A 57,671-nucleotide genomic window follows, 5' to 3' on the forward strand; every position below is an offset into this window, starting at 1 on the left:
GTTTGGTGCAGAAGTAATTGAACAAGAATTGGCGAAAAAATCATTATCCAACAATGAATTGGAATTCGAGCAAAAGCTAAATATCTTAAAGAGTGCTGCAACTCTTGCAGGTTTTTATCCTGAATTTGAAGTAAATGGTGATCATTCCAAAATTTATTTTCAAATCTTTAATTGTCCATTTAAAGAAGTTGCACAGGACCATACTGATACAGTTTGTAATATGCATCAGGAATTTCTTCGAGGGATGTTTGAAGCGCTGTTTAGTTCTGCAGAACTGATTGAAAAAGAAAATATGATCAAAGGATGCAGTCACTGCAGTTATCAAGCTGTAGTTTCAAATTAACGGTGCATTACAGTAACTCCCGATATTTACTTTACGTTTGCTTTTAACTTATAATAATGTAGTGATGGTATATAAGGTAAAAGGAGGGATTAAATGGATCGAATGTTTAGAGTTTTAGGTTTTTGGACAGGGATATTTACAGTCATGTTCTGGCTTGGCGGCATGGACAAAACGGCAATGCTATTCCTTGCTCAAACTGGTTTCTTTGTTCTCCTAAGCTATCTTAAACTATCAGAGCGAATGTATATGTATGTATTTGCTGCATATCTAACCATTTTCTTTGCCGGCTTTACATATTGGACTACCTTTATGATGCCACTTAAAGGTCCACTTCAGTAAGCTGGTAAGTGTTGCGTGTAAATGGTGAAAAAACGCTGGAGACTTTTCTCCAGCGTTTTTTCTTTTAGTTTGGAAATAATTCTGTTTGATCGCATTTCATGTCTTTTTCCTGTATGCAAACATGGAACGAAGAACTCATTCCCGTTGGCATGATGAGACTGCGAATCGCGCGGTTTCTTTTGCTTTGTTCTGAAAATGGATTGGGGTCAAAATGTTCCTGGAGCTCTTGGAGAATTCCTGCCTTTAATAGGAATTCATCTTGTCTAAGCTTAGCCGCAAAATGTAACTGGGCATCGTTTCCTATTTTGATCAGCGAGTCAAAGTGGATATGTGATGTAATATCCATCTCTCCAGGGTGCTGGAGGACATTTTCAATCATTTGATGCTGATAGTAGCCTCTTAAGCTCCCTTTCCTCCTTTGCGGCTGCATCCATTCGTCATGTGTATAACCATAGTCCACTGTTGTTACCAAGCCTCTAACCAGAACCTTCCCCATTTCACCAAGCATATTACCCATATAGAGTGGAATCTCTATTCGCTGTTTCTCATTTAACTCAAATTCATTTTCTTGTAAAAATTGAAGAATAGCTTTGTCTGTTAATGGTACCTTTACTTCCTGCAATTGGTCATTTTCGATACCCACCATTACTTCAAAAAGCCCACCATTTTCTTTTTCAACAACATGTACAGGTAATGCATCAAATAGTTCATTTGAAAAAACCATCCCCTCAAAGGGAGCAAGTTCATTCAAGTTAGCTGTTTGTTTAACATCAAAGTCTGTTAATAATTCATTTTGTAATTTTCGATGATACGGACTGCTCTCGACAATGAAGTAGGTAATCGGAGTTCTCACCTTCGAGTGCCATTCCTCCAAAAATGCTCTGGCAAATCGCCCATTACCTGCACCAACTTCACAAAATACCGGGGAAGCTGGGTTTTTTTCACGATAAAGGAGAACCATTTGGCAATAATCCGTCCAAATATATCTGAAATATTACTTGTAGTGATAAAATCTCCTTCTCTACCAATTTTCTGTTTATCTTTCATATAGTAGCCATACTCTGAATGATAAAGGGCTTGGCTTATGTAATCTGCGTAAGTGATTAACTGTCCAGGTGAGCGTTGGATCATGTCTTTTAAGTATGTAATCATTTTTAGCCTCCGAATTAATACCATTGACATAGTGTTAATTTTCGTTGTATTTTATATGTATTAGCTTAACTGTATACCTTCCAGTATAATATAAAAACTTCCCTTAAAAACCCTTCTCATCAATTCGAGAAGGGTTTTTAATTTTCTATTAGAAGCCATTTAAAAATGGGTTGCTCTCCATTTCTTCTTCAATGGTTGTAGTGGGTCCATGCCCCGACATAACGATTGTTTCCTCAGGAAGCGTCAAGAGCTTATCATGGATACTTTTTAATAGTTGAGAGTGGTTACCTTCCACCAGGTCTGTTCGGCCAATACTGCCCTTAAATAAGGCATCTCCCGAAACAACTACTCCATCATTTTCAAAGTAATAAGAAACACTACCAGGTGAATGTCCAGGCGTTTCATAAATCGTAAACTCAAAGGGCTCTAGCTTCATCTTTTCTTCTCCAGTTAAAAGACAATCAGCTGGCTTTACATGAGTATGTCCCTTAGTAAAATGATACGATCCATTTAACATCGGATCAGCTAGCCAGTTTTTTTCATTTTTATGGAGATAAACAGGAATGTTAAAAAATTCCCGTACCTCATCAACTGCCCCTATATGATCAAAGTGAGCATGTGTTAATAGAATAGCTATTGGCTTTAGTTTGTTTTCATTTAACCATGATATAAGCTTTTTCCCTTCACTTCCCGGATCAAAAATTAAACAGGTCCCTTCTGGATTTTCAATGATATAACAATTTGTTTGCATTATCCCTAAGGGAATTTGAGACCACTTCATTCCTTTACCTCCAATTGCATAATTTCATTAAACTTACTATATCTAAATTACCATAAAAAAAGAAGAGGTTCCTTTGACGAAAGTAAACTGAATCAGGCAATTTTTGATGTCCTTCTTTTTTTTGCCCTCGACAAACAGATGAAAAAACTATAAAATGTATGTAATTGTATAAAATAACTTACATAACCATTAATAATACCTTTATTTGTTGATGATTACTTAATAAAAGGAGGCTAATACATGGGACTAGTTATTATTTTGACTCTAATAGCAATCTTGGCAGCTTTTGGTACACTTCGTTCGCTTAAGAGTAAAAACTTTTTAGGTGCATTCTGGGGTGCAGCATCCTTTCTAGTTTTCGGCTGGTTTGTTGTTATGACAGCTATTCATCATGGAGTTCCAGTTGGAACCCATTAAAAATGGATCACATCCCTTTTTTCGGCAGTTTTCAATATTGAGATTATGATAATAACTATTAAACAAAAAAGACTGCGATAGCAGTCTTTTATTATTATTCGTTAAGCAACTTGTTTACTTTCTCAACCTTTTCTTCCATTTTTCTGCTTTTATCTCTGCGATCATCAATTCGAATCGACGTGCAGACACGTTGGATCCCTTCTTTAAAAGGCTCTTGATGGATTGCCTGGACTACTTCAAGGAGTACTGCCAATTCACCTTCAATAATGGTATTCATCGGTGTCAGCTGAAAACGGATTTTTCCTTCTTCTTCATATTTCTTTAACACCTTTTGTACACTAGCAACATATTTACTTACGCTAGGAGTTTCTGTGCCAACCGGTATAACGGTAACATCAATAATTGCCACTTTTTTTGCACCAGCTTTCTCAATCTAATTTGCAAATTTATTTTACCACTACAAAACCAAAAAGAAAAAGAATGAGCTGGTCGCTTCATTCCTTTACGATGTTCGAAATTTTTTTTGTCCGAAGATCAATTATCTTTTCAAAACGATTCCCATACAAGCATACATCCCCTGACGGAGATAGGGCAATCGGTTCATTATCCAGGCCATCAAGGAGTACGGTATTTTTTTTGCTACTTAGATGATAAGCAACAAGCTGAAATCCTTCGTTATAGGTATCTGCTTCAGTACTTTTTAATGGTCTTAAGGTGATAAATTGCTGTTTAGCTTCATTAAAATCATAAAAAGGAACAAGCCAATCTGAAAATTTTGTCAGCTGCGGGATCGTAAAATCATAAATAAGATGCAGCTTTTGATCATAGAAGGAGTAATTAGCCTTTTTTTCCTCTTGTGTGTTAACAGTTATTGTCATCATCATATTTTTAAAGGCTGAAAATTGAAATACCTTAGGAAATATTGTCTGTTCAGATGCATCTCCCAGCGAGCGAATCATTAGTGGCGCAAATAGTTTTTGTTGATTATTATCCCAATTTAAATATCCCAGCTTATCCTTACTAATCCATTTTAAGAATGGTTGGGGCAAGGAAAGTTCTTTTGTGGTTTTATGTTCGTAATCGACTAATAAAACTTGAAATGTCCAATCCTCTTGAAATTTTGTGATTAGTACCTGTGATTCTTGATAAGGATTCCATTCAAATGCTAACTGATAAGAAGTGATGATTTGTGAATATTTTTCAATCCCTTGGACATCAATAATTGTAATTTTCCCCTCATAGCTAGATGGTGCCGATTGGATTAGAATATTCTTCTTTGATGGGCTTATTTGAACGTCTCCAATCGGATATTCGCTTTTAAATAAGACTTTACTTTTCCCAGAAGAAAGCTGATAACGATAGAGCGTAGATGTTTGCTTATTATTCGTAATATAAACCAATTCATCATCTGAAAGCCAGCCGCCAACCTTAAAAAATTCACCTTCAGGAATGGAAATAGGTAATTTCCATTTTAATGGTGTATTAGGTTTATTAGCTTTCAAACTTTCATCTTTTTTAGGAGGTGATTGGTGATTGGTATTTGACTGTAATGAACAAGCATTTATGAGAAAAACAGAGATGACTAATATGATTATTTGAAAAGTACCCTTCAAAACTTTGTTTTTTCTCAATGCAACCAATTCACCCTTCCCCAAAAGCCTTTTCTACTAGTACGCCGTTTTTATCATAAGGTTTCAACTTTTTAATAAATTAGAAAAAAGCCGCAAATTCTCGGCTTTTTTAATACAACCAATCTATTAATGCTCTATTATTTTATAAAAAAAAGAGTAGGATGACAAACAAAAATTACCATTTCTTCACTGAGAATAATTAAACCCTCACCACCTATTTTCCTAGGTTATTTAGACAAAATTGTGAAGAAAATCCCTTCCACCTTTTTTAAGATGTTATCGAATTGGGATAATGGCAATGGATTTATTCCTTTCCCAAGCTCGATCGTAAAGGCTGGCCGTTTAAATTCCTGTAAAAACCAATCCTTATACCCACCATGACTATCTACATAACGAACTGCTTTATAACCGCTCTTCATTTCAAATTCTTTGGCAATTTCAGCAGACTCCTGCGTTTCATGCCCTTCATATCCCCAATAGAATTCTTCACCTTGGGTATGTAAAGCTAAGCAGTAATCGAATGGATTACTTTTTGCCAGTTCAGCCATCGCAACTGCCTCAGGCTCTGTCAAAGGCTCCTCCCCGGATAGTCCCTAGATGAAGGTTGTTTTGGTGCCTTTCTCTTTTTATCAATTTCCCAATTTGCCGGATATTGCTTATTTAAGTCGATCCCACGAATATTTGCCTTCCAATGAACAAATTCCTCGCTTCCCTCATTTATCCTTATAACATTTTCCCGAACTTCCAAAGGTGGTCCATTTAAAACAAGATCAACTCCATCAGGGTTGACCATTGGGACAATAGAAAGTTCGACATTATGGTACCACGTTAATGGGTTCTGCCCCCTCAAAGAAGCGCCTTTTGTTAATAAGAGTAAATATGAATTAAGGAGTTTCATCAATATTAAACTTGTAATCCATTCATTTGCATGAAAAGAACCATTGATGTGGACTAGTTTTTTTCCCTTTCCAACTCTTATTTCTTGGATTGATTTACCTAAGACACTCTTACCAATCGTATTCACTTTAATAAAGGGATAGATTTTTATTAGTTCATAGAGCACATTATTTAGTTTTCCATAATCAAAAGGCTTATTTGTCTGAATGGATGGTATCTTGATTTTTTTTGGAAAAATCAGTGTATCTCCTTGGTTTAGGTTGGCGGTAACTAATTCAGGATTTAAAATCCTGATTGCATCTAATTTTATCTTTTGCTGAGCCGCAATGCTCCAAAGTGAGTCCCCTGATTGAACCTTGTATGGAACGGTTACAAAACCAGGAATAAAGAGCTCTTCCCCGATTGCAAGCGTGACTGGATTCACATGACGATTTGAATCCAATATTAATTCTAATGGCAGGCCAAACAGTTGACTTACATAGCCTAATGAATCTCCCTTCCGTACATGAACCTTCATCCGTCATCCCCCTCATATAATAAAATACAGATGTTTCAAATGGGAAAAGATGAATTCATCTCCGATTATGAGTCTGTTACGTCTAGGGACTTTATTAGTTGCATACTTTACTGTCTTTGCCTCTCCCGCTGTAATTGAATTTCATGCCTCAAGATTAAAAGTGCTGTTTGGTAATCCCTTGTTTCAATTAATTGGGAATGGTATAGCTCCCTTAATTCTGCTTCCATTAATTCGAGATCTGCTACACGGTCTCCAATATAAATAAATGTTCCAAATTGTTTCAATAACTGTTGAATATCATAAATTGTTTTCATTTCTATCTCCTTTAGCTTATGGGATGGAGAACACACTTAGTATAATCTAAAGCACTTTTAGTCACAAGAATCGATTTTTATAAATTAATTTTTCCAGTATTTTCGTCATTTCTTGGTCAAGCACCCCATATATCTTAAATGGGACGTAACTAAAAAGGAAGAGGCTTGAATATGAATAAAAATATAGTGTTAATCGGAATATTGGTGTTTGCTTTTTTCACCATCGGAGTTATGAATAATCGCCAGTCTCAAATTCAAGAAAGTATCACATACTTTCCAATTGACCCTAAAGTAACCTATACATCCACCAATACCTCTATTCATTTTCAAAAACCACAAAAGTCCGATAAATATCTATTAAAATGGCAAATTGAATCTACACTTGACCGTAAGGCATATTTACGGCAGGATATTGGGTTCCTATTTTCAAATGGAAGATTAATTGCCAAACAAGGATATTGGAAACAAAATACAGATCATTTGATTCAAGAAAGAGAGATCGTGGGGAGGGAAAGTGCTCTTGTACAGGCACTTTCGTTTCATTATGCTGAGCTTCATGAAAACGATGAAAAGATTTTCAGTTCACAAAAAATGTCTGCAGACCAAATATACATCGCTAATCTACAAAACCAAGCTTTTCATAGTTTTCGTAACGCATTTTCCAAACAAGAGCAGGAATGGAAGCAAAAGCTTGATCAGCATACAAAAGAATTCCTTTATCACAGCTGGGAGAAAGGGATCCGATCTTTTTCAATTAATCCAGAACAATATGTTTCCTTCCCCTTAACGGATTTGTTTTTAAACCCAAGTTCCAGTTTCCCTGGTTTTACTGAACAAGAAACAAATCAGATCATAGGGAATCTATGGGAAGGTCTTTATAAGAATTATTTCCTCGGTATAAAAAAAGCAGATGGCACTAGGGTCAAACCTATCGGCAGTACCATCCCACTCATTTTAATTGCAAAAGATAAGTCACATTTACTTGTCCTAACAGAAACTGCCAATGGGGAGCCTACACTCCTCCGCCAGATGATTGGATATGGACATTAATTTCATTTACTAAATCCGTATATTGTTTCTGATCTGGCTTAAGTTTTGCGGCCTTTTCAGCATATATTTTTGCCGATTGTAGATCATTTTCCTGCATATACAGTAATGCAATATTATAACAGGCCTCGTCAAAATTGGGATCAAGCTTGATTGCCTTCAACAAATGTGGTTTTGCATCACTAAGCATATCCTTTTTCATTTCAACATAGGACATTTGAAAATAAAGTTGTGCTGATGGACTTTTGGTCTTATCAAGGGACTCTTTTAAGATTTTGTAGGCTTCATCATATTGATGATTTGAAATGTAATCCTGAGCAACAATAAGGCTTGAGCCCTCATCCTGAGCCCTTTTCGTATTGCTGAATCCATAAGAAAGCGAACCTAGAACAACCGCAATCGATACAAGGAAAAATAATAGCTGCAACCCTAACTTTTTCTTTTTTGGAAAATGAACAATTCCGGCAGCTAGAAATCCGCCAATTAATCCGCCAATATGGCCCGCATTGTCAATGCCTGTTGATGAAAATCCGAATGCAAGATTAAGGATTAACACGAAAATAACATTTCGGCCCATTGTTCGAGAGAATAGTTTCGGCATTACTGCACCAAAATACAATAATGCACCAAAACATCCGAAAATAGCGCCACTCGCACCCGCAGATAAATTGGTGCTAAATAAAAAGCTGGCAATAAATCCAGTTATTCCTGCAAACAAATAGATAAATATGAAGCGGATATTACCGAATATTTTTTCAACTGAGATTCCTAAATAATATAAAGCAAGTGAATTCATGGCAAGATGGAGAAAACCAATATGCAGAAATACCGGTGTAATAAAGCGCCACCATTGTCCCTCGTAAATTAAAGGATTCACCTTTGCACCATACTTGATCAAGGTTGTTGTATTGGTGCTGCCTCCATGTAATACAAGCCACAAAAACATGATTACCTGCGCAGCCAGAAAAGTATATGTAAAAATTGGCTTTCGTTTTGAAAAAACAGCTTGTTCCTCTTTTGCCTGTTTTTTCGCATGATCAAGGGTGTCTCCCTTTATTTTTGCAATATCCTCAGGGGCATAATCCTCTTCAATTGGGAAAGTTATATTTCGACCAAAATGCTCCGAAAGTTGTGTGAAACCAGTTTCATATGTACCTGCTACCATGAGAAAGCTACTTACGCTTGTTTTCGTACCATTGGGGAAAACAAATGGATGGTCAAGACGAAATTGATAATCATCAACAGGTGGGAATGGACTTATGTAAATATTCATGATTCTCAATTCAGTACGCCGCAGCTGGTTCCGAATTTTCTCTCCATTTGTTGCGGTAAACTCTATGTCTCTTTGCATATTATTGCTCCAGTCTATACGACTGAGCAGTATACGGATAATTGGGGCTTTTTTATTTTCTAATTTTTCAAGCCACAGTTCATTTTGTTCTTCAAACAATTGAATAATACGATAGTCTTGCTCGGAGATAAAAAAGTTTGCTAACCTCCAAAAGATAAATTCTTCTTTTAAACTCAAGCTTTCCCCTACTTTCTATTCACTTGCTTGGTGTTAGTCTAGTTTTTTTCGATAATCTTATTATAAACCATATTTAATTTTGCCGATAACTCCTAAACAAAAAGAAAAACCATCTGTGGTTTTCACCAATCAGATGGCCCTCCAAAAATAGTTTGCATCAATTTTTTCTTTACCCCAGGTAAACTCATCATTGAGCCTACTGCAATCCTTCGAATCCAGCCCGTACCGATTAAGGTGTTAAGAAGCCGAAAACGATACTTATAAACTAAATAACCTACCGTTCCAATCATAAATATAGATGTAAACATACGAGACATATTTATCCCTCCTACAATTAGTTTGGGAAATCTCTTAGTATATTATCCAGATATTTAAAAAATATTGGGCGCAACATCTAATAAATTACATTGTAATCAGATCGAGTTATTCCAAATGTTTTAAAACAGGCTCCATCGTTTGCTTCAACACTGAAACAGAGTGAGCAAATTTTTCTTGCTCTTCTTTATTTAAGTCCAGCTCGACCACTTCTCGTATTCCGTTACGATTAACAACCGCTGGCACTCCGATATAGATATCGTTTTGCCCATATTGCCCATCAAGGTAGGCAGAAACAGTTAACACTGAATTTTCATTGCCGAGGATTGCTTTTGTCACACGGACAAGCCCCATGGCTATACCGTAATAGGTAGCCCCTTTCCGATTAATAATATGATAGGCAGCATCACGGACATTTAAAAAAATGTCATTTAAATCTGACTGATTAAAACCCACTTTGTTTTTCGTCCACTCAGAAATACTCGTTCCAGCGATATCCGCATGGCTATACACTGGCAGTTCCGTATCACCATGTTCACCAATGATATAGGCATGGACATTGCGAGTATCCACGTCAAAATAATCCCCCAACAAATATCGAAAACGAGCAGTATCCAAGATCGTCCCAGAACCAATTACCCGCTCTTTAGGTAATCCTGAAAACTTCCAAACAGCATAAGTTAAAATATCTACAGGATTTGTTGCGACTAAGATAATCCCGTCAAACCCACTTGACATAATGCTACCTACGATCCCTTTAAATATGGCTGTATTTTTCTCAACTAAATCAAGACGGGTTTCCCCAGGTTTTTGATTTGCCCCTGCTGTTAAAACAACTAAGTCTGCATCCTTACAATCTGAATAATCACCAAACCATATCTTGGTACGAGACGGTGCAAATGGAAGCCCATGGTTTAAGTCCATGGCATCTCCTTCAGATTTTTCTTTATTTATATCAATTAAAACTAATTCTTCTGTAACTCCTTGGTTTAATAGGGCGAAAGCATAACTAGATCCGACAAAGCCCGTCCCAATGAGGGCCACTCTGTTTACGCGTTTTAACATGAAAAATCCTCCTTTTTTATCATTTACTGTATAATTCATTTACTTATTAAAAGATAACATACTTTTCCATAGTTATTAACTTGTTAAACACTACTGGAATCGTTGTCATTATAAACATTTTGTGACAATTGTCACTTTTGCATCTTACTTTAATAGAATGACAGCAAGCGATAACAACACTGCAATGAATCCCGAAAGGAAATTTACCATATCATTATCTACAAAAGTGAAACCCTTTATTCTAATAGTGGGTCTTTGACAATGCACTTTTCTCTCTGTTACGATTGCACAGTTTGAGCATCGATATTTTTGTTGATAGAAAGCCCCAAAAACAGTGTCAATGATATTGCCAAGAAATCCAAAAATAAAAATAATAAATAAGGATCCTAAATCTAAATGAAATAACCCAAAACTGAACACGGCAATCAGTAAGGAACCGGCAAGGGCAGCAACGCTCCCCAACAAACTGATGGCTCCGGAAGTCCCCCTGTCAATTCTAGTAAATGTCCGAATATCAATCGGGTCTTTTCTACTTAGTGAACCTATTTCAGATGCCCAGGTATCCGAGTTTGCACTTGCAATCGCAACCGCAAAGGGTAGAATCCACAATGAGCTTACATCATAGCAATGAATCAGCCCAATAAGTGCTGCTGTTCCTCCATTGGCAAACACTTGACGCCAATCTCTTGTTGCCCCCTTTGCTAACTTTTCTTCCAAGACTGCCTTCTTGGAGCTTTTATATTTTGAGCAAATACTCGAGGAAATAAAGAATGTTCCTAATAAAATCAAACCATTAATACTAAATCCAAAATAAATGGAAAGTCCTACCACAAAGGCAGCGGCAGCTCCTGTAACGGTCAAAGAGTGCGCTTTATAGGCCGCTATACAGCATAATAGAAGAATGAAGGCAATAATCCAATTTTCTGTCATTTCACAACAATGACCTCGTCATTTGTGATAATTTTAGCAACAGGTATGTCAAAGTACTCTGTTTTGAATGATGGAATGATTTGTAACTGAAAAGCCAGAGAGATGGTTTTTCCTGTGTAGTCTTTTAAATACCGATCATAGTAGCCGCCGCCAAAGCCAATACGATATCCTTCTTTCGTGTAACCAAGACCAGGGACAAGGAGCAAGTCAATATCTTCGTGATTGATGAGTTTGGTCTTTTCTTCAATTGGCTCTAATAATCCATAAAAAACGGACTCCAATTGTGAAAAATCGGATATGATCCGAAAAGACATTTTCTTCTCTTTTGGATAACATTTTGGAACAGCAACTGTTTTTCCCTGTTCCCAGGCTTTTCGAATAATTCGATATGTATCAACTTCTGGGAATTTTGAAATTGTTATGCCAACAATTTTTGATCTTTTCCAATCTTCATCAGAGCATAAGTGACTGGAAATTTGTTGAGAATACTCCTCATACAACGGTTTTGAAAGTTTAGAAAGCGTTTCTTTCAATTGGATTCGAATTTGTTTTTTCTCCATAGTTGATCCCCTTTTTTTGGATTTTTTTGATACAAAAAAAACAGCAGGAAGTTCCTGCTGCTTTATTTTGTTTCACGGTGTGGTGTAGATTTTTTATCTCTTGGGCAATATTTTTTAAGCTCAAGACGATCTGGGTTATTTCGTTTATTTTTTGTTGAAATATAGTTACGATCTCCACATTCTGTGCAAGCTAACGTAATATTCACACGCATGATTCTTTCCCTCCAAACGCTTTAATGCTAGTTCGTTCATACGACTTTTCTATAATATCATTTTTCAAAGGGAAATGCTAGTGTGTTTTTTAAAAGTGCTTGATCAAGCTTGGAAACATCTCGTTTACTATTCCCTTTTATAATCCAGGTGTTTAGTTTTATCGTTTGATGAGGTTCCATTTCCGCTCTTAAAGAAGTGATGCTTGCCGCAGGACCTTTAGACATAGGTTGATATTTTAGATTCCCCTTTTTTTGACAATCCCAAATTTTATCTGTAAATACATTCCAATATGGCTGAATTGTATATTCATGTAACCCCCTACCATTGAATTGACCATTAACCAAAAAAACTTCTTTATTTGCCAAATGAAAAATAATCTGATCCTTTGGGGAGACAAAAGTAAAATGCTCTTGCGAAATCTGCGAATGATGATGCATGGACAAAATTTTCACTTGCTTCGTTTGATTAGTATGGTTGGTAACATGAATATGGTTTAAACGTATATTGGAGTGAATTTGTTCCGGCTTAACTGATAATGTAATCCCCTCTTCATACATTATTTTTTCCATACTATTTTGGAGCCAATAATATTTGCCATTCACCCAAATACCTGGTGTGTAATGGAGCTGAGCAATTTTTGAATGATGGAAAGTAAACTGTTGATTATATCTAGATTCATTTAAATTGATCATAATCTAACACCTTTTACATTTTATTTTTCATGCTCTTTTGTTTTGATCCGTACTAGAAGATTAAGATCTTCCATTAAGCGTTTCGTTTCAGACGCAACTCGATTCCAACCATATAAGGTTTTTACCAGTTGTTGCCCTTTTTCTCCAATTTCCTGTGCTATCTTTGGATTTTTAAGTAGAAAACAAATTTGTTCCAGTAAATTTACCGCATTACCTGGTTCCATTAAAAGCCCTGATACCTTATGTTTAACAATTCCTCTTAATCCTCCAACATTGGAAACAATCGTTGGCTTCCCATGAACCATTGATTCAAGGGCGACGATCCCGAAGGGTTCATAAAGGCTTGGAAAGACATTCATATCACTCTTAAACAAGAGTGCATTTTTCTCGTCATCTGTTATATATCCTATAAAAGAAATCTGTTCTTCTAACTTTCTATCTTGAATCTGTTGTCGGTAATGATTTAGCATTGGTCCCTTCCCTGCGATAACAAAAAAGACATCAAGTCTATTTTCTTTTGCAATCGATGCTACCTCTATGATCGTTTCAAATCCCTTTTCCTTAACAATTCTGCCGATAGAGAAGATCAATTTTTTGTTTGTACGGTCAGGGAAAAGATCTGGAAGTCTTTCTATTTTCTTTTTGCTTTGTTCAATCCCATTTGGAATAATAACGATCTTATGATCAGAGATGGCAAAAGTTGAAACCAGCTCCTGCTGCATATAATCACTGCAAACAATCATTTGATCTGATTCTTTAATTAACTGATTTTCCTGATCATGAATAAATTGCTGCATTTCATTATGAATTCCATTATTTCTCCCCGTTTCTGTTGCATGGATGGTTGTTAATAATGGAATTTTCAATGAACCTTTTAAAATGGTTGCAGCTGCTCCAACCAACCAATCATGGGCGTGAATAACGGTAAAGTTGATTTGTGTTCCCAATTCGATCCCTTTATAGACTATTGCCAAATTTAGTCCGCCAATCCATGATAAAAAGTGATCATCATGTTCATTCAACGGCTTAACACGATGAATATGGACATCATCCACTCGTTCATAATCTGGAAGTCCCAAGACACATGCAGTTATGACATGCACCTCTGCCTCTATTTGGGCCAAATGCTTTGAAAGTCCATAAACATGATTAGAAAGCCCACCGACGATATTGGGCGGGAATTCCCATGACAACATTAATACTTTTAGTCTTGGTGGGTTTATTGAATTCCCGCTTTGTTCTTTTTTTACAACGACTCTGGTCATTTTTTTCCTCCGTCACTGCCATTTTCAAGATAATAACTATAGGTACTGACAAACTCCCGCCATTTCGGTGTTTGTTCCTCATCTCGGTATAATTGTGAAATATCTTGATAAAGCTCATTGTCAAGGACGGTATCCAGTTTTGGGATTCTAATTGAATTTGATCTTAACAGTGGAAAGAAACTGCCATTAGATAAGTTGACACCTACTTCTGCTAAATAACTTCGATTTGAGAACAGCCCCTTGACAATCCAATAGCCTTGCTGATAGGAAATTGGAATTTCGTAAAAATGGTGGGCATTTTTCCCATTAAATTGAATTTGAGTGACATCGTAAATACGTATGACTGGAACGAGGTCATCAAAGCGAATGTTAAAATAATATTGAAAAAATTGTTTTGGCAGATCAGATGACTCCCAGAAAAAAATAGCTTTTCGAGGTGGTATGAGCTCTGCCTGCATTTTTCCTTGTAGCTGAGGTATATTGGTTACCGGTGGATTAGCTTGTGAGGAATCTTCATCCTGTATATTAGTTTGATTTGGGTTTAAATTTACCAATAAATCTTCCTGTTTGCCCATCCAGTTTTTCCAATAGGATTGGACTCGGTCAACTGTCAGATGTAAATCCTCAGCTATCTTTTGCAAGGTATATTCTTCTTCTGTCATTTTCATGTCTTTCACCCTTTTCACATTTGCAACGTATCATTATATGTTGAAATTATCATTATATTCATATTATTAATATTTTAATGTTATCACCTTGAGCCAAACCTTACAATAAACGCATTTTGTCGTATCTTGCTTTCCCCTTATGGCAATAATCTTTTTTTGAAAAAATATTTTATCAGCCATATATTCGACATTGTTTTTTTATATTCCCTTCAATATTTTTCGACAATAATCTGTCATTCTTTAAACTTTAATCGAAAAATGAAACGTGTAATGATAAACTATTTTTATTAATAAATTTTTTTGGGGTGTTTTAATGGGCATAATCATGATGGTGCTCCTAGGTTTATCCCTTTTACTCTTACTGATCTCCTTCTTTCAAAAAGATCCTTATAAGGAATTAAAAGAAGAACTTGATCAACTTACCTTACAACATGTTCAAGAAATATATCAGATGAAACAGAGGTTAAGAATTTTAGAGGAGGAACTTTTGGTAAGTGAAGATCATTTCACCACAGTTTCTAATGACACTAGGGATATTCATGAAATCATAAAAAATCAGGTATTTTCATTAGCTCAACAGGGAAAAACAATTGAACAAATTGCCAGTCAATCTTCACTTTCTAAAAAGGATGTATATAGTATTTTAGAAGAATATGCAGAAGTAGGAAAGCGAGATTGAACTAAAATTCTAAGAGTAAATGCCTAAATAAAAAGATGATGCTAATCGGTTTAGCATCATCTTTTTTATTTAAGCATTTAAATCGATTCTTTTCTGGTTACAAGAAAAATTACATTTTCAGCGATGTTTGTTGAATGGTCAGCAATTCTTTCGATGTATCGGCATATATAGGCTAATTCAGTAATTTGCGTGATTGCCTGTGGATTTTGCGGCAGATAGCCAAATAATTCTCTAATTAATTCACCATACATTTCATCCACTTTATCATCCTTTTCAGCACATTTCTTTGCAAGGACAACATCGTCACCATAATAAGATGTTAAAGAATCTGATAACATTTCTAATGCCAAATCCGTCATTTTTGGTATATCAATAATATCCTTAATCAGTTTTTCCTTCCCGATATGCTGAACCGCTTTTGCAATATTTACAGCATTATCGGCAATCCTCTCCACTTCGGAAGAAGTTTTAATAGCGACAATGATTTTCCGCAAATCTGTTGCAACCGAAGATTCCTTCGCGATGAGCAGAATTGCTTTATCATTAATTTCATGATCAAGTCGATCGATTTCATTATCACCATCAATAATTTGCTGTGCTTTTTCCAAATCCTGTTCAATTAAAGCATGTATCGATTCCTTTACGGCATTTTCAGCTTTATATGCCATTTCTAAAAGCAGTTTTTTCAGTTCATTTAAATTGCTGTCAAAATTTGATCTTGTATTTTTCATTAACATGTTCGCTCACCCCAATTATCCAAATCTTCCTGTAATGTATCCTTCAGTACGTTCATCTGCAGGATGAGAAAAAATCGTTGCAGTTGAGTCTAACTCAACTAATTCTCCCATTAAAAAGAAAGCTGTTTTATCTGAAACTCTGGCAGCCTGCTGCATATTGTGAGTAACGATCACAATCGTATACTTTTCTTTTAGCTGCAGGATCATCTCTTCTATTTTTAAAGTCGAGATTGGATCAAGTGCAGATGTTGGTTCATCCATTAACAGAACATCGGGCTTGGTAGCAAGTGCCCTTGCAATACAAAGCCTTTGTTGTTGTCCGCCGGATAAACCCAAAGCAGGTCCGTGCAAGCGGTCCTTTACTTCTTCCCATAAACCTACATCCATTAAAGCCTTTACGACAATCCCTTCCAGTTCCGTTTTATTTGTAATCCCATGAATTCTGGGACCATAGGCGATATTATTAAAAATGGATTGTGGAAACGGGTTTCCCTTTTGAAAGACCATTCCGACATGTTTACGAAGCTCTACGAGATCAATTTTATCGGTTAAGATATTTTTTCCATTAAAATTGATTTCACCAGATAATTTGACATTTGGAATCGTTTTTATCATTAAATTCAACGTCTTAATAAATGTTGATTTCCCACATCCAGAAGGCCCGATCATTGCGGTAACTTCCTTTTTATTGATAGGAAAATTTATATTTTTTAAGGCATGGTGCTCGCCATACCACAAATTCAAATCCTTTACATCAAAAACTTGATTGGTTACTGTTAATGTTGACACCACTTAACCTCCTTATCCAAACCTTCCAGAGATGTATTCTTCCGTTTTTGCGGCAGCAGGATTTGTAAAAATCTTCTCAGTTGTATCAAATTCAATTAAATCACCATTAAGAAAGAATGCTGTTTTATCCGATATCCGTGATGCTTGCTGCATATTATGGGTAACAATTAAAATGGAATAATCCTGCTTTAATTCTACAATCAATTCTTCCACCTTAGCATTTGAAATCGGATCAAGGGCAGAAGAAGGTTCGTCTAGCAAAATCACTGTTGGTTTCATCGCAATGGTTCTTGCAATACATAAGCGTTGCTGCTGTCCCCCGGAAAGGGATAATGCCGATGTATGAAGCCGATCCTTCACTTCATCCCATAGTGCAGCTTTTTTTAAACTTTCTTCCACTATTTCATCGAGTACTTTCTTCTTTCTGATCCCGGAAAACTTTAATGCATGTGTTATATTTTCATAAATCGACTTTGGAAATGGATTTGGCTTTTGGAAAACCATCCCTATTTCTTTTCGTAGTGCAACCACATCTATGTGCGGGGACAAAATATTCAAATCCTCATAAATGATCTCCCCCACTGCCCTTGCTCCTGGAATTAAGTCATTCATTCGATTAATACTGCGTAAAAATGTCGACTTTCCGCATCCGGATGGGCCAATAAGAGCTGTGATCGAGTTTTTCTCTATATCTATGGAAATACCGTTTACCGCCCGTTTTTCACCATAATAAATTTCCAAATTATTCACTTTTAATACATTTTCATTTTGCATCAATTGAATTGTATCTGGTTTTTCTATTGTCGCTGTCTCCATATCCTCACCTGCTTCCTATTTTGTCGCAGTCATTTTTTTATAAACTAAACTGCCAATTGTTCTAGCTAACAAGTTAAAAATTAATACACATATGACTAGAACAGCTGCAGAACCATTTGCTACTTCTTTAACATCAGGAATTAGCCCCTGAGTATTTACTGACCAAATATGAACAGCAAGCGTTTCAGCGGGACGAAAAACATTCAATGGCGATGTAGCTGAGAATGGATTCCAGTCTAAATAATTGAGTCTCGGTGTAGACAAACCAGCTGTAAATAATAGCGCTGCTGCTTCTCCAAAAACACGTCCAGCTGCTAGGATTGCTCCTGTTAGAATGGATGGAAAGGCACTAGGGATTAAAATCGTTTTGATTGTATGCCAATGAGTAATCCCTAAACCTAAACTTGCTTCTTTTAACTCCCGTGGCACAGTTCGAATCGCATCTTCACTTACACGAACCATTACGGGCAAGTTAAAAACTGTAAGTGCTAACGCTCCGCCCAAAATGGTATAGCCCCAGCCCGTTAAAGTAACAAACATTAATAAGCCGAACATTCCAATCACGATCGAAGGAAGTGATGCCAACACTTCTACACAGGATCGAATAATATCCGTTATTTTACCTGGCTTAGCATATTCAGCCATATATATACCGCCGCCCAAACCCAGGGGAACTGTAATAAGCATAGTTATGAACAAAACATAGAAGGAATTAAATAACTGATCTCGGATCCCGCCACCGGCCAATAAGTTGCTCGATGGTGATGTTAGAAAATGAAAAGAAATTTGTTTAACTCCATTCACTAAAATAAAATAAAATAAACCAACAAGTAAGGAAATAATAATAATTGCGATTGCAATAAAGACTCCTGTGGCAATTCGATCAGCTGTTTTACTGTTCATTAAAACTTCCTCCTTGCTGATAGATAGCGAATGATTAATATAAAGGCAAAAGAAATGACTAACAATATGAATCCCATTGACCATAGTACATTATTTTCTATACTTCCAAAGGTTGTATTCCCCATATTCAAAGTAATGATTGTAGTTAAAGTTGAAGAAGCATCTAAAATACTGTGCGGAAATTTACTTACATTCCCGATCACCATTTGAACTGCTAAGGCCTCACCAAACGCTCTTGCCATCCCTAATACAATGGCAGTTAAAAGGGTTGGCATGGCTGCAGGAATCAAAACTTTTCGAATCGTTTGCCAACGCGTTGCACCCAAAGCATAAGAACCCTCTCGGAGAGCGTTTGGAAGTGAACTCATAGCATCAGTTGCAATAGTAGTAATTGTAGGCAATATCATAATGGAAAGAACAATCATTCCGGAAAGCAAACTAAAACCCAATCCGCCAAAATGATTTCTTACAAATGGAACCAACACTGTAAGCCCGATGAATCCATAAACAACAGACGGAATTCCGACTAAAAGCTCGATAACAGGCTGTAATATTTTTCTTCCCCACGATGGTGCAATTTCCGTCATAAAAATCGCTGCACCAATACCTAATGGAGCTGCAATGAGTGCTGATAAAAAAGTTACAGCGAATGATCCAAAAATAAATGGTAAAGCCCCGAATAATGGCTTTGGCTGATTTGAAGGATTCCACATCGTACTGGTTAAGAACTCAATAAGACTTACACCGTTTTTTATAAATGCCGCTAATCCTTTTTGTCCAAGGAAAATCGTGATCGAAATTGTTGCGGCAATCATAATAATGGCACAAGCAAAAACAATAATCTTTCCTCTTACTTCCCCATTCATCCAATTTTTTTCAGATTTTAATAATCTGTCCTTTGCAGGAGCCAATCTTTCCATAAAAAAGTAAACACCCCTATTTTTACGTCATAACAGGGTAAATGCTTGATCACACTTACCCCGTTTTATTATGACACTTATTTATTTGTAAGTTTTCCTGTTGAGTCACGTTGTACTTTCATTTTTGTTACAGGTAGGTAGCCTTGTTGAGGTAAAATTTTGTTTTGAACCTCGTCACTCATCATGTAGTCAAGGAAAGCTTTTTCAAGATCAGTAGGGTTTCCTTTTGTATACATATGCTCGTAAGCCCATACAGGGAATTTACCTGATTGAATATTTTCTGGAGTAGCTTTCACACCGTCAATTGACATTTGGGTAACTGTTTTGTCTGTGAAGTATGAAAGGGCAAGATAACCGATAGCTCCTGGTGTTTCGCTAATAATCTTTTTAACTGTATTTGAAGCATCTTCTGTAATACCTTCTGCAGGTGTTGCGCCATCAAGAGCAAATTTATTAAATACTGCACGAGTTCCTGATGATTCCGGACGGTTTACAAGTGTAATTTTTTGATCTGGACCGCCAAGCTCTTTCCAGTTTGTAATTTTTCCAGTAAACACTTTGATTAAGTCATCTTTTTTGATGTCAGTAATGCCAACCTTTGGATTAACAGCAGCTGTCATACCAACAACAGCAACTTTATTATCAACAAGGCCAGAAATATTTTTTTCTTCCGCAAACACATCGGAGTTACCAATCTGAACAGCACCTTGAGAAACCTGTGATAAACCTGTACCAGATCCGCCGCCATTTACTTGAATGCTAACTTTTGAATTTGTATTCATAAATTGTTCACCGGCTGCTGATGCTAATGGTTGCAGCGCAGTTGAGCCAGAAAGAACTAATGAACCGGAAAGATCTGCCTTTTGTGCTGTTTTATTATCATTTTGTTTTGAAGTATCAGTAGTTTTGTTTGATGTTCCTCCGCCACACGCAGCCATAACAACCATTAATGCTGCTATAACCAGTGGCAGACCCAACTTCTTGAACATTTTCATTACTTTAATTCCCCCTAAGGTTTTTGTTTTGATTTGTTTTTCCTTACATACTTATAGTAAATGCTGAGTGTTAACCGAGTTTTAATTGAATGTAAAGGTTTTGTAAATACGTGTAAATCCTACGTAAATTGACAGTTTTTTTATAAATACATTCAATTTTTGTCGAAATGTAACATTAATTAATATATGCAATCTATAAAAAAAAACACCTGCCTCAAATGAGACAAGTGTTTTCATAAAGCTATTGACCTTGTGGGGCAGTTTGCTGAGTTCCTTGAGTAGGATCAGCATTTTGAACTGAGTTTACTGATGAAGGATTTAATTGACCTGCTTGCTGACGCTGTTTCTTTAAATTAAAGTATGCATCAAGAACTTGACGGCCGATTTCTTCATTTGGACTTGGTCCTGTTGCTCCTTCGTATGCCCACGGAACCAAGACAGCCATCGCTATTTCCGGATTGCTCTCTGGTGCAAAAGCGACCATGCTCAGATTCATTACTTCTGGATCATTTTTCCCAAATTGTTTCCTTAACGGACCATCATAAAAGGCCTGAGCCGTACCCGTTTTACCAGCAGGGTCATAATCGGCAGTTCCAAAGTATTTGACGGCAGTACCGTCACCTACTTGCATGACCATTTTAAATCCTTGATGTACCCGTTGGATCCAACTGTCCTGGGCATTGATTTTATCCAAAATTTTTGGCTGGATCGTCTCAACAATTGAACCCAATTGTTTGTTATCATTCGATGGTTCTCTTATTTCCTTTACAATATGAGGCTGTACCCGATAACCTCCATTAGCGATCGTTGACACATATTGTGCCAGTTGCATAGGAGTATACGTATCATATTGTCCGATACCAAGATACATCAGTTTACCTGGAGATTTTTCAGCACCTTTGAATCCTGCCATTTCATTGGGCAAATCGATTCCAGTTAACGCACCAAGTCCGAATTGGGCAAAGGATTGACGCATTGTATCAAAAGTTTTAAAATTCAAGTCCAGCGGCTGTCCTGGGGCGTAATGCCCTCCAGCCATCGCAATAACTGTTTTCCACATATAAACGTTAGAGGAAACTTGCAATGCTCTTTCATCATCAATCGCACCAAAGGTTTTCCAAGATTTTATTAACGGTGTTCCTTTAATGTTTAACGGTTCATCCACCTGCACTGATCCAGGTTTAATCGCACCAGTGGCATAACCGGTCAAAATAGTGGCACCCTTAACTGCAGAACCAACGTTATAGGAAGTTGTAATATTCCCAAGAGCAAAGTCTTGCATTTTACCATTGACGATCTGTTTGCCGGACATTGTTAAGATATCGCCTGTGTGCGGATCCATTAATACTACAAATGCTCGGTCTGCAAGTCTTGAACCCGGGTTTTGTTTTAACTTCGTGAGTTCATTTTGGATAATATTTTCAACCTGCTGCTGCAAATCCATATCAATCGTAAGGACTAAATCATTTCCCCGTTGTCCCTCAGAAACCGTTTGTGTCGATACTACATTTCCTGACTTGTCTGTTACACTTTTTAACTTAGCCTTATCTCCCTGGAGGACATCTTCATATTCCTGTTCGATATAGCTTGTCCCGATACGATCATTACGACTGTAACCCTGCGCCAGGTATTTATCAAGCTCTTCCTTCGGAATCCCTTGCTGAGAAGAACTTACAGTCCCTAAAATCGTTTTAAGCGTATCGCCAAATGCATATGCTCGGGTCCAATCTGTTGTTGTATCTACTCCAGGTAGGCTGGTAAGATTTTCACTGACAACGGCATATTCTTGTGCTGTAACATTTTGATTTTTAATAATTTGCGGTGTTAAGGCATAACCACCGTTCATTTGGCGAAAAATAGCAACAGTATTAAGATCTAAACTACTAAGATCTTTTTCTTTTATTCTTTTTAACTGAAGATTATAGATCTGTTTAGAATCTAGTTTCTTTAGTTCACTTTTTGTTACCAATGCCTGTGCTTTTTGCGGATATTTTACAAGCCAAAAATCCCTTTGATCCCGATCATGGACAGTTTTCTTCAGGTAATCCGCATCATATGGGTTTGATACGTTCATATTGATGAGTTTGGACAATTTTTCTGCTGTCTTTAGCATTTCCTGCGGATCAGCATTTTGTTTTTTCGTATAAGTAATGGCATTTAAAGGAGTATTATCCACGATGATTTTCCCATTACGATCATACATTTTTCCACGTGGAACGGGGTTGTTAACTGTTACATCAACTGTCCTTTGGATTTCCCGTTTATAATCATCACCATAAACAATCTGGACCACTCCCAACCGAATGATCAGTAATGAAAAAAGACCAAATACAATTAAAAATATCATGTTAAAACGAAACGAGACATATTTTTTCTTTTTTTTCGGTTTCGTATTCAACGACATGCACTTCCTTTTAAGTCAAACATCATAATGTCTATTGTAAAAGAAAATTTTCTTTTTGGCTACGAAGAACACTTTCCAATTTTGACAAAGTAAAACGGAAGCTGTCTTATGAAAAAAACGCGATGAGATAGAGTATTCTCATCGCTTTTATACAGTAGGCAATTGTACTTTTTTTATAAAAAGATATATACACGTGTGTCCTGCGCCTAAAATCAATAGAAGTATCGGAATACTCTTCTCTTCGTTGAAAAAAGTAATGGCTGCCAGGAAAGATAGGATCGAAACAATTCTTCCAAGATTTAAGAAGATCTCACGAACGACAATATATTCAATACGCATCTCTGCAGCCTTCCAGCCTGATCCAATCACATCATATGTTGTTGATATATAGGGAACTAGAAGAATTGGATAGGCTACTGCAATGACGCCAGCATAGATAATAAGCTTAACAAAATTTATATCCCAAATGATTAAAAAAATCGCTGCATATAAAATGATTCCACCAAGGAGTATCGCTTTTTTGCGATTATTCTTTTTAATGAGGCGGGATGCTAAATAATAGGCAACAAATGAAATTCCAGAATTGATCAAACCATATGTACCTAGTGCCAATTCACTCCCGCTTGAAACATAAACAAATACTGAAATAACAAATAGGAATGTCCCCTCGCGCAAGCCCTGGAAGAAATGAGCATTTGTCACAAGCCGCCAATTATCATTATTCTTCCGTTCTTGCAAAATCCGCTGAAAACAGTATCTGCCGTTTGCGGGACGAGGCTTCAAGGAAAAACTGAGGAATACTGCCAGCGCAAATAAGGTTAATGATAGGCCAAAAACAATGGAGTAGCCTGTAAACTTTTCTAAGCGGGTAATGATGAATCCTGCTGCAATCGGGCCTATCATACCACCCGAAGAGGATAGGATCCCTAAAAAACCATTAAAAAAATCTCTTGTCTCGGGCTCAGTAATTTCAAAGGTAAGGACATTATAAGCGAGCCAATAGAACCCATAGCCAATTCCCAGCAAACTGCCAAGCAAGAGAAGATATTTGGAAGCATGTGTCCCTGTGAAAAGAACCGTTAAATAAAAGAGGGCTAAAAAGATTACACCGATTCTTAACACAATGACCCTATCTATTTTTTTGGCCCACCTGCCCGCTAAAATAAAGGTTAATGGCTGAAGGACAACAATCGATAAATTATAGAATGCTAAATCAGAAAACTCACCGGATTGCTTCCATAAGTAAATATTTACAAACGTATTAGATAGAGCCACGCTTAAAGAGTATAATCCACCAATCATTAACAGTAACGTTAAGTCTTTTGTTAATTCAACATCACCAAGAATCTTAAATTTTTTAACCATAACGACTCCCCTTTGTTCTTATGGGTAGTCTTTAACAAGCACACATGAGTTATTCACTAAAAAAGAAAAGACAGCCGAATAGCTGCCTTTTTGATTGAAAATAAAATTTATTTTGCTGCGTTGTAACGCTTTGTAACCTCGTTCCAGTTCACAACATTCCAGAAAGAAGTGATGTATTCTGGACGACGGTTTTGGTATTTTAAGTAATATGCATGCTCCCAAACATCAAGACCAAGAACTGGAGTTTTACCTTCAGATAATGGTGAGTCTTGATTAGGTGTGCTTGTAATTTCTAATTCGCCGTTATTGACAACAAGCCATGCCCAGCCTGAACCAAAACGAGTTGTAGCTGCTTTGTTAAATTCTTCTTTGAAGCTTTCAAAGCTTCCAAATTTCTTTGTAATTTCATCTGCTAGTTCACCACTTGGTGCACCACCACCATTTGGAGAAAGAACTTGCCAGAATAAAGAGTGGTTAGCATGTCCGCCGCCATTATTACGAACAGCAGTGCGGATTGCTTCTGGAACAGCGTCCAAATTAGCAACTATGTCTTCAACTGATTTTGATTCTAGTTCAGCGTTTCCTTGAATTGCATTGTTTAAATTTGTTACATAAGTGTTGTGATGTTTAGTATGGTGAATATTCATTGTTTCCTTATCGAAGTGTGGTTCAAGCGCATCATATGCGTAAGGTAATTGTGGTAATTCAAAAGCCATTTTTTCCATCCTCCTAGTTAATTAACATTTTTTTATAAGGCTTTATTCATTCAATAATCGTTCTGTTATTAGAATGGTTCTAAAGCTCTTTAAACATAGATTACCAAAGTTGGGTAATCGTTTCAAATGAAATGCTCTAATAACCAACATATATACAATATCCTTATTTCACATTTTTATACTAGAAGAATGAATTCCTGCTAAAATTCGAAAAATTGTCATGATTCCTTAAACATGCATCCTGTCAACGATTTTTGTCATACCTTGTCATTCCTTCTGTCAATGTTAACCAAATCTATATTGACATGATGTTAATAATTTCTTTAAATCAAGCTAGAAGGGTTTAAAAGGAGCGGTGAGAATGCAAAATGATAGCGTTTCTTTATTTCGATTGCTAGTACAATTTTTTGGTGAAAAAGAACAAATTCAAAAAGTTAGAGCTGATTCTGTACTCTTTCAGGAAAAAGATCCAGTAGAGCATATTTATCTGCTGTTAAAGGGGAGTCTCTCGATCGGCAGAGTCCATTTAAGAGGGAAAGAATTTATCTTAAAGATTCTTCATAGTCGAGAAATTTTGGTTGAATATCAGCTTTTATCTAATAATCCCTATTATCATTTTTATGCTAAAACGCTTTCGGATTGTGAGTTACTTCCAATTAAAAGAGAACATTTCGAAGAATTTATCAAAACTGACCCTGCAGCAATGAATGCATTTGTTACCTGGTTAAGTACCACTTATTTAAAGGCTCAAATGAAATGCCAGGATTTGATTATGAATGGTAAAAAAGGCGGTCTTTATTCAATTTTAATTAGACTTTGCCATTCCTATGGAATTTCAACTGAAGAGGGAATTCTCATTGATTTACCGATTACACATCAAGAGTTAGCAAATTTAACCTATGGAACTAGAGAGGTTATTCAAAGAGCATTAAAGGAATTAAGAGAAAAAGACATTATCTACTATGACCAGCAAAAGTTTATTGTAAAAAAGTTAAGTTATTTAAGACAATCTGTTGATTGTCAACATTGTCCTAATGAAATTTGCGGGTTAAATTAATGATGGTTAAAGGGATCAGAAGTTTTGATCCCTTTTCTAATTGTCGGCAATTCTTGTCTATTTTGGCAATCAAAGCTAAAATGAAATCAAGTCTTGCTTAATAAGGATGGTTTGAATGAACATATTTATGCAATTTTATAAAAGTATATATTCTCCAAAGGACATTGCTACATTTAGATTTCAAGGGATTGGAAAGACCATTTTATATGTCTTTTTGCTCTCACTTTTGTCCATTCTTCCTTCTGTTATCTTTATCAGTTCATCGATCAGTACTGGAATAGACTCCGTTCGAGCAGTTATTCATGATGAATTACCATCATTCTCGATAAAAAATGGACAACTGTCAGCAAAAACATCTGTTCCAATAACAATTAATAAAAATCATTTTACAATTATCTTAGACCCAACCGGGGCTGTAACACCAAAAGAGCTAGATGGAAGCGATAACACCCTTGCCATTTTAAAAAATGAATTCGTTTTTGTTGCTGGCGGGAAAGTAGAAAATTATACGTATTCCATGTTAAATGGAACGAGTGTTACTAGCAAGGATATCCTCCACTTTGTAGATATGGTCAATGGAGTAAAAGGTATTTTTATCCCTGTCATTGCTTTTATCCTTTATCTGTTCACCAGTGCCGCAAGTTTTATTGAAGTATCTATTTTGGCCCTTATAGGCTTATGGCTGAAAAACGTTGCAGGCAGAAAGCTAAATTATCGTCAATTATGGAGAATGGCAGCGTATAGTGAAACATTGCCAACCTTGTTTTTTACCATTATGTCAGCCATTAAAACGAACGTACCGTGGAGCTTTTTCATTAACTGGTTTGTAGTCATTTTGATTCTCTATTTAGCCATAAACGAAATTCCAAAACCAAAGAATGCCGCATAATATATGAAAGATATGAAACTCGCCTTATGGCGAGTTTCTTTATGTTCTAAGATTGGGTGGACAAGCATACGTATGTACAAACTTCTTTTTCGGGGGCTTGTCCAAATGAAGAATTTACTTATTCTCCTAGTTTCTTTTCTTATTATATATAGTATTTATTTTGACATTTCAGTTGGAACACTTCCTCATCCTGCCACACAGAAGGTTGAAGCTGTTGCAAAACCCAAATTGCCTAAAGCTCGTATTCCTTATTTTGAGGTAAAGGTTGAACCTGGAGATACCCTAATGACCATTGTCGAGCATCAGATTAAAAAACCACTGCCTGTATCGATTACACGTTTAATTCATGATTTTGAAGCACTTAATCCGAACCAAAGCACTGAAAAAATTCAAATAGGTAAAAGCTACCGTTTCCCTGACTATGCAAAATAAAAAGCTGCAAAAAATACCATAAAAATGTATAAACAAACCCTTCTCCTTGTCAAGATAGCTTAAAGACTGATAGAATTAAATCGAATTGTTTTTAACAATCTATCGTATTTAAAGGAGAGCGAATTCCACGTGAGTGAAATTATACATCGTTCAAAAACTCGACCAATTAAGGTTGGAAATTTAACCATTGGCGGAAATAACGAGATTATTATTCAAAGCATGACTACAACAAAAACACATGATGTAGATGCTACTGTTGCAGAAATTAAGCGCCTTGAAGATGCAGGCTGTCAAATTGTACGCGTTGCTTGTCCGGATGAACGTGCTGCTAATGCTATCCCGGAAATCAAAAAAAGGATCAATATCCCTTTAGTTGTTGATATTCATTTTGATTATAAATTAGCTTTAAAAGCAATTGAAGGTGGAGCCGATAAAATCCGTATTAACCCCGGTAATATCGGAAAAAGAGAAAAAGTCGAAGCTGTCGTAAAAGCGGCTAAAGAGCGCGGGATCCCTATTCGAATTGGCGTGAATGCAGGTTCACTAGAAAAACGCATCTTGGATAAATACGGATATCCAACAGCCGATGGAATGGTTGAAAGTGCCTTATATCATATAAAAATCCTAGAGGATTTGGATTTTCACGATATTATTGTGTCAATGAAGGCATCTGATGTTAATCTTGCCATTGAAGCATATGAAAAAGCGGCTAGAACATTTGATTATCCTTTACACTTAGGGATCACCGAATCTGGAACATTATTTTCAGGAACAGTTAAAAGTGCTGCCGGCCTGGGTGCCATTATCAGTAAAGGAATTGGAAATACGATGCGTATTTCTCTTAGCGCTGATCCTGTTGAAGAGGTTAAAGTTGCTAGGGAACTTCTAAAGGTATTCGGACTATCCTCAAATGCTGCTACGCTCATTTCCTGTCCAACGTGCGGAAGAATTGAAATTGACCTAATCAGTATCGCCAACGAAGTTGAAGAATACATTTCAAATATTAAGGCTCCGATTAAAGTTTCCGTTTTGGGATGTGCAGTTAACGGTCCTGGGGAAGCCAGAGAAGCAGACATTGGGATCGCAGGCGCCCGCGGTGAAGGATTATTATTCCGTAAGGGTGAGATTGTTCGTAAAGTCCCAGAAGCGGAGATGGTTGAAGAATTGAAGAAGGAAATCGACCAGCTAGCTGAAGAATATTTTCAAAAGAAAGCAGCTGAAGAAGCGGCTGCAAAAAGATAAAAGCTAATACTGTGAAGAACCCCTGCAAACCATTGCAGGGGTTCTTTTTTGCTCCTATGCAAGAATTATTTAAAAAAATGGGAGGATAAAGATGCCGATGACGATAGATACGGCACCAATTCCTATTGCCCAGGCACCAATCGCATTTGCTCCTCTGGCCCTGGCAATAAACCCTATAACAATCCCTGCTGCCCCGAAAAGAATTGGCATTACAAAAAGGGAAATGATCGACAATGCTAAAGCTAAAAATCCCATTCCTGTTCCTGCCTGGGCCTCTCCATGTTCAGTTTGTCTAACATCATCATGGTTTCTAAATTTCCCTAGGTAGGCAGGTGCTGCTATTTCTGCTGCTGTTTCCTCGCGGTGTAAAGAAGAATTTACTACGGTTTTTTTGGACACGACTGGTGCTGCAATTTCTGTAGCGGTTTCTTCACGATGTACAGCAGAAGCTACTGGAACTTTTTTGAGTGAGACAGGAACAACTGCTAATTCTCGAGAAGTTTCTTCACGATTTACTAAAGCAGTCTCTGGGCTTTTCTTAAGTGAAACAGGTCCTGCAAGTTCACAAGCAGTTTCCTCACGAAAATCAGAGGGACTATTTGGAATAGTTTCGCCAATGTATGCACTCTGGCTATATTCCTTTACCTTATTGTCTTTTTCCTGATCTGCCACGCATATCCCTCACTTTCAGTTGTAGGAGCATTTTTATTGTTTGCAAACTGAGGCATTTTACTATGTTAATGTTTGTCTAATTCGTCTCTTCTTGCTAAGAAATATTATTTAACTTTTGAGATGGATTTCTTTTTGTTAAAATAGAGAATGGATTTTGTAAAATCGAAGGAGTTTTTAAAATGAAGAAAAGGTTTGGAATTGACATTGATGGCACGGTAACATCTCCATCCGCAATGATCCCCTTTATCAATAAAGCATTTGGACTGAATATTACATTAAATGACGTTAAACAATATGATTTAAACCCAGTCGTTAATGTTTCTGAACAGGAATTTGCAAAGTGGTGGATTGATAATGAACCGATTATTTATGCAGAATCCCCAATTGCTGACGATGCCGCATCAGTTCTTGCGAAGTGGGAAAATAAATTTGATCTTTGCTTTATTAGTGCTCGCGGCCCTCATTTGCTTAATATAACAAAGAAATGGTTTTTGGATCATAAACTTAATTTTCATGAAATCGAATTAATTGGAACCCATGATAAAGTGGAAGCTGCCAAAAGACATAAAGTTGACCTATTTTTAGAAGATAAACATGATAATGCCATTATTATTCATGAAGAGTGTAAAATACCTGTACTCTTATTCGATACCCCTTATAATCAGGATCCTGTACCAGAAGGTGTCATTCGCGTATTCAGTTGGAAAGAGGCATCTCTATGGGTTGAAAATTGGATGAAGATGGGTTTATCCACAGAGGCAATTTAAAAAAACGGCTAGAATGACAGCCGTTTAAATTTTTTTCAATTATAGTGGATACATTCAGGACAACGGCCATAAATTTCAAACTTATGGCCAGAAATATCGTAGCCATGCAAATTCTCAGACAAGTCTTCCATTGGGCATGCTGCAATTTCTTTTGTTTTTCCGCAATCTAAACAAATAAAATGATGATGGTGATGGTGATGTGAGCAAGCAAAGCGAAAATGCTTTTCACCATACAATTCAGTCATCTCAAGAATCCCTAAATTCACAAATAAAGAAAGATTTCGGTATATCGTATCAAAGCTTAATCCAGGATAATTATTTTTCAATAAATCAAGTACATCTTTTGCTGTAAGGTATTTATTCGTATCAGCAAATAACTGTAACATTTCTTCTCTTTTGCCAGTATGTTTATATCCTTTTTCTTTTAAAAATAAAAGGGCATCATCTACATTCACTTTTGCTCACCTCTCTCCACATTTTTCTGTAACTTAAGCTTTTTAGACAAAATAGCTAATATTAAAATTAATACCGAAATCATTACTATCGATCCGCCCGGTGCCAAATTTAAGTAGTATGCTGTAAATAATCCGCCAAGAACGGAAATCTCACCAAAAAGGATCGATAAAAATATTGTTTGCTTAAAACCTTTTGCAATCCGAATACTTGCCGCAACGGGCAACGTCATTAAAGAAGAAACGAGAAGGATTCCTACAATTCTCATCGATGCTGCAATCACAAGAGCAACCATTACAATAAAACAAAAGTGGATCGAACTAGCTGCAATTCCTGAGGCTTTCGCATGCTCTTCGTCGAATGATAATAAAAATAATTCTTTATACAATGAAATAACTAATAGGATGACAAAAATGCTTATAATCAGAATAACCCATAAATCAGTAGGGGTTACTGCTGTAACACTTCCAAATAAATAACTGAATAAATCAGTATTAAAACCATTTGCTAATGAAATGAAGATGACTCCAAGGCCAATTCCACTTGAAAGGATAATTGGTATTGCTAACTCCTGATAATGTTTATATACTCCCCGCAGCTTTTCAATAAATAATGAACCACCTACTGAAAAAACCATTCCAAGGTATACAGGATTAAATCCATTAAACAAGGCAAAGGATTTTTCAAGCAGCAGGCTTGCAGCAATACCAGCTAAGGTAACATGGCTTAATGCGTCAGCAATTAAGGAAAGCCTTCTTACAACAACAAAAACACCTAATAATGGGGCAAGTAAGCCAATCATAATTCCAGCTAAAAAAGCATGCTGTAAAAACTCATAATGAAAAATCTCAGCAATCATTTTATGGCTCCTTCATGCTCGTGGTAATGCGAAAGCATATGTACATCATGTCCGTAAAATTCGCCGAGCCCATTTTCCCTCAGTTTTTCAAATTCCTTTGTTTCTCCATGGAAGTGTAAATGTTTATTGAGACATGCTACAGTTGTTACTTTATCGGAGATTGTTCCAATATCATGTGTAACCAGGAGAAGTGTAATATTTCGGTTTTTATTTAAGTCTTCGAGCATTTGATAGAAGGTGTCCACATTCTGAGCATCAACGCCAACCGTTGGTTCATCAAGAATCAATATCTTAGGGCTGCTAACAAGGGCCCGAGCGATAAAGACACGCTGTTGTTGTCCCCCAGATAATTCTCCCACATTTCGATTTTTAAAATGGAGCATTCCAACTGCCTCCAGCGCTTGGAGGACTTGATCTTTATCCTCTTTTTTCAAAAACCGAAATAACCCCAGCTTTTTGGTCAATCCGCTTGCAACGACCTCAAAAACAGTTGCCGGAAACCCTGTGTTAAATGAATTCGCCTTTTGAGAAACATAGCCAACGTTTTCCCATCCTTTAAAGCGATTTATATCTTCACCAAAGATGGTTATTGCTCCTTTTTGCAGTTTCAAGAGTCCTAATATCAGTTTTAATAAGGTTGATTTTCCTGACCCGTTTGGACCAACAATCGCTAAAAATGATCCTTCCGGAATAGAAAGATTTATATTATCAAGAACAACATCCGTTTCATAGCGGAATGTCAAACCTTTTATTTCAATAATCATTTGCTCCATAAGCAATCACCTTTAATTTTAAGAATCATTCCGATTTAACTCATGTAGTATACCTCATGTTATTTTAATTGTAAAGATTCTTTCATTTTGATTGAATTTAAAGGGCTGTGTATAAGGAAATTGTTGATTTTTCAATCTGTTGATTGGAGCGGAAATCAACTGACAAATTTAACACAGCCAAATGAAAAACATCTAGTCACATTCCTTCTTCTCGAACATACATTAGGATGGAGGAGTGATGAGTGTGAAAATTTTTGAAAGCGTCATTAATCATAAAATAAATACCATAACGACAGACGAGCTTTTAAAGTATGCTCAGCAATTTAATATTAAAGTACAGCGCGAGCAAGCGAAAAAGATCGCTGAATACTTAAGAGGAAAACAAGTGAATATTTTTAATCCAACAGAAAGAGTAACATTAATAAAAGAAATTGCTAAACTTGCAGGCCCTGAAACAGCAAAGGAAGTAAATAAACTGTTCACTCAATTTACGAAATAAAGCTTTGGCTGTGCCAAAGCTTTATTTCGCTTGTATTTAATGTTGAATGATATCTTGAAGAAGATTTTCATTAAATTCTTGTTTTCTCAACATATCAATTTCATAAAAATAAGGTGGCTTCTTGTCATTTTTATCCTCGCCCACAAATGGAGTTTCAAGAATTTTTGGAATGTCATCAAGCTGTGGGTGATGAACGACATAGTTCAACGCCTTAAAGCCAATATGACCAAAACCAATATTTTCATGACGGTCCTTGCTTGCTCCAATCGGATTTTTACTGTCATTGATATGAAGAACCTTTAAACGGTCCAACCCAATAATTTTGTCAAACTCGTTTAAAACACCATCAAAATCTTCTACAATCTTATAACCAGCGTCATGTGTATGACAGGTATCAAAACATACTGAAAGCTTGTCATTATGCGTTACACCATCTATAATCATGGCTAATTCATCAAATGATCTGCCGCACTCAGACCCTTTTCCTGCCATCGTTTCTAAAGCGATTTGAACTTTTTCCTCACCAGTTAAAACTTCATTTAGACCTTCAATGATCTTTTTAATTCCTTCCTCTGCTCCTGCACCAACATGGGCACCTGGGTGTAGAACGATTTGCCGTGCCCCAATTGCTTCAGTCCGATCAATTTCAGAGCGTAAAAAAGATACACCTAATTCAAATGTTGCAGGATTCGAAGTGTTGCCAATATTAATGATATAGGGTGCATGGACAACAATTTCTGATATTCCATTTTGCTCCATATGCAATCTTCCAGCTTCAATATTCAAATCCTCAATTTTTTTCCTTCTCGTATTTTGCGGTGCCCCTGTATAGATCATAAAAGTATTCGCACCATATGAGACTGCTTCCTCGCTGGAGGCTAAAAGCATTTTCTTTCCGCTCATTGATACATGAGATCCAATTTTCAGCACTTTACCTCTCCCCTTATGATTTATTTCTTTTTACTGCTTAATTTTCTTTGACGGTTTTTAATTTGTTCCATTTCAGATTTCATTTTCTTTTTATATCCAGGCTTTACTTTAGATGGTTTTCTGACAATCGATTTTGCCATTTTGTCGATTTCGTTTTCTTGCTTTTTACGGGTTTTCCGTCTATTACGATCTTCAAGCGGGGCAAGTTCATTATTTTTTAGATCAACATTTTTAAATTGAATGCCCATTTTCTCCAAGTGGATCAGGGCGTCCTCATCTGAGAGATCATAAATAGTTAACGCAATTCCTGATAAACCTGCCCGTGCCGTTCTCCCCACGCGATGAATATAAAAATCAAGATCAGTGGGCAATTCATAGTTGATTACGTGACTTATACCTTCAATATCAATTCCCCGCGCTGCGAGATCCGTTGCGACAATATATTGGTATTCCAAGTCTTGTATTTGCTTCATCATCTTTTTACGTTCTCTCGGATTTAAATTTCCGTGGATCCGACCAACCTTTAGCCCTTTTTCAATCAAATAGTCTGCGACTTCATCGGCCATTTTTTTCGTATTGGTAAACACCAAAGCTAAATATGGATTTAATAACAGCAGTGCTTCCCGCACCAGTTCTTTTTTACTACGATGTCTTGATGGCAATAGATAATGAAGTAAATTTTCAGCAGCAACTTGTTTTGCTTTAATCTGTACATAGGTTGGACTTTCCATATACTTTTTCAAAAATGGTTTTAGCTTTTCAGGGATGGTTGCTGAAAATACAAACATCTGTATAGTAGTTGGCATTTTGGCAGCTATTTGGTCCACATCCTGAATAAATCCCATATCCAGCATCATGTCTGCTTCATCAACAACCAGAATATTGGCTGTATGGATAAAAAGAGCCTGTTCGATCATTAAATCTTTAATTCTTCCTGGAGTACCCACGACAATATGTGGCTGAACCTTTAATTTCTCAATTGTTCTTTGTTTATCGGTTCCACCGATAAAGCACCGAGCCATAATGGTCTCTTCCCGTTTATCGTGCTCAATGACTTTTAAAATTTGCTGATAGATTTGTGTTGCCAATTCTCTTGTTGGTGCTGTAATTACTGCTTGAACCTGTTTTACAGCTGGATCAACTTTTTCTAAAATGGGAAGCACGTAAGCGAGCGTTTTGCCGGTCCTGCTTGCGACTGGCCAATTGCACTCTCGCCCTTTAAGATCAGTGGAATCATTCGTTCCTGAATTTCAGTCGGTGTGTCAAATCCGAAATCATTTAAGGCATTTATTAAAAACGGTTGAAATTGATATTTTCTAAAATAGTTTTCCTTCATATTTTGCTCCTATTATCTTCATTTTCTTGTCCATCCTGTTATTATAGTAAAGTTTAAAGCAAATCTCCACCTTTACTTATTAAAACCTATTAACATCATTGACGTTCCAATCATTTTTAATCATAAAAAGGTTCTCTATTTGCTATTGTACCTAAGCAAAATAACCTTTCATGCATATTCTATAGAATAGACGGAAACGAAAAAGGAGGATTAGTCATGCAGCCACAAATTCCTAGACAAGGCTTTATTCAGCCCGGTCAAGGTCCACAAGGAATGGGCTTCGGGGGAAGATCGAATATGATGGGATCAGGGTTTGGTGGAAGGCCCCAAATGATGGGCATGAATCAAGTTACCAGATCTCCCATGATGGGCATGAACCAAATGCCTAGATCCCCGTTTATGGGCATGGGTGGTCAACAGCAAATGAATAGAGGCGGAGGTCTTTTTTCCAGGCTGCTTGGTATGGGAAATCAACCTGGCAGAATGGGCGGTTTAATGGGAATGGGGAATCAAGCCGGCAGAATGGGCGGCTTAATGGGAATGCAGCAAGCAGGCCGCGCCGCAGGAGGCGCTGGCGGTTCATTGTTAGGTAATTCTGGCGGAATTATGAACTTTTTAAATAATACCCAACAAGTGCTAAGAACTGCCCAATCGATTGGACCAATGGTTCAACAGTTTCAGCAATATGGGCATTTAGTAAAAAATATACCCGCCATGTGGAAGCTATATCGAGGCCTAAAAAATGCTCCCGATGCAACTGAAACAGACTCGAAAAGCTCTTCGAGCAGTAAAAAAAGTTCCTCCCCTAAGTTAAATCATTCTCAAAGTGATAAGCAAAAGAAAAAAAGCTCTTCTACAAACAGGTCATCCAAAACAACAGCAAATTCTCAAAAAAGAGAACAAGTATCATCAAAAAAACAAAGCTCCACTTCATACGGAAAAGGATCATCATCTCCAAAACTTTATATATAAGAAAGGAAGGATGCTGCTGGCAGCATCTTTTTTCTATTTTAGCTGTTAAATAAATCACAGTTTGAATGAGAAACGTGTCTTTGTAATAAAACAATATTTCTTATATAATATAAACGAAGATTTTATGCACAAAATGGGAGGACCATTTACATGAATGTTATTAAAATATCACCCAGGGGATATTGCTATGGTGTCGTAGATGCCATGGTTATTGCAAGAAATGCTGCGTTAGATAAGAATTTACCAAGACCAATCTATATATTAGGTATGATTGTTCATAATAAACACGTTACCGATGCCTTTGCTGAGGAGGGAATCATTACCCTTGACGGCAATAACCGTAAAGAAATAATTGAAAAAGTTGATAAGGGTACGGTTATTTTCACAGCACACGGAATTTCTCCTGAAGTTCGGGAACTAGCCCGTCAAAAGGGACTTGTTGCTATTGACGCTACCTGTCCTGATGTTACGAAAACACATGATCTCATTCGTGAAAAAGCGAAAGAAGGATATCAAGTCATTTATATTGGTAAAAAAGGACATCCTGAACCAGAAGGTGCTGTCGGTGTTGCTCCAGGCCTTGTTCATTTAGTTTCAAGTACAAGCGACGTTGAACTGCTTACTATTGATAGTGACAAAATTATTGTCACCAACCAAACCACGATGAGTCAGTGGGATGTTGCTGATATTATGAAAAAAGTACAGGAAAAATATCCTAAAGTGGAAAGTTACAATGAAATTTGCCTTGCTACACAAATAAGACAAGAAGCGGTCGCTGAACAAGCAAAGGAAGCAGATGTTCTAATTGTAGTAGGAGACCCAAAAAGTAATAATTCCAATCGGCTTGCCCAGGTTTCTGAAGAGATAGCAGGAACAAAAGCCTATCGAATTGCTGATATTTCCGAATTAGAAATTGATTGGATAAAAAACGCTTCTACAGTGGCAGTAACAGCAGGTGCTTCTACTCCAACCCCAATTACAAAAGAAGTAATTACGTTTTTAGAAAAATTTAACGCAAATGATGAAACAACATGGGAACATAAAAAAACCGTTCCACTCAATAAAATTTTACCAAAAGTAAAGAATTAAAAAAGAACCGATTTCGGTTCTTTTTTTCAGATTGTCGAGAAAGGGGTATTTTCTCGGCATTTTTTTATTTTACCAGAATTTAAATACTAAATTTTTTTGATGGTTCCTGCAAATGGGCCTGTTGATTTCCGCTCCGGGCACTCGCTTTCCGCGGGGAGGTCCTGGAGCCTCCTCGGCGCTTTGGCGCCTGTGGGGTCTCCAGTGACCTCTGATCCCGCAGGAGTCGAGTGCCCTCCGCTCCAATCAACAGGGAGGCAAATCAACCAATTGTATTGCAACACACTTTTTTATCTAACTTTGCTAAGTGTGTTGCAATCTTTTTTTATTTTGGCAGTCTGGATTAATTGGGAGAAACATGTAAATCTCGTTCTTGATTGAATGTAGATCTCATTTTGGAAATAAACTAGTAGTAAAGTAATATCGGCTATGAGCAATTACTCCAAAGATATTTCGGTCCGATAGCCCCTTACAAATAGGGCTAGTGAGGTAACCTGAATCATGCGTAACAGCAAATCGTAGAGTAATGAGGTACTGGGTCCTTGTTCATTTTGTCTTTAATCTTTTGGATTAAACATTGGTTTCACCACTTTTTTTGATTTATTAGTTGAGATCTGAAGAACTTTATTGAAAACACTCGTTGATTGGCGTGGAAGGCACGAAGACTCCTGCGGGAGTACGGGGCTGGGGAGACCCCACAGGCGCTTTTTGCGCCGAGGAGGCTTCCTGGCACGCCCGCGGAAAGCGAAGTGCCTGGAGCGCCAATCAACAAACCTGTTTAACAACCTATACTTCAACACTATTGCACCATATTAACTTAACGAGGTGAATTATTAAAGTGATTGAATAAGATGATAGGCAGCAGAGTTTTTCGACAGCCTGAAAAAAGAACCTCAGCTGAGGTTCTTTTTTAAATATATTGAAAAGGATCTGTGTTTTCTTCAGAAGGGATAAATTCAACCTTGAAACCAGCTTTTTGGCATAATTCTCCTAGGGTTTGAGCTACTCCCTTTTTCATTACTTTTTCAACATTATGTCCCGGGTCAATCATATTTAATCCCTGCATCATTGCATCATGTGCGGTATGATAATAAATGTCCCCTGTAACATAAACATCTGCCCCTTTAAATTTAGCCTGACTAAAATATTTATTACCATCCCCGCCTAATACAGCTACTTTTTTTACTTTAGATTCTAAGTTGCCGACTACACGAACCCGATCAACCTCTAAAACTTTTTTAACCTTTTCCGCAAATTCAGCTAATGTCATCTCATCTATAGTCCCAATTCTTCCAAGCCCTAAAACCTCTCCCTTGTTTTCTACGGGATATACATCAAAAGCTGGCTCCTCATATGGATGTACTTTTAACATCGCAGTTAAGACTTTTTTTATCTGAATTTCTGGTACGATGGTTTCAATTCTAACTTCATCAACCGTCTCCATAACCCCAGGCAGGCCTATGTATGGTTTTGTTTGATCCCCTGGCAAAAACCTTCCTGCACCATTAGCAGAAAAAGTACAATGGCTGTAATTGCCAATAAAACCAGCGCCTGCATCCCCCAGGGCCTTCCTCACAGTCTCTGCACTTTCTGCAGGAACAAACACAACAATTTTCTTAAGTGCAGTTTCAAATGTTGGAACAAGCACTTCAGGATTTTGTATTTCCAATGCCTCAGCGAGCAAATCATTCACCCCGCCGGTAGCAACGTCAAGGTTTGTATGGGCAGCATAGACTGCGATATCATTCCTTAAAAGTTTTTCTATCATTCTTCCTTGAGTAGTATCGGTAATAACATTTTTAAGTGGGCGGTAAATCGGCGGGTGATGTGCAATAATAAGCTGCACATCTTTCTTGATCGCTTCGTCTATTACATTTTCAAGGACGTCCAATGTAACTAACACTCGCTCTACTTTTTTGTTTAGACGACCAATCTGTAAGCCTACTTTATCCCCTTCCATAGCAAGTCCTTTTGGGGAAAATTGTTCAAAGAGCTGAATAATTTCATAACCATTCGCGATTTTCATTATTTTAATGCCCCCTCTACCCTGTTGATCCATTGGAGAAGTTCTTGTCTTTTGGCCGTTGTTTCTGTTGATGGTGCAGCCTTTTCAAGTTGCGCAAGAATCCTCTGCCAATTATGTGCTTCCATTTTCCACTTTCTCGAAAAAGCCTCGCCTTGTTTTTGCATCAAAAATGGACCTAATAATAGTTCAGTTTCTAGATTAGAGGTGTATGGCTTATGTGGTTCTCCTTTTTCTGCCACAAGGATCTCATATATTTTCCCATCTTCCTCCATAATTTCTTCTTCAACTAATTGCCAATTGTTTTCTAGAAGCCATTTTCGAATCGTAACCGCACTAATATTAGGCTGTAAGATCAAACGTACAATCTCCCCAAGTTTTTCTTTGCCTCTTTCTAATATACTTGTGATCAACGCTCCACCCATTCCGGCAATACTAATGCAGTTTACGTCACCTGGTTCAATTACGTCTAATCCATCACCCATCCGAACTATGATTTTATCTGATAAGCCCTCTTCTTCTACATGTCCCCGCGCCGATTCAAAAGGCCCTAAGACAACTTCACCAGCAATGGCAAAAGGAACAATCCCTTTTTTCACTAAATAACAAGGTAAATAAGCATGATCCGAACCAATATCCGCTAGTTTAGAACCATTCGGAACAAAGCGGGCCACTGTTTCCAGCCGCTCCGATAACTTTTCTGTATTCAAAAATTCCCACCACAACTTTCAAATTAAACTTCATTATCCTTTTGTTAGTATAAAAAAAGTCCTTTACATATGCAAAGGACTTTTTGATGATAGATTCTACTTAATTTGTGACACCCACTTGGCCATAGCATCAGCCTTGTCTTCCGGAACAAGGTTTGGAGGCATATTCCCTTTACCATGAGTGATAATCTGCTTAATTTGGTCTACAGAGAGTTTACTTCCAATGCCTTTTAATGATGGACCTACTACTCCCTGATATTGATCACCGTGGCAGCCTATACATGTGCTTTTATAAATACCCTCTGGATTGGCCGCTGAGGCAGTGTCTGTTTTAGCGGTAGAAGTAGTTCCACTTTTTTCTTTGGCAGTACTTTTTGAATCTCCAAGCCCCTTAAAGGACAATCCAAACATTAAAACGATACCAAACACCATGATAATTACAAATGGGATAACCGGGTTACGATTCATAAAATTTACCTCCTTATGTAAGATTTTCTTCTTGATATTACTGTTACCAACTATTTTACTTGAAAAAAGTTTGAAGGAAAAGTCTAATTGTCAAATTATAGACAAAATTAACTTTCCATCTTTCAAATAATATCAGTCCCATAAGGAAAAATATTCTGCAAAGTGGCCGTTATACCAAAAAAAGATAAAAAGGCCTATTTGCAAAATAAAAGACAATTCAGTAAAATAAGGGTTAAACAATGAAAGCGAAAACAATTATTAATAAAATTTTAAAAGCCTGACCATTTAAACACATGATCTTAGAAATACTTCACGCTAAGTATGTGCTTTTAAACGATCAGGCCCATTCAGAGATTCTTTATTCTAAAAAGTCTTTTAACCGTTTGCTGCGGCTTGGGTGGCGTAATTTTCGAAGTGCTTTAGCTTCGATCTGTCTAATACGCTCACGAGTAACGCCAAACACTTTTCCAACTTCCTCAAGCGTTCGGGTACGACCGTCATCTAATCCAAAACGAAGACGCAAAACATTTTCTTCGCGATCAGTTAGGGTATCTAGTACATCTTCTAGCTGCTCTTTTAATAACTCATAGGCTGCGTGCTCAGACGGTGAGGTTGCATCTTGATCCTCAATGAAATCGCCAAGATGTGAGTCATCTTCTTCACCAATTGGAGTTTCAAGTGAAACTGGTTCTTGAGCAATCTTCAAGATCTCTCTTACCTTATCTGGTGACAAATCCATATCTTCACCAATTTCTTCTGGAGTTGGTTCACGCCCTAAATCTTGAAGTAACTGCCTTTGTACACGGATTAGTTTATTAATCGTTTCGACCATATGAACCGGAATACGAATGGTTCTTGCTTGGTCAGCAATTGCCCTTGTAATCGCTTGGCGAATCCACCATGTTGCATAGGTACTAAATTTATAGCCTTTGTTATAATCAAACTTTTCAACGGCTTTTATGAGACCCATGTTTCCTTCTTGAATTAGGTCTAGGAACAGCATTCCTCTGCCGACATAACGCTTGGCAATACTAACAACCAGACGAAGGTTCGCTTCGGCTAATCGACGTTTCGCTTCTTCATCGCCCTCTTCAATTCGTTTTGCTAATTTAATTTCTTCTTCGCCAGATAACAAATCGACTCTTCCAATTTCTTTCAAATACATCCGGACAGGATCATTTATTTTGACACCCGGTGGAACGCTTAAATCATTTAAATCGAATTCATCGTCGTCCTCTTTTTCCAGTTCTTTGGTATCAGGATCTTCAGCTTCGTCACTATCACCAACTAATTCAATGCCTTGATCGCCAAGGAACTCATAAAATTCATCCATTTGATCAGAATCTAATTCGAAATTAGACATTCTTTCAGCAATATCATCATAGGCAAGGACTCCAGTTTTCTTTCCTAATACAGTTAACTGGGCTTTTACTTGTTCAAAGGTTAATTCATTCTCAACCTCTTTTGAACGTGCTGATTTTTCAGCCATATGTCCCCCTCCTTCTAAAAATCAAAATCAATTAAGAACATGTTAATTTTGGATTTATAATGACTTCCGCAACTGAAGAATTTCCATCGCAATTTCAGCTGCCTTCTTATAATCCTTTTGTCTTTCCGCTTCCTTTTCTTCTACTTCTTTTTCTTTTATCTTTAACAATTTTTGATAATTCAACACCTGTTTGATATAATCAGTTAATTCCTGATCGCCTAATTCTTCATTTAAGGCCATCATTTCAATGTTTGCCACAAGTCTACGAAGTTTGTCATCTTGGATATAGGTTAAAAATAAGCTAGGATCAGGATCATCATGATCCTCATAAAAACCAAATAAATAAGTAATAATTGCTTGATGTTCATCAATATTAAAAGTATTCCCCTGCATCAATTCTTGAACCCTATAGGCGACATTGCGATTTTTCAACATATGATTAATCAAGCGGCGTTCCGCTGTATAATGCGCAGGTTTTAATTCATTAACCTGCTTAGTAAGTAACACGGGACTTACTTTAACCTCATTTTGTCCCTTCGTTTTTCTTTTTTCAGCAAAAAAGATTTGTTTTTGCTGTTGCTGTAACGCATCTAATGATAGTGAAAATTCTGTTGCTAACTGTCTTAAATAATGGTCTCGTTCAACAGCTTTCGGCAAATTACTTATTTCTTTTACTATTTGTTCGATATAGGATAGCCTATCTCCTTCTTGCTGAAGATTTTTTCCTCTTCGAAAAAAACGAAATTTGAACGACATCCATGTTAAGCTTGCCCCAATGACTTCATTACGAAATCGTTCAGCACCATTTTTTTTTATATATTCATCAGGATCAAGCCCATCAGGCATTAACGCCACTTTTATGGAAAATCCCGCATCCATAAGAAGGTTACCGGCTCTATATGCTGCCTCAATTCCAGCATTGTCTGAATCATAGCAAATGGTTACAGATTGGACGTTTTGACGAATAAGGGAGATATGTTCATCTGTTAGTGCTGTTCCCATCGTTGCAATCCCGTTTTCAACTCCTGAGCGATCAGCAGCAATTACATCCGCAAACCCTTCGAACAGGACAAGAGACTGTAATTTTCGAATCGAAGCCCGCGCTAGATGAAAATTATATAAAATTTTACTTTTATTAAAGATTGCTGTTTCTGGACTATTTAAATATTTGGGCTCTTGATCGGCCCCTAATGATCTCCCTGAAAAAGCAATCGTTTTCCCATTTCGGTCAAAAATCGGAAACATAATACGATCACGAAACCTGTCAAAATAAGACCCGTCTCTTTCACGTTTTATAATTAACCGGCTTTTTCCATCCATTCAGGCTTAAAATCTCTTTTCGTCAAAAACTTATAAACAAAATCCCAAGAATTTAGTGAGTATCCAATTTGAAATTTATCAATTGATTCCCGAGTAAACCCTCGGTTCAAGAGATATTCCAGTGCATGCTGCCCCTCTTTTGTATTTACCAATAAGTGGTGGTAAAATTTACTTAAAAGTTCATGAGCATTTAGCATCTCCTGAATCTCATCAGATACCTTTTTTTCTTTACCAATGGCAGTTGTACTTATTTGAAGTTCAATATTGGTTTTTTCGGCCAACCTCACCGCAGCTTCTTGAAAGGATATGTTTTCAAGTTCCATTAGAAAAGTAAAAACATTTCCACCAGCTCCGCAACCGAAGCAATGAAAAATTTGTTTATCAGGTGAAACTGAAAATGAAGGGGTATTTTCTCCATGGAATGGACATAATCCGAAGTAATTTCGCCCTTGTTTTTTTAGCTGAACATAGTCACTGATTACATCGACAATATCAACAGCCTGACGAATCTCATTTAGTTTTTCTTCGGCAATTAGTTCTGCCATGAAAACAGCTCCATTTTTTACTTAACAGGTATTCTAGAGAAAAATCTAAATTCCTGCAATTTCCGACAAGATTTTTGTGAATTCACTCATAAATTTTGCCCGATCCTCTAAAGTAAATCGCTTTGGCCCCTCCCGTAGATTCCTTGCCTCCGAGCCTTCGCATTTAAATGACGAAGTTCAAGGCCGGTTTGGATATCTTTTTCTTCAAAGCTGCTGCTTCCTTACCAGTATCAACATAAATCCAAGTGGCAAACAAAGAATTATTTTTTACATGGTTATATGAAGCAATAAAGAGAGTTTTAACTGAAAAACGGGAAGCGATTTCGACAATTTCCTTTTTTTACCGGGCATAAGTCTGCATCAACTAAGATAGTTGGAGTAGCATTTTTATAAGTATTAATTCTACATCACTCCGCATATTCCTTCTTTATGAGTAAACTTTTACCCTAAAAGGAATAATGTCGAATTTTTTTCGTTTGGTTCCCTTGACATCTAGACAATAAATAGTTTATTCGTTCATATGCAAGTCTAAACCTAAAAACATATATTTTTATCACAATTTTTTATTATAGTACATTTATTTCATTTTTGCTATTGTTTTTTTCACTTTTCATACCAATTCATATATATATGTATGAGGTCCCGAAGAAAAAACACATAATCAATGATTATGTGTAAAAAAACTATTTTTTTTGGCAATAGTGCAAAATAACATTTGCCGTTTCCTCAACTGCCTTATTTGTTACATCAATGATTTGGCAGCCAATTTTGTTGGTTATTTTTTCGAAAAATGTTAATTCCTCTTTGATCCGATTAATATTAGCGTAGCTTGCTTTATCGTTTAGCCCCAGAGAAATTAACCGTTCTCTCCTAATATAGTTTAATTTTTCAGGACTTATTTTTAAGCCAAAGCACTTTTCTGCAGAGATTTTATATAATTCTTCTGGTGGGTCTACTTCTGGGACGACTGGAACGTTTGCCACCTTTAAACGTTTATGAGCCAAATATTGTGATAAAGGGGTTTTAGAAGTCCTAGATACCCCAATTAAAACAATATCAGCCTTTAATATACCTCGAGGGTCACGCCCATCATCATATTTAACAGCAAATTCAATGGCTTCCACCTTTTTAAAGTAATCTTCATCAAGCTTTCGGACTAATCCTGGCTCGCATAATGGAGTCTTTCCAGTAAAATCTTGGATTTGGTCCATAAGAGGTCCCATTAAATCAACCGCAATAATACCAGCTTGTTCTGCCTGCTCCCTCATGAATTTACGCATTCCAGGTTTAACAAGCGTATATGCTACCATTGCTTGGTCGAGCTTGATCAACGTGATCACTTCAGAGATATTTTCCTTATCCTCCACATATGGAAAGGTCTTTATTTTCATTCCAGAACCATTGAACTGTGTTATGGCCGCTTTTGTAACCAATTCAGCTGTTTCTCCAACGGAATCAGATACCACATAAATAATTGGAAAGTTCATTCTTCCTGACCAGCTCCTCCTTGAGACTCATTTTTTACTCTGTTCCCAGTGCCACAAAGGCCTTTGTGATGTTGGTTTTCGTAATTCTCCCAATTACTTCTATTCCCTTTTCAGATTTCCTTACGATGGGAACCGCATCAATCTGCTTTTCAATTAATTTTTTTGCCACATCGATCAATAGATCATCTTTTTCACACATCGTAATATTTGGCATCCTTGTCATGATAATATTAACAGGAATCGTATTTAACTCTTGCTTGCCGATACTAGCCCTTAACAAGTCTTTCCGAGAAAGAACTCCGACCAACAATGAATTTTGATCGATTACAAATAGTGTCCCCACATCTTCAAGGAACATTGTGCAAATTGCATCATAAACAGAAAGGTTTTCATTTATGACTACAGGAATCGATTGATAATCCTTTACATAAATTTTTTGAAGATTTTCTGTTAAAAGAGCAGCTCCAGATTTTCCTGTATAAAAATATCCCACGCGGGGCCTGGCATCTAAAAAACCAGCCATGGTTAGAATCGCAAGGTCGGGCCTCAGCGTAGCTCTTGTAAGATGTAAACGGTCTGCAATATGTTCTCCTGTAATTGGGCCATTTTCTTTTACAATTTGCAGTATTTTTTCTTGGCGTTTATTGAGTTCGATCTTCCTCACCACCCTCAAGCCTTCAAATGTTGTACTTTTGTTGAATTACCGCCTAAGGCAGATTCGTTCCTTTAGGCGGCTGCCAAATTAAAACACAAGTTTTTCTTCAATAAAGCGGACCAAATCAGAAATCGGGATGCGTTTCTGCTCCATGGTATCTCGATCCCTGACAGTAACCATCTGATCTTCTTTTGAATCAAAATCAAAGGTAATACAAAATGGTGTACCAATTTCATCATGGCGTCGATATCGTTTTCCAATTGAACCTGCTTCATCATAATCAACCATAAAATATTTGGAGAGAAGATCAAATACTTCCCTAGCTTCTTCAGAAAGTTTTTTCGATAATGGCAGTACGGCCGCTTTAAACGGTGCTAATGCAGGATGTAAGTGCATAACGGTTCTAGATGTTCCATCCTCTAACTGTTCTTCATCGAATGCATCAATTAAAAATGCAAGTGTTACCCGATCTGCACCTAATGATGGCTCAATGCAATATGGAATATATTTCTCGTTCGTATCTGGATCTTGATAATGGAAATCCTCCCCAGAAAATTTCATATGCTGTTTCAGATCATAATCCGTTCTTGAAGCAACACCCCAAAGCTCTCCCCAGCCAAATGGGAATTTATATTCAAAGTCTGTTGTTGCGTTGCTATAATGTGATAACTCATCTTCGGAATGATCGCGAAGGCGCAGATTTTCATTTGTCATACCAAGGGAGAGTAGCCATTTTTCTGCAAATTCTTTCCAATATTGATGCCATTTTAGCTCTTCACCTGGTTTACAGAAAAACTCTAATTCCATTTGTTCAAATTCACGTGTACGGAAGGTAAAGTTTCCAGGCGTAATTTCATTACGGAAACTTTTACCAACTTGAGCAATCCCAAACGGCAGTTTTTTACGCATTGTCCGTTGTACATTTTTAAAGTTAACAAAAATACCTTGTGCAGTTTCCAGGACGCAAAAAGATTTCATTTGTGCTTGTTTCAGTAACACCTTGGAAGGTCTTGAACATAAGATTAAATTGACGTATGCCAGTAAAATCATGACTTCCACAGTCAGGACAAGCAATGTTGTGCTCTTTAATTAATTCTTCCATTTTTTCAAATGGCAGGCCGTCGACAACGATCTCAATGCCTTTTTCACCTAGTGCATTTTCAATTAACTTGTCAGCACGATGTCTAGCCTTACAATTTTTACAGTCAATCATTGGGTCATTGAAATTACCAATATGGCCTGAAGCTTCCCAAGTTTTTGGATTCATTAAAATCGCAGCGTCTAATCCAACATTATAAGGGGATTGCTGAACAAACTTTTTCCACCAAGCTTGTTTTATATTGTTTTTCAGTTCTACACCAAGCGGACCATAATCCCACGTGTTGGCAAGACCTCCATAAATTTCTGAACCTGGAAAAATAAATCCTCTATGTTTTGAATGTGAAACAATCTGATCCATAGAAACAGTCATTTTTTTTTGCTCCTTTTCTCTAAATAAAATAAAAAACTCCCGTCCCTATGCACATGCATAGGGACGAGAGTTACCCGCGGTTCCACCCTATTTGCTGCAAAATAAGCAGCCTCTTTCAAACAAACTTGCTCGAGAACGCCTTCCTTAGTATTCTATACCCAGCTTCCACCATCCTGGACTCGCTATCATAGAGAGAACTAAGTACTCCTTTCTCTCAAACGCAACTATATAATTTTAAGAAAATAGTAACGAAACAAAAGCAAAATGTCAATAAGGAGCTATAAAAGTTGGCGAAATTGTTTGATTGAATGAAGAAATTTTTTCGTCTTTAGGTATAATCCTGAATATTCTTCATAATAGGTCCAAATAATTTTTCGTAATTCATCCTTCGTTTCGTCTTTAATCGAAATCGTTCCAAGACGATTTAGGTCAAAATAATAAAATATCCTTAAAAGCTTGACCGTTGCAGGCGAAATCTTTAAATGATAGGGATCTTTATCAAGGCAGCGGTGACAGAGAAAACCGCCTTCACGAATCGAAAATGAAAATTGCCCGTCAATACTCCCACAGACGGCACATTGATTTAATATCGGGTGCAACCCTAGAACATTTAATATTTTAAGTTCATAAATATTCATTAGTACTTCTGGATCATAGCCTTCATTTATGTAATTTAACGTCTGATGCAAGAGTTCAAAGAGGTATGGATTTACTTTTCGATCATCGGTACTTTTATCCGTCAATTCAACGATATAACTTGAATAAGCAGTTAAAAAGATGTCTTCTCGAATAGACCTTAGTGAAGAAATCATTTCTCCTTGCTGGAGGCTTCCTAAGCCAGAGCCTTTTTGCACAAGAAAGTATCCATGGGTAAAAAGCTGGGTGATGGCCGAAAGCCTGCTATTTGGCTTCTTAGCACCTTTAGCCATCACTCCAACTTTTCCTAATTCACGTGTATATAATGTGACAACTTTATTGGATTCGCCGTAATCTGTGGATCTAATAACGATGCCCTCACATTTTTGCAGCATGGTATTCGCCCTCCAATACGGCTCTTGACAAACTCATGAAACGGGAAAATCAATTTTTGCTAGCTCATCATCCTGATTATCGGGTATTTCTTGTGTTTCCTTCTCCAATTCCTTAAAGAGAAGATATGTGTCAATGTTACCTGTCTGAGTAAAAACTTTCCAGGTAAAATCCAACATTGAAACCCCACCTTTCAATATATAGACTAGCCTTTAATCAATCCCAAACCTTATCATTATCATAGCCTGTCTTGTGAAAATCATAAGTTTAAAATAATGTAAATATTGTCCATGCATATTCTTTTAAAATTGATAATATTTTATTTAGGGTTGTTTAGTTAATACTCATCCTCGTTAAAACCAAAATCACGCAGCTGAGACATTTTATTTCGCCAATCTTTCTGCACCTTTACCCAAAGCTCGAGGAAAACTTTGCTGCCAAGAAGATTTTCAATATCAACTCGTGCACGTTGGCCAATTTCCTTTAGCATACTCCCTTTCTTTCCGATAATGATTCCTTTTTGCGAATCACGTTCGACAATAACTGTTGCCATAACATGAATGACATCCTTATTTTCTTGCCGTTCAATTTTATCAATGACAACCGCTAATGAATGAGGAATTTCTTCTCTCGTTAAATGGAGCGCTTTCTCTCTTATTAACTCTGAAATGATAAATCTTTCTGGGTGATCGGTAACCTGGTCTGCAGGATAAAATTGTGGCCCTTCCGGCATGTAAGTTTTAATTTGGTCTAATAAACGTTCCACATTATTTCCCTCAAGGGCGGAAATTGGAACAACCTCCTTGAATGGGAATTTTTCCTGATAGGATTCAATGATGGGTAACAAATCATCAGGATGAATTTGATCAATTTTATTTATAACGAGAAAAATTGGTGTTTTAACGGACTGAAATTTTTCGATAATAAATTCCTCACCACGGCCAAAGCCTTCTTCAGCGTTTACCATAAACAAAACTAAATCGACTTCTTTTAGGGTGTTTTGTGCTACTTTCATCATAAAATCGCCCAGTTTATGCTTTGGTTTGTGAATTCCAGGCGTATCAATGAAAATCAGCTGAGCGTCTGGCAAGGTCAATACCCCTTGTACTTTGTTCCGAGTTGTTTGCGGTTTATCACTCATAATCGCGATCTTTTGTCCAATAACACGATTAAGAAAAGTTGATTTACCAACATTGGGTCGGCCTATAATAGAGATAAACCCTGACTTAAATTCTTTATTTTGTTCATTATTGTTTAACATTCAAATCCTCCGCTGTAAAAAGCCCTATAATTTTTGCATCTTCAAATCTCAGGAAGTAAGAAGGGTGCCGCTTTCCTTTATTTTACCTCAAATTAAAATGAAATTCATCCATTGTTCTAAAAAAATAATAAAAACATTTTGAATTTTCTAATAAATCGATAAAATCAATGATTGAATTTTGGAGTCGTTTCCAGCATTAATAATCAGGAATCTTTCAGCTAAAGGAACCGTAAAAGATACGGCCCAAAAATAATGATTCCGATAATGACTGAGATAATGGCAAAACTAAAAACGGCCCGGCTGCTAAATCCTTTGCTTGTTTTGCTAGTGGATGAAAATCAAGCGTAACTAAGTCTACCATACGTTCAATCGCTGTATTCATTATTTCTAAAGAAATCATTCCACCAATGGTTAAAAGAATGATTAACCACTCTAACGCGGATATAGAAAAGAAAAAACCAAAAATAATAACAATCAGCGAGATACTTAAGTGAATACGTATATTTCGTTCCTGTATTATTGCTGTCCGAATGCCTGCAATAGCATATGAAAATGAGCTTAGCAAAGAGATTTGCCTTTTCTTTTCTTTACCGTTTAAGTCCATATTCATCTAATATTTCTTTCTGCAAAGTAAACATTTCACGCTCATCTTCTTCTGTCATGTGATCATATCCTAGTAAATGCAAGAAGCCATGGACGGCAAGAAAACCAAATTCACGGACAAAAGAATGGCCATATTCCTCTGCTTGTTCTTTCGCTTTTGCAATTGAAATAATGATATCCCCCAGGATCCTTGGAATATCTGCACCAACAAGTTCTACCTCTCCCTCACCAAGTTCCTCGAGCGCAAATGAAATAACATCTGTAACCGCATCCTTATCCCTATATTCCCGATTAATTTCTTGAATTCTTTCATTGGTGACGAATGTAACGGAAACTTCACTTCCATCCTCAATCGCCAGCTTTGCTGCGGCAAAATTTAATAATTTTTCAATTACATCTATTTGCTCGTTCGAGACATTATTTGTTTCGTCTAAAAAATCAATCACTAAATTCATCCCTGTTTCACCTTCTGCTCAGTCATATTTGGATATTCAATTCTCGAATGAAAAATTCCCTTTACAGATTCGCAAAGAGTATGGAAAATGATATCTACTTCTTTTAATGTTAAGTCACACTCATTTAATTGACCGTCCTGGAGGCGGTCATCGATAATTTTCTTTACTAAATTTTCAATTTGTTCTGGTGTTGGGGACTTTAAAGAACGGACAGCAGCTTCAACACTATCAGCAATTCCAACGATTGCTGATTCCTTCGTTTGGGCTTTAGGTCCTGGATAACGAAACTCTTCTTCCTTCATCTCCTTACCATCCTGCATGGCCCGATGATAGAAATATTTTAATACAGTAGTACCATGATGCTGCTCTGCTATTTCAATAATTTCTTTAGGAATTCGATAGCTTTTCAGAATATTAACTCCATCAGAGACATGGGAAATAATAATTTCCGTACTCTTTTCAGGTGCTAATCGATCATGCGGATTTTCACGATTCATTTGATTTTCAATAAAGAAATTGGGTCTTCTTGTTTTCCCAATATCATGATAATAGGCTCCTACCCTTGCAATAAGTCCATTGGCTCCGATTGCTTCACAAGCAGACTCAGACAAATTCGCCACCATTAAACTATGGTGATAGGTTCCAGGTGCCTCAGTCAGGATCTTTCTTAGCAATGGATGGGTGGGGTTAGATAATTCAATTAATTTCATAGTAGATAAAATCCCAAAGGTTGCCTCAAAAAAAGGAAGCAATCCCATCGTTAAGACAGCAGAAAGCAGTCCTGAAACAATCGCAGTTACTAAATAATACGCATATCCTAGTCCTGAAAAATGCCCATTTGAAAGTAATAATAGGGCAACAATGATAACCAAATTAATAATCGCAGAAAACAAACCAGCTTGTAAAATTTTGAAACGCTGATTTTGATTACTTAAATAAAGAATCCCAGCCAAAGAACTAATAAGAATAAAAATTCCTGTTGAAAAATTAAATGTACCTGCAATCCCTTCATTAAATACAATACTTCCGCAAACTGCCATAATTATCGTAGTTAAAATAGCTAATTTTTCATCGATTAATAATTTTATTAACATACCTCCTAATGCCGCTGGAAATAGATATGTGATCCCTGAAAAGTTAAAAGTTTGCAGCAAGCTGGTAATTTTCATAATCAGGATCAAAATTGTAAATATAATTCCAAATATGAGCATATTAAATTGTTTTTTCTCAGTCGTGGAGGTTTTAAATTCGGAAAAATAATGATAGATGGCTACTAAAATAACGATAATTAAAAATGCTAGCCCTAAAAAGGGATTAAAAGAGCTTGAATTATTGAGAAGCCCCACTAGCTTTAGCTGACGATATATTTCGCTGCTTACTAATTCGCCCTCTTCAACAATAATTTGTCCTTGTAAAATTTTAACTGGTTCCACGCTTTGTGAAGCTTGTCTGCGAAGTTCCTTTGTTGCATTGGAATCATAAACCTCATTCTGTACGACAGCATACCTGCCAAGGTCAATTGCGCACTTTTTTAAACTGCCAGACAATATCGAGTAATTTAATTCATCTTCAATACCTTTTTTTGCATTTTCTATATCATTTGCAGAAATTCTCTTTGCCATTACATTGTTAATGGCTGTCACAGTTATATCCTTTGCGGTTGATAAATCATTAGGGTTAGCTTGTACTAAAGCCAAAAAGTCTTGATCTGATAAATCCTTAACAACTTTTTCCGTTAATTTTGCTTTTAACTGCGAAACCCTATCAGATGGACTTTGTCTTTGGTCATCATTTACTTCTATGGCAGAGTCAAAAATAGAAGTAATTAAATCAACCCGATTTTGAGTATACTCTTTTTTCTTTATATAGACATCTTTTACTTGATCTTCCGCTTCTTTACGCTTTATTTCAGTACTTTCCTTATCCTCTACCGTAATTGGAGATCGTATTGTTTTATTTGCAACAGTAAAGAGACTTAGATTAAGTTTTTCAGGTTTAACATTTGAAAACATGGCTGCATATAGGATAATCCCTAAAATGATGAAAAACAACACACGAAAAAATGTTATATCAAGCATTTTTCTAACTCTATATAAATATTGCTGCAGTTTTTCCAACAAAGTCACTCCCTTACATGAAACCTGATGATAAGACCATCAGAACAATTTCCTCACATAATCAAGAGAGGATATCATCACCGTCCACATCTTATGTAAAATCATATCAGTTTTAAAGAGAAGTTTCATTTACAAATTCGTTAAAAACAATAGACCGTTCAATTTATTGAACGGCCTTCTCTTTACTTTTTTCATATGCTTGAATAATTCGACCAACAAGCGGATGCCTGACAACATCACTTTGTTCTAGGAAAATAAAGGGAATTCCATTAATATCCTTTAAAACCTCTTCTGCAACAATTAAACCTGATTTAACGCCTCTTGGCAAGTCTACCTGTGTTTGGTCTCCGGTAATCACCATTTTTGAACCAAAACCGAGTCTTGTTAAAAACATTTTCATTTGGGCATGTGTGGTATTTTGAGCTTCATCTAATATGACAAACGCATCATCAAGTGTGCGCCCGCGCATATAGGCGAGGGGTGCTATTTCAATAGTTCCACGCTCAATTAATCGCTGTGTATGTTCCGCCCCTAATATGTCATGTAAGGCGTCATATAACGGTCTTAAATACGGGTCAACCTTTTCTTTTAAATCACCAGGTAAAAACCCGAGACTTTCTCCTGCCTCAACAGCCGGTCTTGTCAAAATAATCTTGTTTACCTGACCATTTTTTAGAGCATTAACAGCCATTACAACCGCAAGATAGGTCTTACCTGTTCCTGCCAGGACCAATCCCAAAGACAAGATCATTTTTCCTAATGGAATGGACATAACTCCTCTGACCCAGCGTCTTGATTCGAATTGCTTTCCCTTTTACATTTTTGGCAATTTCCTCTTCATAAAGCTGTTCAAAATAATCAAGTGTACCTTTTTGGCCCATTTGAATGGCATATAACACATCTCGCCCGCTAATATTGACTCCTTTTCTAATCACAAAAATTAAGCGATCAAGAATTTGTGAAGCCAGACTGACCTTTTCTTCCTCGCCTGATAAGCTCACCGATTCTCCTCTTGTGATAACTGTCACATCGAGTTCTTGTTCAATAATTTTTAAATTAGAATCAGAATTTCCAAATAGATTAATGGCCTCTGTTGGATTTTCAAGTTGAACATTTATTGTTTTTAGATTTTCTGTCATTCATTGAGTCTCCTTGGGTTTCGGTTGTATCTGCACAATCGGTTGTTCCTGTGCAATATTTTCGATTACTTTAAAATGGATATCTAGTATAACTTTACCATTCTCAATTACTTTGTGTAAAATTTTTTCATTTTTAATTTTAGCATCTTCATTTATATGATTTTTAATATCCTTTTTAGCCATTTCTGTTGCTATCTTTACTGCTTCCTCTTCATTGTAGACCCGTTCGACCGTTTCCCGTTCACGAATCGTTTTGGACTCAAAGGAAATGGGCAGGTTCCATTTTAAAAAATGGATGGGTTTAATGTTCTCTTCGGTTTTTGAATCCTTGAATTTTGATTTTCCAAACCCCCAGATGGGTATCTCTACATTTCCTGGCTTGGATCAAATATTTTTGGTCTTCTTTCCCATTATATACATTAAAAGTAGTTTTTAACGGTAGTTCAACATGGCTTTTATACCATGTTTCTCCCCAGACCTTTCCTTTAGCTGCTATTGGGATTTCTTCCCCTTCTTTTCCAATTAGACCAGATACAATAATTTGTCCTGGAACAACCTGGTCATGGATGTCCACTAATTTCTGTCCTTTTTCAACCTCCATTTTAACAATCGTAGCTTTTTTGGTAGCGATCAAATTCCTTGGGGCTGGCTGCTCCGGTTCTTTTGGCTGCTTTTTCTCCACTACCTGCAATTGATAGGTTGTCCCTTTTAATTCTACGCCTACCCATGTAATGGCACCAATGTTATCGGTTAGCTTTTTCTGTATAGTATCTACATTGTCAATAAAAAACTGTACCTTGCCTATTTTTACGCCCATCTTGTCCAATTCTTTGCGAATCTTATACTCTGTTGCCGGCTTTGCCCCCTTGATATCAATTCCCCAAACGACATTGGATAATAATATAATGATAAAAAGAAAGAGGACAGCACCTAAAACAAAGCCACTGTTTTTCAACATTCTCTTAAATAAGAATGGGGCTCCGTTCCTTTGCAGGAATGAAACCTCGCATCCACTTTGTTTAACAAACGGTCTTATTTTAAATGCATCTCGGACTCTTATTTTAAAGGTAACCGTTTCGGTCCCATGACGTTTGACATTCCAAATATGAAGTCCGTTTCTCGTCAGCACATTTAAAAAGCGCTCAATTCCTTTTCCTGTTACTTTTGTTGTAACTTCTCCAAATATGAATTCGATCCACTGGTTCTTCATTTTGTTCCTCCCGAATTTTCTTTTATATATATGACTTGATCAATTTTCCCCTCCAATAAGATTTCTTCGGGTAAGATCGTTTTTATGACAAATGCTTTCCCTTTTATCAAAAGCTGCCCTTGCTTTAAGAGCAAACGTAATTCTTTATCGGTAAAAGTTAAAAGCCCTCGATGATTTTCAATATAGATATGAATCTGCCCAATCATCGTTATTCGGGGTAAATCCATCATGACATCTTGAGGAAGATCCATTTTTTTAGCCATCCAGTTACGGACGCGTTGGCCCCATTTTTTTGCCATAAAAAAAGAACCCCCTTTCATCTCATATTTATGAGATAAAAGAAGGTTCTAGCACTTCTTTTTATAAAGAAAACTCGCCGATTGGCGAGCCCTAAAGGGCGAAGACAGAGGCGTAGTTGCACTTGCCAGGCTCGTAGAGTGCCACGTCCTGTGGCACTCGCCTGACTAGGACATCCTGTCCGTCGTGCGACATAGGAAAGTATAAATTTTTAATAAAAATTTATATTTTCCTATTAGCCAAGAAAAGCAGAAGCGTGCATTGGAATATGGAAACGACCGCAAGTAATATACTTGCGGCCTTAGTATCGGCATTTTATGAAAGGTGTTGTTGTACAAGTTTATTTACAAGTGATCCGTCTGCTTTACCTTTAACCTTTGGCATGATTGCAGCCATCACTTTTCCCATCTCAGCTTTTGAATTTGCTCCGACTTCAGAAATTGTAGACTTCACAATCTCTGACAACTCTTCTTCAGAAAGTTGTTTCGGCATATACAGTTCAACAAATGTTAACTCTATACGTATTTTTTCAACAAGGTCTTCACGACCTGCTTTTTCAAATTCATGGAGGGAATCTTTGCGTTGTTTTAATTCGCGAGAAAGGACCGTCAACTCATCTTCTTCAGATAAATCGTGTCCAAGCTTGATTGTTTCGTTTTGGACAGAAGCTTTGATCATCCGAACTACTGAGAGTTTGTCTTTTTCCTTATTTTTCATCGCTTGTTTCATGTCATTATTTAAACGCTCGAGAAGACTCACTAATTACACCCTCTCTTAAAACTTACGTTTTCTTGCTGCTTCAGACTTTTTCTTACGTCTTACACTAGGTTTTTCGTAGAATTCGCGCTTTCTAGCTTCCTGCAAAGTACCAGTTTTAGATACTGTACGTTTGAAGCGACGAAGAGCATCTTCAAGCGATTCGTTTTTACGAACGACGGTTTTAGACATTCTCTTTCCCTCCCTCCGAAACACAACACACTAACATGAATCCATGTACCTTGCAATTATAATATAACCTTTGAACAAGGTCAACTGTATTTCGTGCTTATGAAGCAGTTTCAAGTTAAATATATTTTGGTTGAAAGAAATTAATAGTTCCAACCTACTATTTAAACCCTTTGACTGGCATGTCCCTAACTTTAAACCCATAGAATGAAAAAGGGGGTGAGACATGCATTATATAGTTTTATTTATTTTTTGTATTTTATTATTTATTTTTGGAATGAATATCATTAGGATTGGTTTATTTCATATTTCCGCCGAAAAGCTTAAATCTTGGCTAATCAGACTAACTAGTTCTCCCTTTAAAGGCATGTTAACCGGGACATTCATAACCGCCCTTCTGCAAAGCAGCACAGCCGTTATGGTCATAACAATTGGCTTAATATCTGCAAAGATTATGACCTTTCCGCAATCAATCGGGATTATCCTTGGAACCAATATTGGGACAACTTTTAAAACAGAATTAATAACCTTTGATATTGATGCAGCCATTGTCCCGCTAGCGGTCATTGGTGCAATCCTCATCCTGTTTCAAAATAAAAAGACTCGAAGCATTGGCATGGCTGTTTTTGGGATAGCCGCCGTCTTTACTGCCATGAAAGGGTTTGCGTATTTAGCTCAGCCATTAACCTCACTTCCGATTGTACACAATGGTCTATTAAAGTTAAATGGCAGCATTATTATGAGCCTGTTAATAGGTACGATTCTTACAATTATCATTCAATCAAGTACAGCAATGACTGGCATTGCCATGGGATTCTTAACTGCCGGGCTTTTGAAACTAGATGCTGGAATTGCGATTATGCTTGGGGCAAACATCGGAACCTGCATTACCGCGATCATTGCTTCTATTGGCGGGGGCAAAGAAGCAAAATTAGCCGCTTACGCCCATGTCTGGCTCAATGTTTTTGGCGTTCTGCTCTTCATCCCACTTATTCCAACCCTAACTACCCTTGCTCCATACATTGCAAGTCATAAAGATGTTCAGTTAGCCCACATTAGTGTCATTTTTAACGTGGCATCTTCATTGATTGTATTGCCGTTTGCCACACGTTTTGGGAAAATGATTCTATATTTGCACAACAAAAAATAGACAGTAGATTCCTGTCTATTTTTTTGTGCAATATTTAGATGGCAGTTTTTGCTGCAACTTCATCATCAAGAACTTTGACAAATTGCCCCTCATTGTATGGATATCCAGCTTTCGTCAGCTTCACCTTTACAATTTTACCAATCATATCTTCTGTAGCAGGCAGTACCACCCGCAAATAGTTATCGGTATAGCCCTCAAAAAGGCCGCTTTCTTGGTCCTCATTATAATGCGTTTCTGGAATAACCTCGAGTACTTCACCTTCAAACTGAGAAGCATATTCCTTAGCAAGCTGATCGGAAAGAGTAATCAAACGGTGTACACGTTCATTTTTT

Annotated in this window: 62 protein-coding genes and 6 pseudogenes (2 of these 68 running past the window's edge); 14 read left to right on the top strand and 54 right to left on the bottom strand. The window is 36.9% G+C overall.

The annotated features are described in order from the left end of the window. Positions 1 to 343, top strand: partial view of a helix-turn-helix transcriptional regulator gene (locus RCG17_RS05105; protein WP_308174179.1) — the end only. Its footprint begins 359 nt before the window's first position; only the last 343 of its 702 coding nucleotides appear in the window; its start codon lies beyond the left edge, outside the window; its stop codon occupies positions 341 to 343. Between the two features lie 93 nt (positions 344 to 436). Beyond that, positions 437 to 682, top strand: a complete 246-nt coding sequence (locus RCG17_RS05110) for a DUF2626 domain-containing protein (protein WP_308174180.1) — start codon at positions 437 to 439, stop codon at positions 680 to 682. Positions 683 to 746: 64 nt separating this feature from the next. On the opposite strand, the gene RCG17_RS05115 is transcribed toward RCG17_RS05110, so the two are convergent. The 3 genes from RCG17_RS05115 to RCG17_RS05125 all read right to left on the bottom strand — a co-directional run bounded on the left by RCG17_RS05115 (position 747) and on the right by RCG17_RS05125 (position 2,615). Then, positions 747 to 1,643, bottom strand: a complete 897-nt coding sequence (locus RCG17_RS05115) for a class I SAM-dependent methyltransferase (protein ID WP_308174181.1) — start codon at positions 1,641 to 1,643, stop codon at positions 747 to 749. Then, positions 1,532 to 1,834 (bottom strand): hypothetical protein, encoded by a 303-nt coding sequence (locus RCG17_RS05120; protein WP_308175988.1) that lies wholly within the window; start codon positions 1,832 to 1,834, stop codon positions 1,532 to 1,534. The genes RCG17_RS05115 and RCG17_RS05120 overlap by 112 nt, the downstream gene beginning before the upstream one ends. A gap of 148 nt (positions 1,835 to 1,982) precedes the next feature. Then, entirely contained in the window at positions 1,983 to 2,615 is a 633-nt protein-coding gene (locus RCG17_RS05125) for an MBL fold metallo-hydrolase (protein ID WP_308174182.1), read from the bottom strand. A 240-nt stretch (positions 2,616 to 2,855) separates the two neighbouring features. On the opposite strand from RCG17_RS05125, the gene RCG17_RS05130 reads away from it, so the two are divergent. Next, positions 2,856 to 3,032 carry a DUF2759 domain-containing protein gene (locus tag RCG17_RS05130; RefSeq protein WP_308174183.1) on the top strand — a complete coding sequence of 59 codons (177 nt, stop codon included), beginning with the start codon at positions 2,856 to 2,858 and terminating at the stop codon, positions 3,030 to 3,032. Between the two features lie 94 nt (positions 3,033 to 3,126). Here the strand turns inward: RCG17_RS05130 and RCG17_RS05135 are convergent, their stop codons facing one another. The 5 genes from RCG17_RS05135 to RCG17_RS05155 form a co-directional block, all read right to left on the bottom strand. Further along, positions 3,127 to 3,441 (bottom strand): MTH1187 family thiamine-binding protein, encoded by a 315-nt coding sequence (locus RCG17_RS05135; protein WP_308174184.1) that lies wholly within the window; start codon positions 3,439 to 3,441, stop codon positions 3,127 to 3,129. Between the two features lie 85 nt (positions 3,442 to 3,526). Then, complete coding sequence (locus RCG17_RS05140; RefSeq protein ID WP_308174185.1) at positions 3,527 to 4,663, bottom strand: YqgU-like beta propeller domain-containing protein; 1,137 nt, start codon at positions 4,661 to 4,663, stop codon at positions 3,527 to 3,529. A gap of 227 nt (positions 4,664 to 4,890) precedes the next feature. After that, complete coding sequence (locus RCG17_RS05145) at positions 4,891 to 5,235, bottom strand: M14 family metallopeptidase (RefSeq protein WP_308174186.1); 345 nt, start codon at positions 5,233 to 5,235, stop codon at positions 4,891 to 4,893. Then, positions 5,232 to 6,077 (bottom strand): M14 family zinc carboxypeptidase, encoded by an 846-nt coding sequence (locus RCG17_RS05150; RefSeq protein ID WP_308174187.1) that lies wholly within the window; start codon positions 6,075 to 6,077, stop codon positions 5,232 to 5,234. The genes RCG17_RS05145 and RCG17_RS05150 overlap by 4 nt, the downstream gene beginning before the upstream one ends. A 107-nt stretch (positions 6,078 to 6,184) precedes the next feature. Beyond that, positions 6,185 to 6,391, bottom strand: a complete 207-nt coding sequence (locus RCG17_RS05155) for a YqgQ family protein (protein WP_308174188.1) — start codon at positions 6,389 to 6,391, stop codon at positions 6,185 to 6,187. 171 nt (positions 6,392 to 6,562) lie between these two features. Between RCG17_RS05155 and RCG17_RS05160 the strand changes: the two genes are divergently transcribed. Continuing rightward, the gene (locus RCG17_RS05160; RefSeq protein ID WP_308174189.1) at positions 6,563 to 7,441 is read left to right on the top strand and encodes a hypothetical protein; all 879 of its coding nucleotides are present in this window, start codon (positions 6,563 to 6,565) and stop codon (positions 7,439 to 7,441) included. Here the strand turns inward: RCG17_RS05160 and RCG17_RS05165 are convergent. The 9 genes from RCG17_RS05165 to RCG17_RS05205 form a co-directional block, all read right to left on the bottom strand. Continuing rightward, positions 7,404 to 8,966 carry a rhomboid family intramembrane serine protease gene (locus RCG17_RS05165; RefSeq protein ID WP_308174190.1) on the bottom strand — a complete coding sequence of 521 codons (1,563 nt, stop codon included), beginning with the start codon at positions 8,964 to 8,966 and terminating at the stop codon, positions 7,404 to 7,406. The genes RCG17_RS05160 and RCG17_RS05165 overlap by 38 nt on opposite strands. A 122-nt stretch (positions 8,967 to 9,088) precedes the next feature. After that, complete coding sequence (locus tag RCG17_RS05170) at positions 9,089 to 9,283, bottom strand: hypothetical protein (RefSeq protein ID WP_308174191.1); 195 nt, start codon at positions 9,281 to 9,283, stop codon at positions 9,089 to 9,091. A gap of 106 nt (positions 9,284 to 9,389) precedes the next feature. Continuing rightward, entirely contained in the window at positions 9,390 to 10,346 is a 957-nt protein-coding gene (locus RCG17_RS05175) for an L-lactate dehydrogenase (RefSeq protein WP_308174192.1), read from the bottom strand. Positions 10,347 to 10,490: 144 nt separating this feature from the next. Continuing rightward, positions 10,491 to 11,276, bottom strand: coding sequence for a DUF92 domain-containing protein (locus RCG17_RS05180; RefSeq protein WP_308174193.1), 786 nt, complete (start codon positions 11,274 to 11,276; stop codon positions 10,491 to 10,493). Beyond that, on the bottom strand, positions 11,273 to 11,836 hold the full coding sequence (locus RCG17_RS05185) for a 5-formyltetrahydrofolate cyclo-ligase (protein ID WP_308174194.1): 564 nt from the start codon (positions 11,834 to 11,836) through the stop codon (positions 11,273 to 11,275). Before RCG17_RS05185 ends, RCG17_RS05180 begins: the two co-directional genes overlap by 4 nt. A 62-nt stretch (positions 11,837 to 11,898) precedes the next feature. Next, positions 11,899 to 12,048: a 50S ribosomal protein L33 gene (gene rpmG / locus RCG17_RS05190; protein ID WP_007086326.1), complete on the bottom strand. Its 150-nt coding sequence runs from the start codon at positions 12,046 to 12,048 to the stop codon at positions 11,899 to 11,901. Between the two features lie 57 nt (positions 12,049 to 12,105). After that, positions 12,106 to 12,741, bottom strand: coding sequence for a hypothetical protein (locus tag RCG17_RS05195; protein ID WP_308174195.1), 636 nt, complete (start codon positions 12,739 to 12,741; stop codon positions 12,106 to 12,108). Positions 12,742 to 12,761: 20 nt separating this feature from the next. After that, the gene (locus RCG17_RS05200; RefSeq protein ID WP_308174196.1) at positions 12,762 to 14,006 is read right to left on the bottom strand and encodes a glycosyltransferase family 4 protein; all 1,245 of its coding nucleotides are present in this window, start codon (positions 14,004 to 14,006) and stop codon (positions 12,762 to 12,764) included. Next, positions 14,003 to 14,674 (bottom strand): DUF4912 domain-containing protein, encoded by a 672-nt coding sequence (locus tag RCG17_RS05205; RefSeq protein ID WP_308174197.1) that lies wholly within the window; start codon positions 14,672 to 14,674, stop codon positions 14,003 to 14,005. Before RCG17_RS05205 ends, RCG17_RS05200 begins: the two co-directional genes overlap by 4 nt. Positions 14,675 to 14,987: 313 nt before the next feature. Here RCG17_RS05205 and RCG17_RS05210 point away from each other — a divergent pair, with 313 nt between their 5' ends. After that, on the top strand, positions 14,988 to 15,353 hold the full coding sequence (locus tag RCG17_RS05210) for a hypothetical protein (protein WP_308174198.1): 366 nt from the start codon (positions 14,988 to 14,990) through the stop codon (positions 15,351 to 15,353). Between the two features lie 77 nt (positions 15,354 to 15,430). Here RCG17_RS05210 and phoU read toward each other — a convergent pair whose 3' ends face one another. The 9 genes from phoU to RCG17_RS05255 form a co-directional block, all read right to left on the bottom strand. Beyond that, positions 15,431 to 16,090 (bottom strand): phosphate signaling complex protein PhoU, encoded by a 660-nt coding sequence (phoU, locus tag RCG17_RS05215; protein WP_308174199.1) that lies wholly within the window; start codon positions 16,088 to 16,090, stop codon positions 15,431 to 15,433. A 15-nt stretch (positions 16,091 to 16,105) separates the two neighbouring features. Beyond that, on the bottom strand, positions 16,106 to 16,882 hold the full coding sequence (pstB, locus tag RCG17_RS05220) for a phosphate ABC transporter ATP-binding protein PstB (RefSeq protein ID WP_374120896.1): 777 nt from the start codon (positions 16,880 to 16,882) through the stop codon (positions 16,106 to 16,108). 9 nt (positions 16,883 to 16,891) lie between these two features. After that, entirely contained in the window at positions 16,892 to 17,695 is an 804-nt protein-coding gene (gene pstB / locus RCG17_RS05225) for a phosphate ABC transporter ATP-binding protein PstB (RefSeq protein ID WP_308174201.1), read from the bottom strand. A gap of 15 nt (positions 17,696 to 17,710) precedes the next feature. Continuing rightward, positions 17,711 to 18,598, bottom strand: a complete 888-nt coding sequence (gene pstA / locus RCG17_RS05230; RefSeq protein WP_308174202.1) for a phosphate ABC transporter permease PstA — start codon at positions 18,596 to 18,598, stop codon at positions 17,711 to 17,713. Next, a complete protein-coding gene (gene pstC, locus RCG17_RS05235; protein WP_308174203.1) occupies positions 18,598 to 19,518 on the bottom strand; it encodes a phosphate ABC transporter permease subunit PstC in 921 nt (306 codons plus the stop codon). The genes pstA and pstC overlap by 1 nt, the downstream gene beginning before the upstream one ends. A gap of 77 nt (positions 19,519 to 19,595) precedes the next feature. Continuing rightward, positions 19,596 to 20,513, bottom strand: coding sequence for a phosphate ABC transporter substrate-binding protein (locus tag RCG17_RS05240; protein ID WP_308174204.1), 918 nt, complete (start codon positions 20,511 to 20,513; stop codon positions 19,596 to 19,598). 241 nt (positions 20,514 to 20,754) lie between these two features. Further along, positions 20,755 to 22,917: a peptidoglycan D,D-transpeptidase FtsI family protein gene (locus RCG17_RS05245; protein ID WP_374120897.1), complete on the bottom strand. Its 2,163-nt coding sequence runs from the start codon at positions 22,915 to 22,917 to the stop codon at positions 20,755 to 20,757. A gap of 147 nt (positions 22,918 to 23,064) precedes the next feature. After that, on the bottom strand, positions 23,065 to 24,282 hold the full coding sequence (locus RCG17_RS05250) for an MFS transporter (RefSeq protein ID WP_308174205.1): 1,218 nt from the start codon (positions 24,280 to 24,282) through the stop codon (positions 23,065 to 23,067). A 107-nt stretch (positions 24,283 to 24,389) separates the two neighbouring features. Then, positions 24,390 to 24,998: a superoxide dismutase gene (locus RCG17_RS05255; protein WP_308174206.1), complete on the bottom strand. Its 609-nt coding sequence runs from the start codon at positions 24,996 to 24,998 to the stop codon at positions 24,390 to 24,392. Between the two features lie 361 nt (positions 24,999 to 25,359). On the opposite strand from RCG17_RS05255, the gene RCG17_RS05260 reads away from it, so the two are divergent. From RCG17_RS05260 to ispG, 4 genes are all read left to right on the top strand, one after another. Beyond that, positions 25,360 to 26,055 (top strand): Crp/Fnr family transcriptional regulator, encoded by a 696-nt coding sequence (locus RCG17_RS05260; RefSeq protein WP_308174207.1) that lies wholly within the window; start codon positions 25,360 to 25,362, stop codon positions 26,053 to 26,055. 115 nt (positions 26,056 to 26,170) lie between these two features. After that, positions 26,171 to 26,944, top strand: coding sequence for a DUF1189 domain-containing protein (locus tag RCG17_RS05265; protein WP_308174208.1), 774 nt, complete (start codon positions 26,171 to 26,173; stop codon positions 26,942 to 26,944). A gap of 105 nt (positions 26,945 to 27,049) precedes the next feature. Beyond that, positions 27,050 to 27,376, top strand: a complete 327-nt coding sequence (locus RCG17_RS05270; protein WP_308174209.1) for a hypothetical protein — start codon at positions 27,050 to 27,052, stop codon at positions 27,374 to 27,376. A gap of 129 nt (positions 27,377 to 27,505) precedes the next feature. Beyond that, positions 27,506 to 28,618, top strand: a complete 1,113-nt coding sequence (ispG, locus tag RCG17_RS05275) for a flavodoxin-dependent (E)-4-hydroxy-3-methylbut-2-enyl-diphosphate synthase (RefSeq protein ID WP_308174210.1) — start codon at positions 27,506 to 27,508, stop codon at positions 28,616 to 28,618. Between the two features lie 69 nt (positions 28,619 to 28,687). On the opposite strand, the gene RCG17_RS05280 is transcribed toward ispG, so the two are convergent. Beyond that, positions 28,688 to 29,032 carry a hypothetical protein gene (locus RCG17_RS05280; protein WP_308175768.1) on the bottom strand — a complete coding sequence of 115 codons (345 nt, stop codon included), beginning with the start codon at positions 29,030 to 29,032 and terminating at the stop codon, positions 28,688 to 28,690. A 437-nt stretch (positions 29,033 to 29,469) separates the two neighbouring features. On the opposite strand from RCG17_RS05280, the gene RCG17_RS05285 reads away from it, so the two are divergent. Then, complete coding sequence (locus RCG17_RS05285) at positions 29,470 to 30,057, top strand: hypothetical protein (RefSeq protein ID WP_308174211.1); 588 nt, start codon at positions 29,470 to 29,472, stop codon at positions 30,055 to 30,057. 35 nt (positions 30,058 to 30,092) lie between these two features. Here RCG17_RS05285 and RCG17_RS05290 read toward each other — a convergent pair whose 3' ends face one another. Genes RCG17_RS05290 through RCG17_RS05300 form a run of 3 tightly spaced genes read right to left on the bottom strand, consistent with a single transcriptional unit; the run spans position 30,093 to position 32,142 of the window. Beyond that, positions 30,093 to 30,512 carry a Fur family transcriptional regulator gene (locus RCG17_RS05290; RefSeq protein ID WP_308174212.1) on the bottom strand — a complete coding sequence of 140 codons (420 nt, stop codon included), beginning with the start codon at positions 30,510 to 30,512 and terminating at the stop codon, positions 30,093 to 30,095. Beyond that, positions 30,509 to 31,369 (bottom strand): metal ABC transporter permease, encoded by an 861-nt coding sequence (locus RCG17_RS05295; protein WP_308174213.1) that lies wholly within the window; start codon positions 31,367 to 31,369, stop codon positions 30,509 to 30,511. Before RCG17_RS05295 ends, RCG17_RS05290 begins: the two co-directional genes overlap by 4 nt. Further along, complete coding sequence (locus tag RCG17_RS05300; RefSeq protein ID WP_308174214.1) at positions 31,366 to 32,142, bottom strand: metal ABC transporter ATP-binding protein; 777 nt, start codon at positions 32,140 to 32,142, stop codon at positions 31,366 to 31,368. The genes RCG17_RS05295 and RCG17_RS05300 overlap by 4 nt, the downstream gene beginning before the upstream one ends. Positions 32,143 to 32,386: 244 nt before the next feature. Here RCG17_RS05300 and RCG17_RS05305 point away from each other — a divergent pair, with 244 nt between their 5' ends. Further along, positions 32,387 to 32,641 (top strand): DUF2624 domain-containing protein, encoded by a 255-nt coding sequence (locus RCG17_RS05305; protein ID WP_308175769.1) that lies wholly within the window; start codon positions 32,387 to 32,389, stop codon positions 32,639 to 32,641. A gap of 36 nt (positions 32,642 to 32,677) precedes the next feature. Here the strand turns inward: RCG17_RS05305 and RCG17_RS05310 are convergent, their stop codons facing one another. Continuing rightward, a complete protein-coding gene (locus tag RCG17_RS05310) occupies positions 32,678 to 33,571 on the bottom strand; it encodes a deoxyribonuclease IV (RefSeq protein ID WP_308174215.1) in 894 nt (297 codons plus the stop codon). Positions 33,572 to 33,591: 20 nt separating this feature from the next. Further along, positions 33,592 to 34,907, bottom strand: a pseudogene (locus RCG17_RS05315) (DEAD/DEAH box helicase). A gap of 216 nt (positions 34,908 to 35,123) precedes the next feature. On the opposite strand from RCG17_RS05315, the gene vrrA reads away from it, so the two are divergent. Together vrrA and RCG17_RS05325 are read left to right on the top strand one after the other, a co-directional pair. Next, entirely contained in the window at positions 35,124 to 35,879 is a 756-nt protein-coding gene (gene vrrA, locus RCG17_RS05320; RefSeq protein WP_308174216.1) for a VrrA/YqfQ family protein, read from the top strand. Positions 35,880 to 36,029: 150 nt separating this feature from the next. Then, positions 36,030 to 36,968 (top strand): 4-hydroxy-3-methylbut-2-enyl diphosphate reductase, encoded by a 939-nt coding sequence (locus RCG17_RS05325; RefSeq protein ID WP_308174217.1) that lies wholly within the window; start codon positions 36,030 to 36,032, stop codon positions 36,966 to 36,968. Between the two features lie 343 nt (positions 36,969 to 37,311). Here RCG17_RS05325 and RCG17_RS05330 read toward each other — a convergent pair. The 21 genes and pseudogenes from RCG17_RS05330 to rpsU all read right to left on the bottom strand — a co-directional run. Continuing rightward, positions 37,312 to 37,478 (bottom strand): annotated as a pseudogene (locus RCG17_RS05330) (IS5/IS1182 family transposase); the annotation flags it as partial. A 397-nt stretch (positions 37,479 to 37,875) separates the two neighbouring features. After that, the gene (locus RCG17_RS05335) at positions 37,876 to 38,991 is read right to left on the bottom strand and encodes a Nif3-like dinuclear metal center hexameric protein (RefSeq protein ID WP_308174218.1); all 1,116 of its coding nucleotides are present in this window, start codon (positions 38,989 to 38,991) and stop codon (positions 37,876 to 37,878) included. Further along, on the bottom strand, positions 38,991 to 39,698 hold the full coding sequence (locus RCG17_RS05340) for a tRNA (adenine(22)-N(1))-methyltransferase (protein ID WP_308174219.1): 708 nt from the start codon (positions 39,696 to 39,698) through the stop codon (positions 38,991 to 38,993). The genes RCG17_RS05335 and RCG17_RS05340 overlap by 1 nt, the downstream gene beginning before the upstream one ends. A 96-nt stretch (positions 39,699 to 39,794) precedes the next feature. Continuing rightward, entirely contained in the window at positions 39,795 to 40,166 is a 372-nt protein-coding gene (gene cccA, locus RCG17_RS05345) for a cytochrome c550 (protein ID WP_308174220.1), read from the bottom strand. Positions 40,167 to 40,524: 358 nt separating this feature from the next. Next, entirely contained in the window at positions 40,525 to 41,655 is a 1,131-nt protein-coding gene (gene rpoD, locus RCG17_RS05350) for an RNA polymerase sigma factor RpoD (protein WP_308174221.1), read from the bottom strand. Positions 41,656 to 41,709: 54 nt separating this feature from the next. Next, positions 41,710 to 43,520, bottom strand: a pseudogene (gene dnaG, locus RCG17_RS05355) (DNA primase). A 683-nt stretch (positions 43,521 to 44,203) separates the two neighbouring features. Continuing rightward, on the bottom strand, positions 44,204 to 45,007 hold the full coding sequence (locus tag RCG17_RS05360; RefSeq protein WP_308174222.1) for a pyruvate, water dikinase regulatory protein: 804 nt from the start codon (positions 45,005 to 45,007) through the stop codon (positions 44,204 to 44,206). Positions 45,008 to 45,041: 34 nt separating this feature from the next. Continuing rightward, entirely contained in the window at positions 45,042 to 45,674 is a 633-nt protein-coding gene (locus RCG17_RS05365; RefSeq protein ID WP_308174223.1) for a transcriptional regulator CcpN, read from the bottom strand. Between the two features lie 75 nt (positions 45,675 to 45,749). Continuing rightward, positions 45,750 to 47,133, bottom strand: a pseudogene (locus RCG17_RS05370) (glycine--tRNA ligase). A 278-nt stretch (positions 47,134 to 47,411) separates the two neighbouring features. Next, the gene (recO, locus tag RCG17_RS05375) at positions 47,412 to 48,164 is read right to left on the bottom strand and encodes a DNA repair protein RecO (RefSeq protein ID WP_308174224.1); all 753 of its coding nucleotides are present in this window, start codon (positions 48,162 to 48,164) and stop codon (positions 47,412 to 47,414) included. A gap of 33 nt (positions 48,165 to 48,197) precedes the next feature. Continuing rightward, positions 48,198 to 48,341: a YqzL family protein gene (locus tag RCG17_RS05380; RefSeq protein ID WP_308174225.1), complete on the bottom strand. Its 144-nt coding sequence runs from the start codon at positions 48,339 to 48,341 to the stop codon at positions 48,198 to 48,200. 158 nt (positions 48,342 to 48,499) lie between these two features. After that, the gene (gene era / locus RCG17_RS05385; protein ID WP_308174226.1) at positions 48,500 to 49,423 is read right to left on the bottom strand and encodes a GTPase Era; all 924 of its coding nucleotides are present in this window, start codon (positions 49,421 to 49,423) and stop codon (positions 48,500 to 48,502) included. A 218-nt stretch (positions 49,424 to 49,641) separates the two neighbouring features. Further along, positions 49,642 to 50,033, bottom strand: a pseudogene (locus RCG17_RS05390) (diacylglycerol kinase family protein). Then, complete coding sequence (ybeY, locus tag RCG17_RS05395; RefSeq protein WP_308174227.1) at positions 50,011 to 50,481, bottom strand: rRNA maturation RNase YbeY; 471 nt, start codon at positions 50,479 to 50,481, stop codon at positions 50,011 to 50,013. Before ybeY ends, RCG17_RS05390 begins: the two are co-directional and overlap by 23 nt. Continuing rightward, entirely contained in the window at positions 50,478 to 52,598 is a 2,121-nt protein-coding gene (locus tag RCG17_RS05400; protein WP_308174228.1) for an HD family phosphohydrolase, read from the bottom strand. Before RCG17_RS05400 ends, ybeY begins: the two co-directional genes overlap by 4 nt. Before the next feature lie 163 nt (positions 52,599 to 52,761). Further along, positions 52,762 to 53,737: pseudogene (locus RCG17_RS05405) on the bottom strand (PhoH family protein). Continuing rightward, positions 53,738 to 54,100 carry a sporulation protein YqfD gene (locus RCG17_RS05410; protein WP_308175770.1) on the bottom strand — a complete coding sequence of 121 codons (363 nt, stop codon included), beginning with the start codon at positions 54,098 to 54,100 and terminating at the stop codon, positions 53,738 to 53,740. Further along, positions 54,039 to 54,947, bottom strand: a complete 909-nt coding sequence (yqfD, locus tag RCG17_RS05415; RefSeq protein ID WP_308174229.1) for a sporulation protein YqfD — start codon at positions 54,945 to 54,947, stop codon at positions 54,039 to 54,041. The genes RCG17_RS05410 and yqfD overlap by 62 nt, the downstream gene beginning before the upstream one ends. Next, a complete protein-coding gene (yqfC, locus tag RCG17_RS05420) occupies positions 54,944 to 55,246 on the bottom strand; it encodes a sporulation protein YqfC (RefSeq protein ID WP_308174230.1) in 303 nt (100 codons plus the stop codon). Before yqfC ends, yqfD begins: the two co-directional genes overlap by 4 nt. Positions 55,247 to 55,559: 313 nt before the next feature. After that, positions 55,560 to 56,003: a GatB/YqeY domain-containing protein gene (locus tag RCG17_RS05425; RefSeq protein WP_308174231.1), complete on the bottom strand. Its 444-nt coding sequence runs from the start codon at positions 56,001 to 56,003 to the stop codon at positions 55,560 to 55,562. 15 nt (positions 56,004 to 56,018) lie between these two features. After that, positions 56,019 to 56,192, bottom strand: coding sequence for a 30S ribosomal protein S21 (rpsU, locus tag RCG17_RS05430; RefSeq protein WP_026572407.1), 174 nt, complete (start codon positions 56,190 to 56,192; stop codon positions 56,019 to 56,021). Positions 56,193 to 56,415: 223 nt separating this feature from the next. Between rpsU and RCG17_RS05435 the strand changes: the two genes are divergently transcribed. Next, positions 56,416 to 57,339 (top strand): Na/Pi symporter, encoded by a 924-nt coding sequence (locus tag RCG17_RS05435; protein ID WP_308174232.1) that lies wholly within the window; start codon positions 56,416 to 56,418, stop codon positions 57,337 to 57,339. 34 nt (positions 57,340 to 57,373) lie between these two features. Here the strand turns inward: RCG17_RS05435 and mtaB are convergent, their stop codons facing one another. Next, positions 57,374 to 57,671 carry the 3' end of a tRNA (N(6)-L-threonylcarbamoyladenosine(37)-C(2))-methylthiotransferase MtaB gene (gene mtaB, locus RCG17_RS05440; protein WP_308174233.1) on the bottom strand. The gene runs 1,052 nt beyond the window's last position, so 298 of the gene's 1,350 nt are visible here — the last part of the coding sequence; the start codon falls outside the window, past its right edge; its stop codon occupies positions 57,374 to 57,376.

The organism is Neobacillus sp. PS3-12 (genome assembly GCF_030915385.1).
Lineage (GTDB): Bacteria > Bacillota > Bacilli > Bacillales > Cytobacillaceae > JAEVLT01.

Bases quoted from the DNA above. Each gene is read 5' to 3' on its own strand.
- RCG17_RS05185 (WP_308174194.1), bottom strand. From the start codon at position 11,836: ATGGAGAAAAAACAAATTCGAATCCAATTGAAAGAAACGCTTTCTAAA.
- ybeY (WP_308174227.1), bottom strand. From the start codon at position 50,481: ATGAATTTAGTGATTGATTTTTTAGACGAAACAAATAATGTCTCGAAC.
- RCG17_RS05300 (WP_308174214.1), bottom strand. From the start codon at position 32,142: ATGGAGCAAATGATTATTGAAATAAAAGGTTTGACATTCCGCTATGAA.
- rpsU (WP_026572407.1), bottom strand. From the start codon at position 56,192: ATGTCTAAAACCGTCGTTCGTAAAAACGAATCGCTTGAAGATGCTCTT.
- RCG17_RS05240 (WP_308174204.1), bottom strand. From the start codon at position 20,513: ATGAAAATGTTCAAGAAGTTGGGTCTGCCACTGGTTATAGCAGCATTA.
- RCG17_RS05120 (WP_308175988.1), bottom strand. From the start codon at position 1,834: ATGATTACATACTTAAAAGACATGATCCAACGCTCACCTGGACAGTTA.
- RCG17_RS05250 (WP_308174205.1), bottom strand. From the start codon at position 24,282: ATGGTTAAAAAATTTAAGATTCTTGGTGATGTTGAATTAACAAAAGAC.
- RCG17_RS05125 (WP_308174182.1), bottom strand. From the start codon at position 2,615: ATGAAGTGGTCTCAAATTCCCTTAGGGATAATGCAAACAAATTGTTAT.
- pstA (WP_308174202.1), bottom strand. From the start codon at position 18,598: ATGAACAGTAAAACAGCTGATCGAATTGCCACAGGAGTCTTTATTGCA.
- rpmG (WP_007086326.1), bottom strand. From the start codon at position 12,048: ATGCGTGTGAATATTACGTTAGCTTGCACAGAATGTGGAGATCGTAAC.
- rpoD (WP_308174221.1), bottom strand. From the start codon at position 41,655: ATGGCTGAAAAATCAGCACGTTCAAAAGAGGTTGAGAATGAATTAACC.
- RCG17_RS05160 (WP_308174189.1), top strand. From the start codon at position 6,563: ATGAATAAAAATATAGTGTTAATCGGAATATTGGTGTTTGCTTTTTTC.
- RCG17_RS05270 (WP_308174209.1), top strand. From the start codon at position 27,050: ATGAAGAATTTACTTATTCTCCTAGTTTCTTTTCTTATTATATATAGT.
- vrrA (WP_308174216.1), top strand. From the start codon at position 35,124: ATGCAGCCACAAATTCCTAGACAAGGCTTTATTCAGCCCGGTCAAGGT.
- RCG17_RS05200 (WP_308174196.1), bottom strand. From the start codon at position 14,006: ATGACCAGAGTCGTTGTAAAAAAAGAACAAAGCGGGAATTCAATAAAC.
- RCG17_RS05245 (WP_374120897.1), bottom strand. From the start codon at position 22,917: ATGTCGTTGAATACGAAACCGAAAAAAAAGAAAAAATATGTCTCGTTT.
- RCG17_RS05265 (WP_308174208.1), top strand. From the start codon at position 26,171: ATGAACATATTTATGCAATTTTATAAAAGTATATATTCTCCAAAGGAC.
- RCG17_RS05150 (WP_308174187.1), bottom strand. From the start codon at position 6,077: ATGAAGGTTCATGTACGGAAGGGAGATTCATTAGGCTATGTAAGTCAA.
- RCG17_RS05195 (WP_308174195.1), bottom strand. From the start codon at position 12,741: ATGATCAATTTAAATGAATCTAGATATAATCAACAGTTTACTTTCCAT.
- RCG17_RS05335 (WP_308174218.1), bottom strand. From the start codon at position 38,991: ATGAAAATCGCGAATGGTTATGAAATTATTCAGCTCTTTGAACAATTT.
- RCG17_RS05435 (WP_308174232.1), top strand. From the start codon at position 56,416: ATGCATTATATAGTTTTATTTATTTTTTGTATTTTATTATTTATTTTT.
- RCG17_RS05255 (WP_308174206.1), bottom strand. From the start codon at position 24,998: ATGGCTTTTGAATTACCACAATTACCTTACGCATATGATGCGCTTGAA.
- RCG17_RS05205 (WP_308174197.1), bottom strand. From the start codon at position 14,674: ATGAAAATGACAGAAGAAGAATATACCTTGCAAAAGATAGCTGAGGAT.
- RCG17_RS05170 (WP_308174191.1), bottom strand. From the start codon at position 9,283: ATGTCTCGTATGTTTACATCTATATTTATGATTGGAACGGTAGGTTAT.
- RCG17_RS05295 (WP_308174213.1), bottom strand. From the start codon at position 31,369: ATGATTGCTGAGATTTTTCATTATGAGTTTTTACAGCATGCTTTTTTA.
- RCG17_RS05175 (WP_308174192.1), bottom strand. From the start codon at position 10,346: ATGTTAAAACGCGTAAACAGAGTGGCCCTCATTGGGACGGGCTTTGTC.
- yqfC (WP_308174230.1), bottom strand. From the start codon at position 55,246: ATGGCAAAAAAATGGGGCCAACGCGTCCGTAACTGGATGGCTAAAAAA.
- RCG17_RS05155 (WP_308174188.1), bottom strand. From the start codon at position 6,391: ATGAAAACAATTTATGATATTCAACAGTTATTGAAACAATTTGGAACA.
- pstC (WP_308174203.1), bottom strand. From the start codon at position 19,518: ATGGAAAGATTGGCTCCTGCAAAGGACAGATTATTAAAATCTGAAAAA.
- phoU (WP_308174199.1), bottom strand. From the start codon at position 16,090: ATGTTAATGAAAAATACAAGATCAAATTTTGACAGCAATTTAAATGAA.
- RCG17_RS05110 (WP_308174180.1), top strand. From the start codon at position 437: ATGGATCGAATGTTTAGAGTTTTAGGTTTTTGGACAGGGATATTTACA.
- yqfD (WP_308174229.1), bottom strand. From the start codon at position 54,947: ATGAAGAACCAGTGGATCGAATTCATATTTGGAGAAGTTACAACAAAA.
- RCG17_RS05115 (WP_308174181.1), bottom strand. From the start codon at position 1,643: ATGGTTCTCCTTTATCGTGAAAAAAACCCAGCTTCCCCGGTATTTTGT.
- recO (WP_308174224.1), bottom strand. From the start codon at position 48,164: ATGCTGCAAAAATGTGAGGGCATCGTTATTAGATCCACAGATTACGGC.
- pstB (WP_308174201.1), bottom strand. From the start codon at position 17,695: ATGGAGACAGCGACAATAGAAAAACCAGATACAATTCAATTGATGCAA.
- RCG17_RS05380 (WP_308174225.1), bottom strand. From the start codon at position 48,341: ATGTTGGATTTTACCTGGAAAGTTTTTACTCAGACAGGTAACATTGAC.
- RCG17_RS05360 (WP_308174222.1), bottom strand. From the start codon at position 45,007: ATGAACTTTCCAATTATTTATGTGGTATCTGATTCCGTTGGAGAAACA.
- RCG17_RS05260 (WP_308174207.1), top strand. From the start codon at position 25,360: ATGCAAAATGATAGCGTTTCTTTATTTCGATTGCTAGTACAATTTTTT.
- RCG17_RS05180 (WP_308174193.1), bottom strand. From the start codon at position 11,276: ATGACAGAAAATTGGATTATTGCCTTCATTCTTCTATTATGCTGTATA.
- era (WP_308174226.1), bottom strand. From the start codon at position 49,423: ATGTTAAACAATAATGAACAAAATAAAGAATTTAAGTCAGGGTTTATC.
- RCG17_RS05210 (WP_308174198.1), top strand. From the start codon at position 14,988: ATGGGCATAATCATGATGGTGCTCCTAGGTTTATCCCTTTTACTCTTA.
- RCG17_RS05130 (WP_308174183.1), top strand. From the start codon at position 2,856: ATGGGACTAGTTATTATTTTGACTCTAATAGCAATCTTGGCAGCTTTT.
- cccA (WP_308174220.1), bottom strand. From the start codon at position 40,166: ATGAATCGTAACCCGGTTATCCCATTTGTAATTATCATGGTGTTTGGT.
- RCG17_RS05285 (WP_308174211.1), top strand. From the start codon at position 29,470: ATGAAGAAAAGGTTTGGAATTGACATTGATGGCACGGTAACATCTCCA.
- RCG17_RS05325 (WP_308174217.1), top strand. From the start codon at position 36,030: ATGAATGTTATTAAAATATCACCCAGGGGATATTGCTATGGTGTCGTA.